This window comes from Embleya sp. NPDC008237, from assembly GCF_042956465.1.
Classification (GTDB): domain Bacteria; phylum Actinomycetota; class Actinomycetes; order Streptomycetales; family Streptomycetaceae; genus Embleya.
Genome location: NZ_JBIBGL010000017.1, coordinates 115,344 through 173,014, shown reverse-complemented (window position 1 = coordinate 173,014; position 57,671 = coordinate 115,344). Strand labels below are relative to the sequence as shown.

42 protein-coding genes and 3 pseudogenes (1 of these 45 only partly in view) are annotated in these 57,671 nt (G+C 71.8%); 10 read left to right on the top strand and 35 right to left on the bottom strand.

Annotation, left to right across the window (positions count from 1 at the left end):
• Positions 1-548: the 5' portion of a TetR/AcrR family transcriptional regulator gene (locus tag ACFZBU_RS36245; protein WP_391587988.1), read on the bottom strand. Its footprint begins 43 nt before the window's first position; 548 of the gene's 591 nt are visible here — the first part of the coding sequence; the start codon lies at positions 546-548; its stop codon lies beyond the left edge, outside the window.
• A gap of 208 nt (positions 549-756) precedes the next feature.
• Here ACFZBU_RS36245 and ACFZBU_RS36240 point away from each other — a divergent pair, with 208 nt between their 5' ends.
• The 3 genes from ACFZBU_RS36240 (at position 757) to ACFZBU_RS36230 (ending at position 5,479) form a co-directional block, all read left to right on the top strand.
• Positions 757-3,213, top strand: coding sequence for an MMPL family transporter (locus tag ACFZBU_RS36240; protein WP_391587987.1), 2,457 nt, complete (start codon positions 757-759; stop codon positions 3,211-3,213).
• 260 nt (positions 3,214-3,473) lie between these two features.
• Positions 3,474-3,662, top strand: a complete 189-nt coding sequence (locus ACFZBU_RS36235; RefSeq protein ID WP_391587986.1) for a hypothetical protein — start codon at positions 3,474-3,476, stop codon at positions 3,660-3,662.
• Between the two features lie 284 nt (positions 3,663-3,946).
• Positions 3,947-5,479 carry a UvrD-helicase domain-containing protein gene (locus ACFZBU_RS36230; protein ID WP_391587985.1) on the top strand — a complete coding sequence of 511 codons (1,533 nt, stop codon included), beginning with the start codon at positions 3,947-3,949 and terminating at the stop codon, positions 5,477-5,479.
• A gap of 672 nt (positions 5,480-6,151) precedes the next feature.
• Here the strand turns inward: ACFZBU_RS36230 and ACFZBU_RS36225 are convergent.
• The 12 genes from ACFZBU_RS36225 to ACFZBU_RS36170 all read right to left on the bottom strand — a co-directional run bounded on the left by ACFZBU_RS36225 (position 6,152) and on the right by ACFZBU_RS36170 (position 20,436).
• Positions 6,152-6,574, bottom strand: coding sequence for a hypothetical protein (locus ACFZBU_RS36225; RefSeq protein ID WP_391587984.1), 423 nt, complete (start codon positions 6,572-6,574; stop codon positions 6,152-6,154).
• Positions 6,575-7,892: 1,318 nt separating this feature from the next.
• On the bottom strand, positions 7,893-8,711 hold the full coding sequence (locus ACFZBU_RS36220) for an urease accessory protein UreD (RefSeq protein ID WP_391587983.1): 819 nt from the start codon (positions 8,709-8,711) through the stop codon (positions 7,893-7,895).
• Positions 8,708-9,403 carry an urease accessory protein UreG gene (ureG, locus tag ACFZBU_RS36215; protein ID WP_391587982.1) on the bottom strand — a complete coding sequence of 232 codons (696 nt, stop codon included), beginning with the start codon at positions 9,401-9,403 and terminating at the stop codon, positions 8,708-8,710. Before ureG ends, ACFZBU_RS36220 begins: the two co-directional genes overlap by 4 nt.
• 73 nt (positions 9,404-9,476) lie before the next feature.
• Positions 9,477-10,151, bottom strand: a complete 675-nt coding sequence (locus tag ACFZBU_RS36210; protein WP_391587981.1) for an urease accessory protein UreF — start codon at positions 10,149-10,151, stop codon at positions 9,477-9,479.
• Positions 10,152-10,406: 255 nt separating this feature from the next.
• Positions 10,407-12,401 carry an urease subunit alpha gene (ureC, locus tag ACFZBU_RS36205; protein WP_391588059.1) on the bottom strand — a complete coding sequence of 665 codons (1,995 nt, stop codon included), beginning with the start codon at positions 12,399-12,401 and terminating at the stop codon, positions 10,407-10,409.
• A gap of 5 nt (positions 12,402-12,406) precedes the next feature.
• Positions 12,407-13,120, bottom strand: a complete 714-nt coding sequence (locus ACFZBU_RS36200; protein ID WP_391587980.1) for an urease subunit gamma — start codon at positions 13,118-13,120, stop codon at positions 12,407-12,409.
• 309 nt (positions 13,121-13,429) lie between these two features.
• A complete protein-coding gene (locus ACFZBU_RS36195; protein WP_391587979.1) occupies positions 13,430-14,752 on the bottom strand; it encodes a M20 family metallopeptidase in 1,323 nt (440 codons plus the stop codon).
• A 333-nt stretch (positions 14,753-15,085) separates the two neighbouring features.
• Entirely contained in the window at positions 15,086-15,304 is a 219-nt protein-coding gene (locus tag ACFZBU_RS36190) for a hypothetical protein (protein WP_391587978.1), read from the bottom strand.
• A 993-nt stretch (positions 15,305-16,297) separates the two neighbouring features.
• A complete protein-coding gene (locus ACFZBU_RS36185) occupies positions 16,298-16,738 on the bottom strand; it encodes a hypothetical protein (RefSeq protein ID WP_391587977.1) in 441 nt (146 codons plus the stop codon).
• A gap of 257 nt (positions 16,739-16,995) precedes the next feature.
• Entirely contained in the window at positions 16,996-17,868 is an 873-nt protein-coding gene (locus tag ACFZBU_RS36180) for a helix-turn-helix domain-containing protein (protein ID WP_391587976.1), read from the bottom strand.
• Positions 17,865-18,818 carry a helix-turn-helix domain-containing protein gene (locus ACFZBU_RS36175; RefSeq protein ID WP_391587975.1) on the bottom strand — a complete coding sequence of 318 codons (954 nt, stop codon included), beginning with the start codon at positions 18,816-18,818 and terminating at the stop codon, positions 17,865-17,867. The genes ACFZBU_RS36180 and ACFZBU_RS36175 overlap by 4 nt, the downstream gene beginning before the upstream one ends.
• Positions 18,819-19,950: 1,132 nt before the next feature.
• Positions 19,951-20,436: a hypothetical protein gene (locus ACFZBU_RS36170; protein WP_391587974.1), complete on the bottom strand. Its 486-nt coding sequence runs from the start codon at positions 20,434-20,436 to the stop codon at positions 19,951-19,953.
• Positions 20,437-20,913: 477 nt separating this feature from the next.
• Here ACFZBU_RS36170 and ACFZBU_RS36165 point away from each other — a divergent pair, with 477 nt between their 5' ends.
• Positions 20,914-21,978, top strand: coding sequence for a hypothetical protein (locus ACFZBU_RS36165; protein ID WP_391587973.1), 1,065 nt, complete (start codon positions 20,914-20,916; stop codon positions 21,976-21,978).
• Between the two features lie 903 nt (positions 21,979-22,881).
• Here ACFZBU_RS36165 and ACFZBU_RS36160 read toward each other — a convergent pair.
• Positions 22,882-23,172 carry a hypothetical protein gene (locus ACFZBU_RS36160; RefSeq protein ID WP_391587972.1) on the bottom strand — a complete coding sequence of 97 codons (291 nt, stop codon included), beginning with the start codon at positions 23,170-23,172 and terminating at the stop codon, positions 22,882-22,884.
• Positions 23,173-24,003: 831 nt separating this feature from the next.
• Between ACFZBU_RS36160 and ACFZBU_RS36155 the strand changes: the two genes are divergently transcribed.
• Positions 24,004-25,944 (top strand): serine/threonine-protein kinase, encoded by a 1,941-nt coding sequence (locus ACFZBU_RS36155; RefSeq protein WP_391587971.1) that lies wholly within the window; start codon positions 24,004-24,006, stop codon positions 25,942-25,944.
• Positions 25,945-26,347: 403 nt separating this feature from the next.
• Positions 26,348-26,974 carry a hypothetical protein gene (locus ACFZBU_RS36150; RefSeq protein ID WP_391587970.1) on the top strand — a complete coding sequence of 209 codons (627 nt, stop codon included), beginning with the start codon at positions 26,348-26,350 and terminating at the stop codon, positions 26,972-26,974.
• Here the strand turns inward: ACFZBU_RS36150 and ACFZBU_RS36145 are convergent.
• The 19 genes and pseudogenes from ACFZBU_RS36145 to ACFZBU_RS36055 all read right to left on the bottom strand — a co-directional run.
• Positions 26,955-30,368, bottom strand: a complete 3,414-nt coding sequence (locus ACFZBU_RS36145; protein WP_391587969.1) for a BTAD domain-containing putative transcriptional regulator — start codon at positions 30,366-30,368, stop codon at positions 26,955-26,957. The genes ACFZBU_RS36150 and ACFZBU_RS36145 overlap by 20 nt on opposite strands.
• A 362-nt stretch (positions 30,369-30,730) precedes the next feature.
• On the bottom strand, positions 30,731-31,510 hold the full coding sequence (locus ACFZBU_RS36140; RefSeq protein WP_391587968.1) for a calcium-binding protein: 780 nt from the start codon (positions 31,508-31,510) through the stop codon (positions 30,731-30,733).
• A gap of 373 nt (positions 31,511-31,883) precedes the next feature.
• Positions 31,884-32,416, bottom strand: a pseudogene (locus tag ACFZBU_RS36135) (potassium-transporting ATPase subunit C).
• Positions 32,417-32,768: 352 nt separating this feature from the next.
• Positions 32,769-33,524, bottom strand: coding sequence for a GntR family transcriptional regulator (locus ACFZBU_RS36130; protein WP_391587967.1), 756 nt, complete (start codon positions 33,522-33,524; stop codon positions 32,769-32,771).
• 82 nt (positions 33,525-33,606) lie between these two features.
• Positions 33,607-34,863, bottom strand: a complete 1,257-nt coding sequence (locus ACFZBU_RS36125; RefSeq protein ID WP_391587966.1) for an MFS transporter — start codon at positions 34,861-34,863, stop codon at positions 33,607-33,609.
• On the bottom strand, positions 34,860-36,725 hold the full coding sequence (asnB, locus tag ACFZBU_RS36120; protein WP_391587965.1) for an asparagine synthase (glutamine-hydrolyzing): 1,866 nt from the start codon (positions 36,723-36,725) through the stop codon (positions 34,860-34,862). The genes ACFZBU_RS36125 and asnB (ACFZBU_RS36120) overlap by 4 nt, the downstream gene beginning before the upstream one ends.
• Before the next feature lie 73 nt (positions 36,726-36,798).
• Positions 36,799-38,637, bottom strand: coding sequence for an asparagine synthase (glutamine-hydrolyzing) (gene asnB / locus ACFZBU_RS36115; RefSeq protein WP_391587964.1), 1,839 nt, complete (start codon positions 38,635-38,637; stop codon positions 36,799-36,801).
• The gene (locus ACFZBU_RS36110; RefSeq protein ID WP_391587963.1) at positions 38,595-41,288 is read right to left on the bottom strand and encodes an FAD-dependent oxidoreductase; all 2,694 of its coding nucleotides are present in this window, start codon (positions 41,286-41,288) and stop codon (positions 38,595-38,597) included. Before ACFZBU_RS36110 ends, asnB (ACFZBU_RS36115) begins: the two co-directional genes overlap by 43 nt.
• On the bottom strand, positions 41,288-42,046 hold the full coding sequence (locus ACFZBU_RS36105; protein ID WP_391587962.1) for an SDR family NAD(P)-dependent oxidoreductase: 759 nt from the start codon (positions 42,044-42,046) through the stop codon (positions 41,288-41,290). Before ACFZBU_RS36105 ends, ACFZBU_RS36110 begins: the two co-directional genes overlap by 1 nt.
• Positions 42,047-42,093: 47 nt before the next feature.
• On the bottom strand, positions 42,094-43,473 hold the full coding sequence (locus ACFZBU_RS36100; RefSeq protein ID WP_391587961.1) for an amidase: 1,380 nt from the start codon (positions 43,471-43,473) through the stop codon (positions 42,094-42,096).
• Positions 43,466-44,425, bottom strand: a complete 960-nt coding sequence (locus ACFZBU_RS36095; RefSeq protein ID WP_391587960.1) for an alpha/beta fold hydrolase — start codon at positions 44,423-44,425, stop codon at positions 43,466-43,468. Before ACFZBU_RS36095 ends, ACFZBU_RS36100 begins: the two co-directional genes overlap by 8 nt.
• A complete protein-coding gene (locus ACFZBU_RS36090) occupies positions 44,422-45,039 on the bottom strand; it encodes a hypothetical protein (RefSeq protein WP_391587959.1) in 618 nt (205 codons plus the stop codon). The genes ACFZBU_RS36095 and ACFZBU_RS36090 overlap by 4 nt, the downstream gene beginning before the upstream one ends.
• 85 nt (positions 45,040-45,124) lie before the next feature.
• A complete protein-coding gene (gene aroF, locus ACFZBU_RS36085; RefSeq protein ID WP_391587958.1) occupies positions 45,125-46,180 on the bottom strand; it encodes a 3-deoxy-7-phosphoheptulonate synthase in 1,056 nt (351 codons plus the stop codon).
• Positions 46,177-47,943, bottom strand: coding sequence for a dipeptide ABC transporter ATP-binding protein (locus ACFZBU_RS36080; RefSeq protein ID WP_391587957.1), 1,767 nt, complete (start codon positions 47,941-47,943; stop codon positions 46,177-46,179). Before ACFZBU_RS36080 ends, aroF begins: the two co-directional genes overlap by 4 nt.
• A complete protein-coding gene (locus tag ACFZBU_RS36075) occupies positions 47,940-48,812 on the bottom strand; it encodes an ABC transporter permease (protein ID WP_391587956.1) in 873 nt (290 codons plus the stop codon). The genes ACFZBU_RS36080 and ACFZBU_RS36075 overlap by 4 nt, the downstream gene beginning before the upstream one ends.
• Positions 48,809-49,819: an ABC transporter permease gene (locus ACFZBU_RS36070; protein ID WP_391587955.1), complete on the bottom strand. Its 1,011-nt coding sequence runs from the start codon at positions 49,817-49,819 to the stop codon at positions 48,809-48,811. The genes ACFZBU_RS36075 and ACFZBU_RS36070 overlap by 4 nt, the downstream gene beginning before the upstream one ends.
• Positions 49,798-51,453 (bottom strand): ABC transporter substrate-binding protein, encoded by a 1,656-nt coding sequence (locus ACFZBU_RS36065; RefSeq protein WP_391587954.1) that lies wholly within the window; start codon positions 51,451-51,453, stop codon positions 49,798-49,800. The genes ACFZBU_RS36070 and ACFZBU_RS36065 overlap by 22 nt, the downstream gene beginning before the upstream one ends.
• Before the next feature lie 456 nt (positions 51,454-51,909).
• Complete coding sequence (locus ACFZBU_RS36060) at positions 51,910-52,221, bottom strand: LysR substrate-binding domain-containing protein (protein WP_391587953.1); 312 nt, start codon at positions 52,219-52,221, stop codon at positions 51,910-51,912.
• A 19-nt stretch (positions 52,222-52,240) separates the two neighbouring features.
• A pseudogene (locus ACFZBU_RS36055) lies at positions 52,241-52,297 on the bottom strand (hypothetical protein); the annotation flags it as partial.
• Between the two features lie 55 nt (positions 52,298-52,352).
• Between ACFZBU_RS36055 and ACFZBU_RS36050 the strand changes: the two are divergent.
• Positions 52,353-52,649: pseudogene (locus tag ACFZBU_RS36050) on the top strand (Tn3 family transposase); the annotation flags it as partial.
• A 284-nt stretch (positions 52,650-52,933) separates the two neighbouring features.
• On the opposite strand, the gene ACFZBU_RS36045 reads toward ACFZBU_RS36050, so the two are convergent.
• Entirely contained in the window at positions 52,934-53,542 is a 609-nt protein-coding gene (locus ACFZBU_RS36045; RefSeq protein ID WP_391587952.1) for a TetR family transcriptional regulator, read from the bottom strand.
• A gap of 94 nt (positions 53,543-53,636) precedes the next feature.
• Between ACFZBU_RS36045 and ACFZBU_RS36040 the strand changes: the two genes are divergently transcribed.
• A complete protein-coding gene (locus ACFZBU_RS36040) occupies positions 53,637-54,677 on the top strand; it encodes an NAD(P)-dependent alcohol dehydrogenase (protein WP_391587951.1) in 1,041 nt (346 codons plus the stop codon).
• Between the two features lie 636 nt (positions 54,678-55,313).
• Positions 55,314-55,820: an RNA polymerase sigma factor gene (locus ACFZBU_RS36035; RefSeq protein WP_391587950.1), complete on the top strand. Its 507-nt coding sequence runs from the start codon at positions 55,314-55,316 to the stop codon at positions 55,818-55,820.
• Positions 55,821-55,835: 15 nt separating this feature from the next.
• Here the strand turns inward: ACFZBU_RS36035 and ACFZBU_RS36030 are convergent, their stop codons facing one another.
• A complete protein-coding gene (locus tag ACFZBU_RS36030) occupies positions 55,836-56,429 on the bottom strand; it encodes a transcriptional regulator (protein WP_391587949.1) in 594 nt (197 codons plus the stop codon).
• Between the two features lie 332 nt (positions 56,430-56,761).
• Between ACFZBU_RS36030 and ACFZBU_RS36025 the strand changes: the two genes are divergently transcribed.
• The gene (locus ACFZBU_RS36025) at positions 56,762-57,508 is read left to right on the top strand and encodes a hypothetical protein (RefSeq protein WP_391587948.1); all 747 of its coding nucleotides are present in this window, start codon (positions 56,762-56,764) and stop codon (positions 57,506-57,508) included.
• The last annotated feature ends 163 nt before the right edge of the window (positions 57,509-57,671 follow it).

Here is a 57,671-nt window from a genome sequence, read left to right as displayed (position 1 = left end):
CGCAGGGCGAACGAGGTGACCTCCGCAGGGTCGTCGCCCTGGTCGATCCTGCGGATGCACGCGTCGACGACCGCCTGGATCACCGCTGTGGTGAGTTCGGGCTGCGCCGGACCGAGTTCGGCGACCACGCCCGCCAGCGCGCTGTGCAGCGACCCGTGCAGATCCCGGACCCGCTGCCGAACGCGATCGGACAGCGAGCTGCGGGACAGCGACGCGCGCCGGCCATGGGTGCCGCGGGCCGCCTGCTCGATATTCGCCCGCACATACGCGGCGGCCCGCGCCTGGGGTGTGGCCTCGGTGGCGATGGCGTCCTCGACGGCGGTGACCCAGGCGGGGAACTCGCGGGTCACGACGAGTTCGAGCAGGTCTTCGATGGAGTCGAAGTAGCGGTAGATGCTGTTGCGGGCGATACCGGCCCGCGCGGCAATCGCGCCGGCGGTGAGGTTCTCCACGCCGTCCTCGTTCAGGATCGCCTCGGCCGCGTCGATCAGCAGAGCGAGGCGCTTGGCCCGGTGCTCGCGGACACTGCCGGCTTCGATCTTGGGCATTCTCTCCGGCTCCGCCTCGGCCACTGCCTGTCCCGCGCCAATCTACCCCCGTATCCGGGGTGCCGAGAGAGACCGTGCTAACTTGACGCCAACTTGGCGACACCCCTGTCGCCAAGTTCTGTTCGTGCTTCCTGCCGAGGGCTTCCCGATGCAACCGATGTACTCCCGCATGCTCCGATGTCTCCTGGGATCAAGAAAACGTGCCGCCGTGGTGGTCGCGTTCTGGGTACTGATCGCGGGCCTCCTGGCCGGGGTCGCCCCCGCTCTGGAATCCGTCGAGGACAACGCCTCCGCCAATCTTCCGCCCGCCGCCTCGGACTCCATGAAGGCCCGCGCCCTCGTCCGTGCGCAGCTTCCGGGTCAGGACGCGACGCCGGCGATCATCGTGGTGCACGGCGAGGGAACCGACGCCGCGGCAAGCGCCGGGGAGGCCGTCACTCGCATCACCTCGGCGCTCTCGGAGACCACCCGGCCCGACCATGTGGCGAGCGTGATCTCCACGGTGACCACCCCCGACGCCGTTGCCGAGCTGGTCTCGCAGGACCACGACGCCCAGCTGGTCATCGTGCCCATGACGGGACACCCCACGGACAAGTCCTTCCAGAACGCCGTCGACGAGGTGCGCGCCCTCGCGGCCGACCGTGCGGGTCCCACCGAAGTCGCGGTGACCGGCCCCGCCGGGATCGCCACCGACACCGTGAAGGTCTTCAGCGGCGGCGACAAGGTCATGCTCCTGGCCACCATCCTGCTCGTCCTCGTCATCCTCCTGGCCATCTACCGCTCACCCCTGATGGCCCTCGTGCCCCTCCTCGCCGTCGGCGTGGCCATGCGCGTGGCGGAGCCGACGGGAGCGCTACTCGCGGACGCCGGAATCATCACGGTCAGCTCCCAGACCGCCTCGATCATGACCGTGTTGCTGTTCGGAGTGGGCACGGACTACGCGCTGATCATCACCGCCCGCTACCGCGAGGCCCTCCTCGACGAGACGGACCGTCCGCGGGCGATGCGGACCGCGGTGCGCCGGACGGCCGAATCCGTCCTCGCCGGCGCCTTTACCATCGTCCTCGCCATGTTCGCCCTGCTCGTGGCCGTCTCCCCGGCACTGCACGGCTTCGGGCCCTACCTCGCTCTCGGCGTGGCCGTCATGGCGCTGGTGGCGTTCACCTTCATCCCCGCCCTGATCCTGTTGCTGGGCGGGAGCGTCTTCTGGCCCGGTGGCGCGACCAAAGCCGCCGAACGAAGCCGCGGCACGGGCGTCTGGCACCGCGTCGCCGCTCTCGTCGCCCGGGCCCCGGTCCGAGTGGGCACGGCCGTGGTCACGCTGCTCGTGGTGATGAGTGCCGGCTTGCTCGGCTACCACGAGAGCTTCAACACGCTCAGCGGCTTCCGTGCCGCCACCGAGTCGGAGCACGGGCAGCACCTCGTCCAGGAGAAGTTCGGCCCGGGTGAGATCGCGCCCAGCACCGTCGTCGTCCAGTCCCGGGACGACCTGAGATCCGGCACGGCGCCCACCGCCATCGCCGCCGCGCTCGCCGGCGTCGACGACGTCAGCAGGGTCGGACAGCACCCCCGATTCGGACACGACGGCAGGACGGTCTTCTACGACGTCGTCCTCAACCTCGACCCGTACAGCTCCAAGGCACTCGACGCCATCGGTCCGCTCAAGGAGACCGCGCGGGCCGCGGCCGACGCCGTCGGCGTGACGGACGCCACGGTGCTCATCGCGGGAGAGACGGCGCAGACCGCCGACATCCGTTCAGCCCTCGACCGCGACACGACCTTCATCGTGCTCCTGGTCCTCGCCATCGTCACAGCGGTCCTCATCCTGCTGCTGCGCTCACTCCTCGCACCGCTCTACCTGGTGGCAACCCTCCTCCTGTCCTTCCTGGCCACCCTGGGCGCCACCACCTTCTTCAGCGTCACCGTCCTCGGTGACGAAGGCATCGGCAACCGTGTCACCGCATACATCTTCGTCTTCCTCGTCGCACTCGGCGTCGACTACAACATCTTCATCATGAGCCGGTTCAAGCAGGAGCTGCGCACCCTGCCTCCGGCCAAGGCGATCAGCGCCGCCCTCACGCGCACCGGCGGCGTCGTCTCCTCCGCGGGCCTCATCCTCGCGGCGACCTTCGCGGTCCTGATGACCCAACCGATCCGCGAACTGTTCCAGTTCGGCTTCGCCATGGCCTTCGGCATCCTGCTCGACACCTTCCTCATCCGGCCGCTCCTGGTGCCCGCCATCGTCCGCCTTCTCGGTGACCACGCCCTGTGGCCCGCACGCCCCAGCCGCAGGACGCCTCCCCCGCCCGCCGGCGAAACCGCCGTCCCGACCGGACGCCTGTTGCGCGCCTTCACCTGGATCGCGGTCATCGAGGCATGCACCTGGGCCGGCCTGCTGATCGGCATGTACGTCAAGTACATCCCGAAGACCACCGAACTCGGCGTACGGATCTTCGGAACACTCCACGGAGCCGCCTTCATCGCCTACGTGCTCCTGACCATCCTGGTGGCGATCCGGCAGAAGTGGCGACTGAGCCGGACGACACTCTTCGCCCTGCTCGCCGCCATACCTCCCTTCACGACCGTGGCATTCGAAACCTGGGCCCGCCGCACCGGCCGGCTCACCGAGCCGACCCCGGCCCCGCACCCCTCTCCCTCCCCATAACCGAGTGCCCGCGTACGGCCACCGGTGCCGCACGGCGTCGGGTGCTCCGGTCGACTCCCCCGCCACTCCCCGAAGAGGCCAAGGCAGCGGCGGCGTATGGACGCAGGAACGTCGCCAACGACGGCACCGGGTCCAGCAACGGCGCTGCGGCCGGCGGAGCTGCGCCCGGGAGCTGCAATGCCGCCCGGGCACTTCGGTGGTGAGGCGGGCGAGGCGAGGTCGCCGGGCGGCATCCCCGGACCGGACCGAGCATCGGCCAGGTGGTCGAGGCGTTGGCCGCCGAGCGGCCCACCGCCGCGCAGCGGGCCGAGCGCCCGGCCGCGGACCGGGAGACGGTGCGTTCGGTGATCGGCGTCCCGATCACCGACGAGGAGTTCGACGACGCGCCCCACATCCTCGGCAACATTCATCGGATCGCCGCCGAGAAGGCCCGGAAGACCCACCCGTGAGGCGCCGCGTCACCCCATCCGGCCCAGGCCGCGCGACGCGTGCATCGCCGTCGATGGCATGGGCGTTCACCTCCCCGAAGCACTCCGTGTATCGGGCGGATTCCGGCTCTTCGTCGGAGTCGCCACACCATCGGACCCGACACAGCCGTCAGGAGCCGCATCCGGACGGCCTGCCGTCGGAACAGGACCGAATCCCCCGGAACACCGGACACACCGATCCCGTGAATGCGACCGTTTGCCAGCGCCTTCGAGGCGCACCCACCCCGATCGAGGAGTGACCACCCATGCCGCACCCGACCGGCGAGCAACAGGCCGCCGTCGACGCCTTCCGCACCCGCGACGACCTCGTCCTGCAGGCAGGCGCCGGTACCGGTAAGACCACCACGCTCACCATGCTCGCCGCCTCTGTCACCCGGCAAGGCAAGTACCTCGCGTTCAACCGTTCGATCGCACACGCCGCAAAACGCGCTTTCCCCAGCCACGTCGACTGCCGCACCGCGCACTCCCTCGCGTTCACGGAGGTCGGCCGCCGCTACGCCCACCGCATGAGCGCCGCCCGCGTCCCCAGCTGGAAGATCGGCCGGGCCCTGGGCATGAACGACATGAAGATTCCGATGGGCGGCCGAACGGTCACCCACAAGGCCGTCTCCTACACCGCCCTGCAGACCGTCATCCGGTTCTGCCAGTCCAGCGCGGACGAGATAGCACGCCACCACGTCCCCTACCTGCGCGGCCTGGGCGCCGAATGGCACGGCCACCTGATCGATCTCGCCCTGCCCTACGCCCACAAGGCCTGGGCCGACGTGAACGACCCGGACAGCGCCATCGTCAAGTTCACCCACGACCACTACCTGAAGATCTGGGCGCTGCAACGCCCGCACGTCCCCGGCGACTTCCTCCTGCTCGACGAGGCCCAGGACACCAACCCCGTCGTCGAACGCGTCTTCCTCGACCAACGCCACCACGCCCAGCTCGTCATGGTCGGCGACTCCGCCCAGGCCATCTACGGCTGGCGCGGCGCCCGCGACGTCATGACCGACTTCGACGGACACCAACTCACCCTGTCCCGGTCCTTCCGCTTCGGCCCGGCCCTGGCCGCCGAGGCAAACCGCTGGCTGCGCATCGTCGACGCCCCCCTGCGACTCACCGGAACCGAGGCCCTGAACACCGAACTCGGCCCCGTCGAGACCCCCGACGCGATCCTGTGCCGCACCAACGCCGGCGCGATCCTCGAGATCATGGACCTGCTCGCACAGGGCAGACGTGTCGGGCTCGTCGGCGGCGGAGGCCCGCTCAAGGCCCTCGCCCTCGCGGCCCAGGACCTCAAGGCCGGACGCCGCACCAACCACCACGAGCTGTTCCTGTTCACGTCCTGGGGTGACGTCCAGGAATACGCGGAGGAAGACCCCGGCGGCCGCGACCTCAAACCCTTCGTCGACCTCATCGACGACAAGGGCCCCGAAGCCGTCCTGCAGGCCGTCGACGCACTCACCGACGAACAGCGGGCCGACATCGTCGTCTCCACCGCCCACAAGGCCAAAGGCCGTGAATGGGACAGCGTCCGCATCGGACGCGACTTCGCCGAATGCGAACCCGAACCCGTCGAAGACCACGACGGACGCTTCCACCCCGGCACCATCCACGACACCGAGGCCCGCCTCGCCTACGTCGCCGTCACACGCGCCCGCCACCGACTCGACATCGGCGGCCTCGCCTGGATCGACACCCACCCCGACGGCCACGACCCCGACAACGCGCCCACCGACCGACCGCAGGCCCCCTCCGCCTGGGACACCCTCGGACCCACCCCCACATGACCCCACCGACGGCACGGCCCGGTCGAGGCCGTCACCGACCCTGCCCATCGGACTCCGTTCGTGGCGGTGGCAGTGACATTCGACAGCCGACCCCGGGGTGGCGTCACCGGTGACGCCACCCCGGGCACTCGTAGTCCGTGGGACGGGAATCCGTCGACCGGGGCGGTCGAGTCGCGGGTGCCGGGATGGCGCGGCGTCTGCCCCGTCACGGTCGAGCGGCGTCGGCGTGCGTACGCGAGCGAGGGTGTGGCCGGGGTGGTGCGGCGGGTGCGCCGTACGGGCGCACCGTCGAGTCGGTGGTGGAGTTGCCGCCGCTCGCCGAACTCGGCGCCGGTGTCGCCGAGTCCTCGGGCTGGGAAGTCGCCCGCACGAGCGGCTGTCGCCGGTGGTGCGTCGCCGGTACCCGGACGAGCACGAGCGATTGGCGATCTCCCCGGCCGCGTTCCACCGGCTGTCGGAGCGGTTGGGCATGTCGGTCGGTTGGCCGCGCGGGTGGGTCGGGCGGTGTGTGGACGAGGGCGTCTCCCCCGTGCCGCCTTGGACGCCCACGGCGGCCGCCGTGCTCGGCGAGCAGGTGCCCGACCTACGAGCCGGACACGGATCGCAACGGGTGTCGCACGAGGAACCGACCGTGGAGAGCGCGGTTTCCGCGAATGCGGTTCCGTGCCCGCTCTACGACGGTGTCAGGCCGCAGTTCCCGCCCACCCACTGCAGAACCGACCGGTAGGCCGTGGCGAAACCGGCGATGTCGTCCATCGTTCCGTGGTCGGCCTGCTGGTGTAGTTGGCGGTCGACGTTGTCGACGCTGCTTGCGATCGCGGCGGGTGCCTCCTTGGTCATGCCGTCCCACAGCTTGATCGTCCGCGTGTCGGGTGGGCCGTTGTCGGGCTTGTCGTCGATTGCCATGGCCTTGACCGCGTCGGCGCAGAAGGCCGTGTTGTCACCCGAGCCGGTCGCAGCCGACGCGGAAGCGGATGGGGGGCGTGCCGTCGGCTCGCCCGAACCGGTGTCGGAGCCGCCGATGCTCGCGCCGCCCGACGTGCCCGCGGAGGTCGTACCCGGGACCGAGGCACCCGGTCGCGCCGTTGTCGTCACGGCGTTCGCGGTCCTGTGGTCCGACGACGACCCGCCGCACCCGGTGAGCGCCGCGGCCATCAGCACACCACTCGCCACGACGAAAACCCCGGACATCCGATCGCTCGACACAGGCCCCCCTGTTCCCGTTCGCGAACTCCCGCTCCGCCGGCGGAAATCACGTTAACGGCCGGTGTTCCGAGCACAGTCACATTTGGGGGAATCGTGGAAGAACACAGAAGAATCCCCAACCCGGGCCACCCGGGGCCGGTCCACGGCCCCCCGGGCCACCGACCCGATCGCCGACGCGCCGCGCGACGCCGTCGGCAGGCAATGCCCGACCCGCGGAACGACTTGCGCTCGGATCGCGGCTGTCGGTACGCGAGTCACGAATTCCGCGAGTTGGCAAGGCAGTTCGGCGTCCGGCCGTCGGTCGGCCGGCCCGGTGTCCGCCGGGACGACGCACGCACGGAGTCGTTCTTCTCCACCCCGAAGGGCGACCCGGGAGCCGACCGGGCCATCCTCGACACGAGCCGCCGGTCGAGCCGACACCGCCGGCCGGAGGGCCTGGGTCAGGGGCTCGGGGCCGCGCGTAGGAGCATCAGGGCGGTGTCGTCGCAGGCTCGGCCCCGGGACGGGCATCGTCGAGCGCACCTTCGGGTCTCGGTCGACTCCCCGTTCTGCCGGCACCTTCCCGGACACACCGGCTCCGACGCCGGCCGACGCGGCAAGGACGCCGAGCGTGAGGCGAGTTTCGGTGGCGCCCGGTTGCACGACCCGCTCGACGAATGGCTCGTGCGCGGGCACCGGCGCCCGCACGAAGGGCTGCGAAATCCGGTGATGCCGAGGGGGGCGTCGGCGCCGAACCGGATGTGGGCCGCCCTGGTCGCCGCGTGCGGACACGTGTCGGTACCGCTGAGCGGCAAGGACGGGGCGCACCCTGATGATCCCGGGGCTGTCACCCGGACACCGGCGCGCGGCCGTGTGTGGTCGTCACCGGGCCGCCGACCACCGGCGAGACCACCGCGCTCTTGCAGGTCGGACGCCTCGCGGAGGCCGCCCGACGCGGCGGAATGGAGGGGTCGGTGCCGGTGGGGTACGTCCCGGTCCCGCCGGGAGCGAGCGCGAAGGCCCTGGCCACCGAGTTCGCCCGCTTCCTCGGGACGTCCCGGCCGGGCCTGGCGTCCGCTGCGCGCCCCGAAAGCCTCTTTTTGCTTCCGACGTTCGGCCCCGCCCCCCGGACAGGGTCTCCTCCGGCCGCCGACGCGCGTGGGTTCCGCCCGGTCGGCTTGCCGGTGGACCGCAAGGGGCGGGCATTCTCCGGTTCTCCACGTGTGCGTCATCGGTCCCGTCGGGAGATGCTCTGTGCCGTGTCGAGGAGACGGCACAGACGGTGGCCGTCGGGGGCGACCGCGGTGACGAGGGTGGCGGGCCCCGCGAGGGGGGTCATGACGGCTTGGCCCTCTTCCGGTGCTCCGCCGAGGAGTCGCACCTCGGGGGGTTCGTCCGCGCCGGCCGGGTCGACGCGGAGGAACTGTCCGGTCGCGCGATGGTCGGCAAGGACGGCCGGCCCGTCCCAGGCGGGCGCCCCCGGGCCGTACTCGGCTTCCTGGTCGAGCAGTGTGCGTCCACCGCGTCGGATCGTGAGCCGCGTGGTCACGTGGCCGGATGGTTCGCCCGTGCGTCCGAGGATCTGCTCCTCGCGAAGCACGAGCCGCGCGGCCGGGGCGAGCTCGATGGTCCACGTCTGTCGCAGGTTGCTGCCGGCCGCGCAGATCAACGGCTTGGGCAGCCAGTGCAGTTCCCCGTGCTCGGCGACGGTCAGGTGTACGTCGTAGGTGGCGGGTTCGGGGATGGGGCCGCGCAGGGCGAGGGTGGCGGCGGCGGAGGTGACGTACAGTGTCGCGCCCGGTCCGACGGTGGCTTCGATGCGCAGTCGGTCGCCGCCGAGCGGCGCGGTCATGGCTCCGACGATGCACACGCGTGCCTCGGTCCCTCGCGATCGCAGGCGTCGTAGTTCGAACGGCCCGTCGCCGTCGAGGACCGGGAGGGTGGTGGTGCCGCCTCGGGTGGTTGCCGCGATGCGGGCCGTGGCTCTTACGCCCGCGACGACCGTCCGCCGGGCGGGGACTACATTTACGTCGGTCGTGGGCGTCATGCTTGGCCTGCGGTCCATTCGGTGAGTCGTTCTCGTACCCAGTCGGCGACGGGTTTGACGCCTCCCTCGTTCGTGAGGGAGGTGAACGCCACGGGGAGGTGGCCGCGTTGGGCCTTGGCGTCACGGGCCATGCCTTCCAGGTCGGATCCGACGTAGGGAGCGAGGTCGGTCTTGTTGACGACAAGGAGGTCGGAGGTGGTGACGCCGGGGCCGCCCTTGCGCGGGATGTCGTCACCGCCGGCGACGTCGATCACGAAGATCTGCGCGTCGACCAGGCCCTTGGAGAAGGTGGCGGTGAGGTTGTCGCCGCCGGACTCGACCAGCATCAGGTCGAGTGATCCCAGCGTGTCCTCCAATTCCTCGACGGCTTCGAGGTTGGCGGAGATGTCGTCGCGGATGGCGGTGTGCGGGCAGGCACCGGTTTCGACGGCCTTGATGCGCTCGGCCGGCAGCACGGCTTCGCGCAGCAGGAATTCGGCGTCTTCGCGGGTGTAGATGTCGTTGGTGACCACCGCGATGGACATCTCGTCGCGCAGCGCCCGACACAACGCGGCGACGGTGGCGGTCTTGCCCGAGCCGACCGGCCCGCCCAGGCCGATCCGCAGGGCGCGGCGGGAGCCGTCGGAGCGGCGCGGGGCCGAGCCGGTGTGGGAGTGCCGGGCGGGGAACGTGTCCGGGTGATCGAGGTGCATCAGGAGTCCTGTTCTCGGCGGTGTCCGCGGGCGGGCTCCGGCCGCGCCGGGCGACGGCCGTGTGTCGGTGGGGTCAGGAGGCGAACAGACGTACGTTCCAGGCGGCGTGCTGTTGCGCGCTGATGTCGAGCAGTGGTGCGGATGCGGCGGGCAGCGCGTCGACACCCTCGTCGGGAACACGTCCGGCCGCGGCGGCGGCCGCGGCCGCGACTTGGTCCAGTGCGGGGGCCATGCGGGCCAGGACGGCGGTGGCTTCGAAAGGGTCCAGCCGCAGGAGGCGGACAGTTGCCGTGGCGGGCCCGCTCACGGTCTCGTAGACCACGGCGTACGCGGCGTCCAGCGGTGTCAGCCCCGCCGACCGGGCGACCAGACCCAGCACCACCGCCTGGTGCGCGCCACGTGGCCGGGCCGCGGCCAGCGCGTCCAGTTCGGCTGACGGCCACACGGCCCGGGCCGCGCGCATCATCTGCCGTCCGAGTCTGCGCGCGGTGTCCCGCGGCGCCCGCACCGGAGTGCGGGCGTCGGCGGCGTCGTCGAGTTCGAGCGGATCGTGGCCGGCTGCTGCGGCAGCGGCCAGTGCCGCCGCGACCAGGCCCGCCGTGTGCAGCCGCCCCCGGCAGAAGGTCTCCAGTGAGTCCGCGTCCTTGATCCGGCCGTCGGCCACGGCAGGTTCGGCGCCACCGGAGTGCGCGTGCCCCCCGGCGGGGAACCGGCCGTCGACCAGGACGAACAGCGCGGCACGGTTCATCTGTCGCGGACCTGCTTTCTTTCCTCTTCGTTCGGTGAACGTCGGTCTTACGGGGGCCGATCGCGGCGGTGTCGGAACTAGTGCCGCGCCCGGCACTAGTGCCGCGCCCGGCAACGTTTGCCCCGTCGCGGTGTTCGGTGCGGTGCATCGGCGTGCCGCCGGAACGTTCTCGTACTGGAGTACTCGGACGTTTCGGCGGGGCGGCGAGGTGCCGTGCCGGGCGCCGCGACGGGGTGAACGTTGCCGGGCGCGGCACTAGAACAGGAAGTACCTCTGTGCCATCGGCAGTTCGGTGACGTAGGCACGGTCGACGATCTGTTCTTCGACGAACGTGGTCACGTCCGTCACCTTGGCTCCCCCGATGACGACCTCGTAGGTGTCGGCGTCGATACGGACGTCCGGGGTGGCATTGTTCTCCCTCATGTCCGCCTTCCTGACATCACGCGTGTCCTTGATGGCTTTGAAGGGCTTGTTCAGGTTTGTCCGTTGGGGCCGGCCGCTGTCGGCGGACTGCCGCGAGGAGGCGGCGTGACGGGCGGCGAAGTTGTCCACGGCTCGCTGGGTGACGAAGTTGTAGGAGATGGCGCCGGGTGCCAGGCCGGTGGAGCCCCACATGGGGCGCGGTAGGACCGGCTGCGGAGTGGGGATGGACGCGTTGGCGTCGCCCACCTGCGCGTACGCGATCTGGCCGCCCTTGATGACCATGTGTGGCTTGACTCCGAAGAACTTCGGCTCCCACAGGACGAGGTCGGCCAGCTTGCCGGTCTCCACCGATCCGACGACCGCGTCGATGCCCTGGGCGAGGGCCGGATTGATCGTGTACTTCGCGACGTAGCGGCGAGCGCGCCGGTTGTCGGCGAGCGGCGGCTCGGGCTCCGGCGTCGTGTCCCGCGCCTTCTTGCCCTCCGCTTCGACCTCCGGCTTGTCCACCGGTTGGTCCTCCTTCAGGAATCCGCGCCGTACCTTCATCACGTGCGCGGTCTGCCATGTGCGCATGATCACCTCGCCGATGCGACCCATGGCCTGGGCGTCCGACGACATGATGGAGATGGCGCCCATGTCGTGCAGGATGTCCTCGGCGGCCATCGTGGAGGGTCGGATTCGGGAGTCCGCGAAAGCCAGGTCCTCCGCGACCTTCGGATTGAGGTGATGGCAGACCATCACCATGTCGAAGTGCTCCTTGACCGTGTTGACGGTCAGCGGCCGGGTGGGATTGGTCGAGGCGGGCAGTACGTTCGGCTCGCTCACCATTTTGATCATGTCGGGTGCGTGGCCGCCACCGGCGCCCTCGACGTGGAAGACGTGGATGGGACGGCCCTTGATCGCGTCGATGGTGTCCTGAACGAAGCCCGCCTCGTTCAACGAGTCGGCGTGGAGCGCGAGTTGCACGCCGGTTTCCTCGCAGACCCGCAGGCACGCGTCGATGACGGCGGGGGTGGCGCCCCAGTCCTCGTGGACCTTGAACCCGACGACGCCGGCGTCCACCTGGTCGAGCATGGATTCCCTCGACATCGTGGCGCCCTTGCCGAGCAGGCCGATGTTGACCGGGAAACCGTCCAGGGCGCGGAACATGCGGTCGATGTGCCACGAGCCGGGCGTGACGGTGGTGGCCGTGCTGCCTTCCGCGGGCCCCGTGCCGCCGCCGATGAGGGTGGTGACACCCGCGGCCAACGCCTCACCGACCTGATCGGGGCAGATGAAATGCACATGCGTGTCGATCCCGCCGGCGGTGAGGATGCGGCCCTTGCCGGCGATCACCTCGGTGTCCGGGCCGACGACGAAGTCGACAGGCGTGGGACCGATGCCGTTGTGCGGCACCCCGTCCTCGTGCATGCGGTTCATCGTCTCGGGGTTGTACGCCTTGCCGAGCGCGACGATGTCGCCGTCACGGATGGCGACATCGGCCTTGACGACACCCCAGTGGTCCAGTACCACCACACCCGTGATGACGGTGTCCGCAGGCAGGGCACGGACACCGATCGCCTTGTCGTCCCGCTCCGGATCGCGCGGCGCGACGGACTGCCCCATCGACTCACGGATCACCTTGCCACCGCCGAAGACCATCTCGTTGCCGCTGCGCCCGGGGCCGCCGGACCAGTCGTCCTCGATCTTGATCCGCAGCGCGGTGTCGGCGAGACGGATGCAGTCGCGGGTGGTGGGGCCGAACCGGTCCGCGTACGCGGCCCGGGTCAACGGGTCGAAAGGCTTCGGCGCCTCGTGGCAGCACGAGCAGTCGGGGCACCGGGCCATCGCGCTCACAGCGCTTCCCCGTCGAACGAACCGTTGAGCCGGTCGAGCGATCCGTTGATCTTCTCGGGCAGGCCCTCGACCTTGCCGCGCAGGCCGTGGACCACACGCTCCCCCTCGATGGGGACCAACTCGACCACTTGCGTGATGCCGGGCTCGAACCGCACCGAGCTGCCGGCAGGGACGTTCAAGCGCCTGCCCCACGCCTGTTTGCGGACGAAGTCCAGACCGGAGTTGGCCTCGGCGAAGTGATAGTGGGAGCCGACCTGAACGGGGCGGTCGGTCGGATTCTGGACCATCAGCGTGGTGATCTGGTCGAGTTCCCTGTTGCGCTCGTTGAAGACCACGACCTCGTCCCCCTCGCGCGAGGAGAAATCCACCTTCCCCGGAAAGGGGACCGGCTCCTCGTCCCCGCCGGCGTCGGGGAACGGATCATGGACGGTGACCAGTTTCGTGCCGTCCGGGAACGTCGCCTCCACCTGCACGTTCTCGATCATCTCCGGAACGCCCTCCATCACCTCCTCCCGAGTCAGGACCTTGCGCCCCGAGGACATGAGGTCGGCAACCGTCTTCCCGTCTCGGGCTCCCTCGAGGACGTGCACGATCAACAGCGCCATCGTCTCGGGGTAATTCAGGCGCACCCCCCGGGCCCGCCGCTTCTCCGCGACCTCTGCCGCGACGTGCATCATCAGACGCTCTCTTTCATGTGGAGTCAGGTGCACAACCGTTTCCTTGCGTTCGCCCTGCCAGGACTTCTGCCCTGAGCCCACGCGCCGGACCGGCCACGAACCGTCTGCAGCCCGGGCACCCGAGCCGTCCGCGCACCCGGCGCTCGAAGTGCGCCGTAGCCCAACCCGCGTGAACCATCATGTCGATCCCGCCGAAAGCGACCCGTCGAACAGGGGGCACTCACTCGAAGGAGTGACGTCAGGAGCAAAACCCTCGACGGAGCCTTCCGAGGCAGTCCTCGACGGCTTCCCCACAGCCACCGGCCTGACGCGATGAACCGACAACAGCCGGGTCCGCAAAGCTCAGTGGGCCGGCTCGAGGTGTCCGCTGAGGTGGTCGTAAGCGATGTGGGCGTGCAGGCGGACGCCGGTTTCCAGCGGGGCGTCATCGGCGTAGAAGCGCGGGTTGTGGTTCATCACCAGGCCGCGGCCTCCGGGGATGGGCTCGGGGCGCCCGCACGCGTCGAGTCGGGCGTCCTGCACGCCGAGGACGACGTAGAGGCCGCCGTAGGTGTTGACGAACTCGGAGATGTCGTCGTAGCCGAGGGTCGGCACGGTCTCGACGACCTTGTCGTCGCCGACGACGCGAAGCAAGGTCGGCAGGGCGGCGTCGATCCAGCGCTTCTCGTTGTGCACGGCCGGGACGTGCTGCAGGTAGTCGATGGCGGCCGTGCAGTTGTACGCACGGGCGGTGTTCTCGGCGAGGGTGGTCAGACGGCGCTGGAGGTCTGCCATGTCGGATTCGACGGTGCAACGGACGGTGCCCCACAAGGTGACGGTCTCACCGATGATGTTGAAGCGGCCGACGTCCTCGATGTGCCCGATGGTGACGGTGACCGGGTCGAACGCGCTGACCTGGCGGTAGAGCTGGCCGACGCCGGTGGTGATGGCGGCGGCGGCGGGCATGGGGTCGATGCCCTCCCACGGGGTGGAGCCGTGAACCTGCTTCCCGGTGACGGTGATCTTGATGAGGCAGGACGCCCCGAACTGGTTGCCGACGCGGTAGCCGACATGGCCCTTCGGGTACGGCACGACGTGCAAGCCGAAGACCATCGACGGGGTCGGGTCGGCGAACGCGCCCTCGACCAGCATCTGGCGTGCGCCACCGGGCTCGTCGACGGGCGGGCCTTCCTCGGCGGGCTGGAAGACGAACATCACCGTGCCGTCCAGGTGTTCGCGGACGCCGGCCAGCACGGTGGCGGCACCCATGAGCATCGCGGTGTGGCAGTCGTGGCCGCACGCGTGCGAGACCGGGAACGGCCCGCCCGGATAGTCGTTGTCGACCACCTCGGTGACGAAGTGGGCGCCGCACAGGTCCGGCACCGGAAGTGCGTCGATATCGGCGCGCAACGCGACGACCCGCCGTGCCGCACCCTGCCCGCCCCCTGCCGCGGTGCCGCGCAGAACCCCGACGACTCCGTGCCCGGCGATGCCGGTGCGCACCTCGTCCAGACCGAGCCTGCCCAGGTGGTCGGCGATCAGCCGGGCCGTGTTCGCCTCACGATTGGACAACTCGGGATTGCGATGGAGGTGATGGCGCCAAGCGACCACCTGGTCCGCGACGTCCGCCGCCCGATGGTCGAGGTCCGCATGGACATCGCCGGTCGCCCCGGTCGCGGTGGTCATGGCAGCCGTCCCTCACCTCACTCGTGGGCCACCGGAACCGCAGCCACTGCGTGCGACGGTAGACCGCCCCGGCCACGGCCGCACGTCGGACTGGCCGACCTGGCCGAGATCTCACCCCGTGGGTTGCGGGTCTCGGTCACGCCGTCGGCGAACAACAGGGCGGTCGCCGGGTCCGAACTGCTCGTCTTGCGAATCGCCTCGCCGGTGTCGACCAATCCAACGCCGTGGCGGCGCCTGCTGCGGCTGCCCGCCGATGCGAGGGCCACGGTCAGGGCCCGCCGGGTCGGGAACATCCGCCCAACGCACAGGATCGGAACAGGGCCGAGGTGTCCGTCACCGCTCCATCCCCCGCAGGTCGGGGATGTCGTACGCCTTGTCGGCGTGGAGCCGGTCCGGTTTCCACGAACGGCCTTGGTGGGGGTCGTGTTTCGACAGGAGTGCCTCGACCGGAGGCTTCGGGCCGAGGTTGTCGTACGTGTTCCCGCCGGAGAGGCCGACGACGAGGGGCATGCCCTCGCCGTCGGCCCGGACATGCAGCTCGGAACCCGTCAAGGGGACGTGAACCGAGTGGTGATGGCCGACCCCGACGGTCACGAGTTCTGTGTGCTGACGCCTCGATAGGCCCCGGAGCGGGGCTCACGGTGAGCGGACCGATCGGGACCTGCCCGGACACCCGGAGGAGGGCCCCGTGCGCTGCCCGACGAACTGGGCTGCGTCGCCGCGCCGGCCTACCTCGACCACGGCCGATGGGCCCGCGCCCGCGCCGTCTGCGCCGACATCGAAACTCTTGCCGCCGACACGGGCCTCGACCACGCCGCGGCCTGCGCGTGGGCCGTCGACGCCATGGTGCTCGCCCGACAGGGCGACACCTCGGGCGCGCGATCGGGCGCGACGGGCCCTGGCCACGATCGACCCGAGCGAGAGCCGATGTTGTCCTTCATGAGACCGCCCCCGATCAGCACACACAGGTTGTCCCGGGCGAAGGCGTACCCGGTGCCGTACCCCAGCCCCGGTGGTCGGACGCCTTGATGTGCGGGATGTGCTGCGCGGTCCACCGGTCCACCGGTTCACCGGATCGCCGCACCACCGGGGCCACGGCGGCCTCTGCCTCGCCGGTCGGCGGCAGTTGCCCGATGAACGCAGCGAGCCCCAGCGTCGCCGCGATCGTCCCGACGCGGCGCCGGCGTCCCGATGCCGGCTCGAAGATGTGGTTGCGCGTAGCTGCTCCTTGGCTCGACGGTCGGGCGAAATCCACGGGAGTACTCCTCCCGGAACGCCGTAGCGAGGTGACAACCCGATTCCTCGACCCGCGCCGCGAGGGCGATGACGGCTGAAGGCATGGCGTCGTGTCACGAAAGTCGACGTTCACCCGGCGTGCGCCCGACACGGCCGCGACCGTCCGAACCCACCGGCCCCCGGTCCGTACCGGCGCCTGTGGACGGGCTCGGCCACCCGGTGTTGTGCCGGGTGGCCGAGCGTGGAGCCGTGCGATCCCGCCGGCGCCCGACGAGTCGAGGTGCGCGGCGCGAGCGGCGGTCGTGGGTGCTACCAGGCGACCTCGCCGCAGGTCTCGGCGCTTTGGCCGAGGGTTACGTTCACGATGCAGACCCGTGCTCCGGCCCCGCGGCCGTTCCAATGGAAGCCGGTGGAGCGCTTGTTGAGCTGGGCCTCGTAGATCTTGGAGATTCGCTTGTAGTGCGGCCAGGTGTCCGAACGCTCCAGCCACATGGCGCAGTGGGCTCCCCACGACTGGACCAGGGCTTGTACGTAGCCGTCGGAGGTCCGACGGTTGAGCCAGCCCTTGCAGGAACCGGAGATGGCGTCCTTGCCGGGGATGTACTCCACGGACTGCGCCACCGCCCCGTCCCCGGCGGACGGTGCCGGTGCGGCCACCGCCGTGGTCGTCGAGGCCGTCAGGGAGCCGGCGGCCAGGAGCGCGGCCCCGGTGAGGAGGCCGAGTCGGGTGCGAACTGTCGGGTTGTGCATGCGGATTCTTCCTCCGGGTGGTCGATGCGGCGCGGGGCGGGCTGCCCCGTCCGCCGTGTCCTTCCGAGCATGTGGGCCACGTCCGGGTCGTCGCCGGCGAAGCGGGGGCGCCCGGGACATCGTGGGACTCGCGTACCGGTGACCTGCCGGGACGTCCGCGCGGACGACAAGGCCGCGGGACGCCGCGGGATGCGATTCCGCCCCGGCGGGACGGTACGGCGGGAACCCTCCGGCGTGAACGCTGCGGCAGGTGCGACTCAGCCCTGGGCGTCGAAACACTCCTCGCCCGGTCCGCCCGCCGGTATCAGGCACAGCCGTAGTGCGGTCCGGCGCGGGTCGCCGATCATCGGGGTGAAGCGGTAGACGCCCGTGTCCGCGGCGTTCGTGATGACGATTCGCCGCGGGCGGGCGCCGGGGGCGGAGATCTCGATCGTGTCCCCGACCCTCGAGTGCCAGATCCGCCCCCACGCGGCGGCGCATACCGTGCTGTACCGGATCTCCGCGCGAGTCCCGGTCCCGCTGCGGTGCTCCGCCCCGAGCACGTCCACCCGACCGGGCAGTCCGCAGAACATGTCGTCGGGGTCCTTCCCGTCACACGTCTGCGCCCGACACCGGGGAGCCGGGTCCAGCACGGGAGATTGCGGGATCGCCGGCGGCCCGGCACCACAACCCCGCACGGCCGTACCCGTCAGCAGCGCGGCGACCAGCGCCGCGACACCCGGACCGACGACGAACAACCACCGACGGCGAAACCCGCGATGGACACCCGTACCGCCCACGACGGCGGTGGAGTTCGGCGCGGGCACCGGCACCGGTTCCGGCTCCGGTTCCGGTTCCGGCTCCGGCTCCGGTGGTGGGACGGCGGGGCGGGTATGGCGGGCGCGTCCGCTCCACTCGGCGTCCGCCAGTTCCCACAGCGCGAGCAGCCGGGAAGCGGGCTCCCCCGCGATCGCGCACAGCGCTTCGACGGCGTGCCGGGGCACGGGCGCCTTGCCGTTGAGGCAGCGTTCCCACGACGACTTGCTGTAGGCGGTGCGTTCGGCCAGCGCGGCCAGGCTCAGCCCCGTACGCGCCCGCACCTCGCGAAGCGCTTCGGCCAGTGCCGCGCACTCCGGTGCGGAGGCGCTCATCCGCGCAGCACCTGCCATGTGTGCGGGCCCACGACGCCGTCCGGGGGCAGGCCGGCCTCCTTCTGCAGGCGCAACACGGCCGCGATGGTCTGCTGTCCGTAGACCCCGTCGACGATGCCCGGATCCATCCCGCGACGGCTCAGGAGGCACTGGGCCTCCACCACGTCCCAGCCCGGTCCGGCGAGTACGGCGGTGCGCGTGGCGCTGTATCCGGCGGACAACCCGCCGTCCGCCGAGCCGGTCCCGCGGACCTCGCACGGGTAGGACTTGCCCGGCTGGAAGACGTACCGGCCGGGCCCGGCAGCGGCGGTCGGGGAACTGCCGGTCGTGGCGCTGCCGGTCGGGCGCGGCCCGGGCGTGCCCACCCCCGTCGCGACCCGGTCGCGTCGGCCGTCGTCGTGGTGGTGGCGGGGCTGGGCGATCTGCATGCCGATGCCCACCCCGACGAGTGCGGCGGTCACCACGGCGGCGAGGACGACGGGCCCGCGGACGCCCGGCGGACGCGCAGCCGCAACCGGCTCATCCGCGGCTTCGGGCTCCGAGCCGGGCCCGGGCACCGATACAGCGGTGCCCTTGGGCGCACCGGAATCCTCGGTGGCGCCCTCGGCCCGTACGCCCGACGCGTCTTCGTCCTTCGCGGCGTCCGGCGCGGTGGGTACGGTCGGCGCGATCAGCGCGGTCGGCCGTCGCCAAGCTCTCTCGGCCACCTCGTGCAGCACCAGCAGCCGGACCGGATCCGCCCCCGTGATCCGCGCCAGTTCCTCGACCGCCCGGCGCGGCGGCAGCGTCCTGCCGTTGAGGCAGCGTTCCCACGACGAGCGGCTGTACCCGGTCTTGGCCGCGAGCGAGACCAGGCTCAGTCCGCTGCGGTCCTTCAACCTCCGTAATTGCACCACGAGTTGCCGAACCCTCTGGTCCAGCGAATCCGGTAGTTCCTGCCAACGCGGCATGCTCCACCCCGTACTGCGTCAAAAATTCCCCGGTCCTGCACCCTCATGCTTTCCGGCCGGTACACCCCACGCACACGCGGTGGGCCCGACGAAGACCCGCGACATGTCCTTCGGCCGGCCCCCACCGACATCGGACGTTCCGGCCGTGCCGCGTTCCGCCGGACATCCCCGCACCCCAACACCCCGCGCGTGCCCAAGACGTCCCAACGGGACGGACTTCGCCGCCCCTTCTCCGAATCGGCCGGCAAGCTCGGTGACACGGACGGGACGACGCGATCCACCCACGCATCGTCCTCGCTCGCCTCCGCCACACACAACACCGGCGGGCCGTGGCCGAGGCAACCCGCCGTGCCCCGGTGCCACGCACCGGTGCCGAAATATGGAGGCGGAACCCCCAACCCATGGGGGACCCGGGGCTCCGATCCCGTGCGGCCGAGCGAATCGCGCGGGCGCGAGTTGCGGGGTGCCCGCTGTCGTCCCGGCGCGCCCGGCGGAAGGCACGCGCGGCGCCCGCTCCAATGATTCGGTGGCGTGGTGTCGGTGACATACGGTGAGCGCGTTCGTGGGAGCGTGTGCGCCCTGTCGTGTCGGTGAACCGGGGCGGGAACGTGCGCTGCTGCGCACGCCGCCGGGACGGTGAACCGACCGGCGCGGCACCGGGCTGCGGGCGGCCGGGAGACGGGCCGTCGCCCGGGGGCGCGCCGTCCGGGACACCGGCGCGGTACTCCACGCTGTGCTGGGTCATCCGCATGTAGACCTCTTCGAGCGAGTCGAAGCGCGGCGAGAGCTCGTGCAGCGCGATGCCGTGCTCGGCGGCGAGGTCGCCGATCGTCGCCGGCGGCAACTCGTGCTGTCGCCGGCGGCAACTCGTGCTGTCGCCGGCGGCAGCTCGTGCACGCGAAAGGCGCCCGGCACCGTCTGGTCCGGGGTGATCGTCGCGCCCTTGCCCTGGAGCAGCGTGTTGAGCTTCTCCGCCTGCGGCGAGCGCACGGTTGGTCAGCATCGCGGCCGCATGCGTTTGCTCCCGCCGATACGCCGAATGAGACGGCTTCCAGGAGCAGTACGCGACCACGCCGTCTGCCCGCGTCGACCACGATGGGCAGAGCCTCCGCGCGGGGGCCGAGACAACGTCCTACTCGACGTCGACTTCGTGCGAGACGTGAAGCTGTCCTGCGCCGTCCCCATGGTCGACGATCCTGCCACGGGCCCACGCGCGTAGTGCCGCAGGCGCCTCGTCCCGGGTCAACGCGCCGCGTTCCCGGGTCGATTCCTTCAGGTACCGGGCCGCCGCACCGACCAGCGGTCCGGGACCGACCCCGAGCACATCCATGACCGTGCGACCGTCCGGCACAGCGGGCAGCCGGTCAAGCTGCCTGCGCCGCTCGTACTCGGCATCCGCCCGGAACCGCTCCTCCCGCAGCCCCAGTGCCGCCTCGCAGCCCAATTCCCCACCGGCCCGGCCGGCGATGCGCCAGCCGTCCATGTCGCGTTCCCAGCCGAGCCCGACCCTGTGGAACAAGTCGGCAGAGGCGACCTGTTCCGGACCGTCGGGACCGGAGGAGGACCGGTCGCGCGGCACGGCTCCGAGCAGCGCCAGTTTCGTTCGATCCTCGCGCACCAACAGGGCGCGTGAGGCACCCGGCCCTCATCGCAACAAGCAGGTGCCTGCTCAGTAGTTCGGGACAACCGGCGTCAAGGGATCGGCGACAGCACACGCCTGGGTGCGCCAGACTCCGCCGCGGAGCTTCCGGCCGGCCCGAAGCTCCGCTTCCGCTCTTCGCGATGTGGATAGTCCTCGGGCGGCCTGCAACCCTAAGGTGGGCATGTTCACGCGAGCGTGAAACATGCCTGTGCGCGAGCTGGTCCGGGGCCGTTCGGGGCCGGTGCCCGGGGTCGGATCCCGGCTGCGACCTCCGTTTTGCGGACGCGCGGGCGCACCCCCAGCCGCCGCATCGATGTCCCGTCGCAGCAATCACGTACCGCGACCGTGCGGGCGCGCCGAACCACGGCTCTCGAAGCACCTGGGCGTGATCGCCCCGGAGCGCAGGAAGGTTGCGCCATCGCTACCGCACGCACCACCAGGATCATCGTCGCCGTGGCCACCACGGCCGTCTTGACGCTCAGCGCCGCCTGTTCCTCTTCCTCGGACAAGGACCCGGCCGGCGGGCCGGGGAAGCCCTCCGCAGACCCGAATGTCCGCACGTCCGCCCCCACCTCCCCACCGACCGCAGCCCGACCGGTGATCTCGGAGGAGGACGCACGCCGACTGTTGGCCGAACACGACGCGGAGAACAACGCCGCCAATGCGGCGTTCGACTCCGAACGTCTGGGTCGGGTCGAGGGGGGTTCGCTCTACGAGAAGTCGACGGGCAGTTACCGGGTCGCCTTGGCGACGAAACGGAAGCCGATCGAGCCGTTCACCTACACCGTCTCGCAGTGGCTGATCCCACCCGACACCGGCTATCCCAAGCAGTTCGCCGCGATCGGCACGACCAAGGGCAGCGGCCCGCTGAGTGGGATTTTGTACTTCGCCCAGGAACGGGCCGACGCCCCCTGGAAATTGGTCTTCTCCGCCACGCTGCGCCAGGGTGAGCAGGAAGTGAGCGCGGAGCCGGGCGGGACCATGGTCACGTACCCGAGGGTCGAGCGGGTGCGCACGGACGCCGGAGGCTTGGCCGTGACGCTCGCGGACGACCAGGCCCGACGTGCCGCCTGTGGTGAGTACGCCGGATATGTCAGCGTGGGCCCGGCCACCAAGGCGGCCACCGATCCACGGTTCGCGGAGGGTTCGTTCACCGACAAGGTCGTCTCGAATTTCAACGCCACGATCACTGCCCAACCCGCGCTGCGGATGACCGTCGAGCAGCAGAACATCGCCAACACGCTGCCGGTGTTCGAACTCGCGTCCGGCGCCGCGCTGGTGCCGTGTGCTGCCCACGTGAATGTGGACTTCCACTCGACCGGCGACATCACGCTCGGCACCAAGGACGCCGTCTCGCTGCTCGGTGGCAAGGCCGGGCCTTACTCCGCAGTGCAGCAAAAGCACATCTCGCTGTCCCTGCTCGCCGTCCCGTTGGCTCCCAATGCGCCCATTACGGTGCTGGACAGCTCGGCCCGGCAACCCCAAATCCTCAGCGTGACCGCGACACCTTCGCGGTGACCCGGCCTCGGGTCCCGGCCCGCGCCGAGGGCATCCGGACCCGACGGCGGGGTGTCGGGGGAGCAGAGCAGCTTGGGGGCATGACTCGGATGTTGCCTTTGGTGCCTTTGGCGTTGCCCGCAGAGTTCGTGCGGAAGTACGCGATCGATCTCGCGGCGCAAGTACTCGAAGTACGGGGATGCGTGGGAGTTGCGACTCGCCGTACTGCCGGATGGGACGGTGGCGTCGAGTGGGCACCATGACACGACGTACCCGGTGGATGCCGCGTTGAGCGAGGTGATCGGGTCCCTTGGCATGGACTGCGAACGGCGTCGAAGCGGTGCCCATCCGGGCGGGAACCCCTTCGCGACGCGGATCCGGTTGACGCCGGGTGGGCGGTTGCCGTGCGTGCTCGCGGGATACGGGACGCGCGGGTACGGGGACTTCTCGGAGAACCTGGTGGGCGTGACCGACGGGCCGTTGACGCCGGTGGTCCGGCCGGTCGTGGAGGTCTTCGCGGCGGTGGACGCGGCGCCGAAGCACCAGAAGGAGCACGCGCGCGAGCACGGGCCGGGACCCGACCGGACGCCGAACGTCGCCGATGTTCGGCGGCGTCAGGGTTTGTCGCCCGGTCGGGCATTCCGGCCCCGGGGCGCCCGGCACCGCACCGGAGTGCGTACCCGCTCAGCCGATCAGTTCCCGGTTGTTGAAGCCGACGCCCGATCCCCCGACGGTCTGAATCGCCGTGTGGAGCCCGCCGGCCGGACCGAAGGGCCTCCGGCGGAGGCCGAGAACGAGCCTCCTCCGAAAGCCGCCCCCCGTGTGGGCGGGTGCGGTCCGAGGCCGGCTCCACCTTGACCGCGACCGCACGAGTATCGCCATGACCCCGTTCAACTCGTCGTGGTGCGTTCGCCGTGCAGTTCCCTACTTGAAGTACGGGTCCGGCGGCACGGCATACGTCGGCGGATTGTGCTTCACCGAGCCGGCCGCCACGACATACGGATCCGGCGGCACGGCATACATCGGCGGATTGTGCATCACCGAACCGCCCGCCACGACATACGGATCCGGCGGCACGGCATACATCGGCGGATTGTGCATCACCGAGCCGGCCGTGGTGTTGTCGCCGCTTCCGGTCGCGTGTGCTGCCGGGGCTCCGAGCACGGTGAGGGCCAGGACGCCCGAAAGGGCGGCGGTGATCGTGCGTATTCGCATGACTCTCCCAGAGGTACAGGGTCCGCGAACGTCCAGGCGTGCCTGGTCGTTCGAGGCGCGGTTGCGTGAGGGGCGGGCGAAATGCCCTCCGGCGCCGGTGCGCACGGTCCCTCGCCGCTCGTCACCAAAGTTCCGGCACACACCTTGCATCGTTCTTGTGTGGCCTGTGCGTTGCGCGCTCCCGCCCCGCGCAGCCTCGGGCGACACGGTGGCGCGAAGGCGGTTGCGGATCCGCCGGCATCCCGTTCGTCGGCGACAGCGGAAGTCCGGACCGGTGGGAGGTTCCTGACCTCCGGCGGGCCGGCCGAGGTGCGGGTCTGTGGCAAATCCACCACAACGGGCCGGAGGAGAGTCGGCTCGGCCGTCGCGGAAGGGCGACGGCCTCCGCCGCAGCGCTTCTTCGCCAGGGGCGGCGCGGTGGATCAGGCAGGGCGCGGTTTTCACCGACGCCCGCGCCCTGTGGTGGTTCCTTCCGATCGCCTGCCGATCGGCCGACTTTCGGCCGACTTTCGGCCGACGTTCGGCCTCGCGGCCCGGCGGACCGCTTGGTCCGGTTCTCCGGCACGGCCACGCCACCGGCGTACCCGTCCGGGATTCCGGACGGTCCGGAGCGGGCGCAAGTGAGCCGCAAGACCGAGAGCGAACCATGCGCAGGGAGGGCGACTCACGCACATCCGACAGAACGAGGACGGAAGAAATGCTGAATCCGACGGCCGTCGGTGCCCACCGTGGCGGCGTGTTCCAGGGGGCGCCTGTTCACGGCCCGCGCGCGTGGGGCTCCCAGGTGTCCGAGAGGCTCCTTGCCGGCCTCGCCGCGGACAGACGTGTCGCATGAGCGGGCCGCAGGTCTTCCCCGCGGCCGACGGACCCGGCGCGGACCCGTGGATGGTTCCCGGATATACGCCGTCGAGGGAGCTGGGTTCGGGCGCGAGTGGCCGGGTGATGCTCGCCCGGCATGACAAAACCGGGTCGCCGGTGGCGATCAAGTTCCTCTCGGAACGGTTGCGTGGCGACAGCACGTTCCTCGCCGGGTTCCGCGCCGAGGCCAAGCTGCTGGGCACTCTTCGGTCCCCCCATGTGGTCGAGTTCTACGAGTACGTGGAGACGTCCTTCGGCGCGGCGATCGTCATGGAGCTGGTGGACGGTATTCCGCTCCGCGCACTGCTCAGGCAGGAGGGCGCCACCGAGCCCGAGGCGGCACTCGCCGTGCTCAAGGGATCGTTGCTCGGCCTTGCCGCCGCCCATGCGGCGGGGGTGGTGCACCGGGACTACAAGCCCGACAACGTCCTGATCGCCGCTGACGGGACGTCCAAGCTGGTTGACTTCGGCATCGCGGTGCCCAGTGGGGAAGCCGGGGAAGCGGCCGGTACCCCCATGTACATGGCGCCCGAGCAGTGGACCGGCCTGCCGGCGAGTCCCGCGACGGATGTGTACGCGGCGACCGCCACGTTCTTCGAGTGCCTCACCGGCGCCAAGCCGTACGCCGGTGAGACCCTCATGGAACTGGCGATGCAGCACATGGGGGCGCCCGTCCCGGACGCACTCGCCCCCGAGCGGGTGCGCCCGTTGATCCGCAGCGGTCTCGCCAAGACGCCCGGGAAACGTCCGGCCGGCGCCGCGGACTTCGTGGCCGAACTCGAAGCCGTGGCGACAGCCGCTTACGGCGAGGACTGGGAGGAACGGGGGCAGCGCAAACTCGCCGCACTCGTGGCCCTGCTGCCCCTGTTGTTCCCCTGGGCGAACCCCGGCGGCGCCTCGGGCACCACAGCGCAGGCCACCACCGACCTGGGCGCCGACCCCGACCTCAGCTCAAGCGCCACCCCCAGCCCCAAGCCCGGCTCCGGCTCCGCCCCCGGCCCGGAACGGGGCAAACGCAGCCGTCCGTCGCTCAACCGCAAGGGAAAGGCCCTGGCCGGGATGGCTGCCGGCGCGCTGCTGCTCGGTGGGATCGGGGTGACCGCGGTGGCCGTGAGCAGCGGCCAACCGGTGAACGAACCGGTGGCGGTGTCCGGCCCTTCGACGACCGCTTCCCCATCCGGCAGTGCTTCCGCGAGCACAGCCGCGAGCGACGAGCCGTCGACGACCGGAGCGCCCAGTGTGTCCGCTTCTGCTCCCGAGGCGACTGAGGAGCCTTCAGCCGGGGGCGAGGCACCGCCGGGCACGGAAAGCCCTGCGGGCCGGCCCGACCTCCCCGGTGGTTCGTCGAGTGGCGGGAGAGCCGGCGACTCGTCCGGTTCCGGCTCCGCCGGGGGCGGCACCTCGGGCAGATCGTCGGGCGGGTCGTCGGGCGGGTCGTCCGGCGGATCGTCCGGCGGATCGTCCGGCGGATCGTCCCGAGGGGGCACCAGCACCTCGGGGGGAACGGGCAGCGGCAGTACCTCGGGCGCGGGCACCACCGTGCCGCCCGCCACCCCGGCGCCGGAACTCCACGTCGTCTCCGTGAAGTTCGACGCGAGCGGTCCGCTGGGCTCCGGGTGCACCCTGGTGGCTTCCGTGACCGTACTGACCGACGGGGCCGCCGACGGAACGCTGAACCTGACCTGGTTCACCGGTTCCTCCGCCAGGACGGCCGTCGGGACGGTGGTCGCCACCGACGCGGTCACCCTTCCCGAGGGGCGGACACGGGTCTCCGGCAGGTACACCCACACGTTCATCACCCCGGAGCGCGCGCCCTACCTCGGCGTCAAGGTCTCGACCAACCCGGCCGCCGATTCCGGCAACGGTGCCTTCGTTACCGTCTCAGCGCCCTCCGGCTGCAACCCGCCCCGCTGAGAGTCCGGGGATCCACGCCCTACGAAGGAGAGGATGCCGGATGACGACACCTCAGGAAACGCCTCAGGACAGCCCCGACGAGAGCACCGTGCGCCTTCCCCACGCGGACGAGATCGGCACCGTACGACTGACCTCCCCTCCCCCCGCCGCCACTCTCCACGCTCCGGAACCCCTCGTCGCGCCGGGGACAACCGTGCGCCTTCCCCACGCCGACGAAATCGGCACCGTACGACTGACCTCCCCTCCCCTCGCCGTCACACTCCACGCTCCGGAACCCCTCGTCGCACCGGGGACCACCGTGCGCCTTCCCCACGCCGACGAAATCGGCACCGTACGACTGACCTCCCCTCCCCTCGCCGTCACACTCCACGCTCCGGAACCCCTCGTCGCACCGGGGACCACCGTGCGCCTTCCCCACGCCGACGAAATCGGCACCGTACGACTGACCTCCCCTCCCCTCGCCGTCACACTCCACGCTCCGGAACCCCTCGCACCGGGGTCGGAAGAGGCGCTCCGCTTCGGCCCCGGAGTCCCCACGCCGACGGACACCGCCGCCGGCCGGGTGGCGAGCGTCTGGCACGGCACCGTATCCCCGGGGCCGGGGCCGCAGGACGTCCCACGCCGACGTCGATCGCGCAGGGGCGTCCTCGGCGGCTGGCTGTTGCCGGCGGTCGTACTGATCGCGGTGGCGGCCTACCTCGCCTGGCAGCGGTACGCACCCGCGCTCGCCGTGACCGGAGCCACCGTCCACACCGACGCCGCAGGTCCGGCCTGCGACGGCACCGCCACGGTCATCGGCACCCTGCACACCAACGGCCGTGAAGGCACGGTGAATTACCGCTGGAAACGCAGCGACGGCACGGTTTCCGGCATTCTCCGGCAGCGGGTCGCCCAGGACGCGCACCGGACGGACGTCGTCCTGCGCTGGACCTTCGACGGCCACGGGACCGTGCGGGCGACCGCCACCCTGGAGATCCTGTCGCCCGACCCGGCAGACGCGTCGGCGACCTTCACCTACGCCTGCCCATGAGGTCGCCGATCGACCGGATGAGGCCGGCGGCCTCGCAGCGCTCAGCAATGGGGTACGCCTGGCGCAAGGCGGACTCGGCCTCCTTGGAGGGGCTGTGGAGCGCCAGGGAGTACAGGGCGCGGGCATGTTCGAGACGGGCGGGGCCGGGTGCGAGCAGCGTCACGGCCTCCCGGAGTTCGGGCACTCCGTGGGCGCCGCGCAGCTCGCCCAGCATCCGCAAGGACCGACCCACCATGCTCGGCGCGCCCCATCGGCGGGCCAGCGCGAGTTGCTCCGTGGCGAGGGTCTCCGCCTCGGCCCGTTCGCCGACACCCGCCAGCGCCCGGACGCGCAGTGGTGCCCAGGGCCACCAGGCGTGGTTGACCACGGACGGTCGCAACTGCCGGGCTGCGTCCAAGCTGGTGAGCGCCTCGTCATGACGCCCTTCCGCGATGAGCACCCTGGCCTGCGTCTCTCTGGCGAGGAAGGCGCCTTCGCCATCCCTGGCCAAGGCGCGCATCCGATCCAGGCACGCGCGGGCACCGGCGGTATCGCCCAGATCCAGCAGAACTCCCGTCAAGAAGTCCCAGCCTCGTGAGGCACCGGGTGCGAGGCCCCACGCCTGGTGCTGCTCCACGGAGATCGTGAGGGACTTCAGCGCCCCTCGGAGATCTCCCTGATCCCACTGTGTGAAACCCCGCCACATGTGGGTCGAGAGGACGGAGAACAGCGAGCCCCGCTCGTCGGCACGGGCCAGTGCCGCGCCCCACAGCTCTCCGACCTCCTCGTCCGCCAAGTGCAGGACGATGGCGGCGGCGTACCAGAGCAGCTCTTCCCCGGCGTCCAGCAGTACACGGTCGGCGACGGCGGAGCGGGCGAGTGCGACGGCCCCGCTGCGTTCACTCCCGTCCTGGGCCGCTTCCCAGGACAGGTAGGCGGCGAGCATTCGGGCGCCGGACCCGTCGCCGTCGACGACGGGGTCCTGCGGACTGCGCCACGGCTGCCGGTCCAGGCCGTGCATGTAGGCGCTCATCCGCTCCAGCGCCAGCAGGCCCTGCCGTTCGTCCTTCAGTTCGGCGGGCAGCTGGGCCGCGGCACGCTGGGCGAACTCGGTCGCCTGACCCTGCCTGCCGGCGAAGACCAGGATCCGGGCGAGGAGAAGCGCCGCGGCGGCCCGGCGCGGCGGGTCGGTCAGCGTCTCGTAGGCCTGACGCAGGTGTTCCGCCGCCGCGGGGCCGTTGCCGAGGGTCTCGGCGCGGCCGAGTTCGAGGAGCACCTCGGGCTGTCTGGCGGGGCTGGGCGGTTCCCGCAGAGCTCGGGTGAGGTAGGTGGCGGCGGCGTCGGCGGCACCGCGGCCCGCGGCCTCCCGGGCGGCTGTGCACAGCATGTCGACGACCCAGGGGTCGCCGCGGTGCGGGGTGAGCAGCAGGTGGGCCGCCGTCTGCTCGGGGGGTGAGGCCGCGGCGTGCAGGATGCGGGCGGCCCGCTCGTGACGCAGTTGTCTTTCACCGGGTGGCAGGTCCCGGTAGACGGCGTCTCCCACGAGGGGGTGAACAAAGCCGAACGGGTAGTGGTCGCGGATGATTTCGGCGCGGACCAGGGGCGCGATGGCGTCCGCCGCCTCGTTCTCGGACACTTCCATGACGGCGGCGACGTCGGGCAGTGTCGCGCCGTCTCCGAGGACGGCGACCGTCTGGGCCGCGGCTGTCGCGTCGGCGGGCAGCCGGGCGAGGCGGCTGAGGACCAACTGGGAGACGGCTCTGGATCCTACCGAGGTGACGGTGCCGGCCTGGGCGGCCTCGGGCCGGATGCCGCGTGACTGGAGCGCCCGCACCAACTGGCGCAGGAGCAGGGGGTTGCCGGACGTGGCCCGGTGGCAGGCGTCGGCGAACGTCGCGTCGGGAGGCTCACCCAGCGCGTCGCGGACCACATCGGCGACGCCCGCCGGCGTGAGCGGAGTGGGATGGATCCGCAGGGCGGCGGCGTTGTCGGCGAGTTCGGCCAGCAGCTCCCCGTCATGGTGCGGTTCGCCTGTGCGCAGGGTGACGGCGATGAGGATGGGGAGTCCTTCGAGGCGGCCCGCGAGATGGGCCAGAAAGCGGAGCGAGCCGGTGTCGCACCACTGCAGGTCGTCGATGGCCAGGAGGAGGGGGCGTTCGGCGGCGAGCCTGAGGGTCAGCTGGTGGAGGCCGTTCAGGACCGCGTAGCTGTCCGGCTGGTGGCCGTGGTCGGCTGCGTCGGGGTCGAAGACCGCGGTGGACGCGGCGGCGGCTCCGGTCATCAGTTCGCCGCCGCGTCTGACGACCAGGCGTTCGAGGAGTTGGCGCACGGCGCCGTATCCGTAGTCCTTCTCACGCTGGCTGCCGCGTGCGGTCAGCGTCAACACCTCGTGTTCGGCGGCCAACCGGCGAACCTCGGCGAGCAGGCGGCTCTTGCCGATACCGGCCGGGCCCTCCACGAGGACTATGCCGGCCCTGCCCTTCAACGCACCGGCCAGACAGTCGCCCAGTTCGGCCAGCTGCCGGTCCCGGTCCACCAGGACGTCCGCACCCTGGGAAGCCGATCGTGCTGCACCGGCCGGCCGTATTCGCGTCGCCTCCGAGGCCGCAGCCGGTATCGCCTGGTGCGCGAATCCGGCAGGTGCGGGCCGGTCGAGCGCGGGTGACTGGGCGAGAACGTCCGCTTCGAGGGTGCGCAAAGCGACGCCGGGATCGGTCCCGAGTTCTTCGGCGATGACCTGTCTGGCGCGCCGCAACGCGCTCAGCGCGTCGCCCTGCCGGTGCGAACGATAGAGGGCGAGGGCGAGCAGACGCCAACGTTCCTCGCGCAGGGGGTCCCGTCCGATCAGTGCCTCGATCTCCGGTACGAGGACCGCGTCCTCGCCCCGCTCGAGACGCGCGCCGAGCAGCCGCTCACGAGCCACCTCACGCAACTCCGCCAGCCGTGCGGTCTCCCCCCGGGCCCACAGCTCTGCCGAGTACTCGGCGAACGCCGGTCCTCGCCACAGCGCCAGTCCGCCCTCGAGAACCGGCACCACCTCGGCCGGGTCGGTGATCGTGGCGGCATGCCGCAGTGACTCTTCGAAGCGCCACGCGTCGACTGCTTCGTCCGGTATCCGCAGGACGTAGCCGGAGCCCTCACTGACGATGAAGCCACTGCGGGACCTGGCCTCCCGTCCCGGTTCGAGCCGGCGTCGCAGATGCGAGACGTACGCGTGCAGCGCGCCTTGCGCCCGCGGCGGCGGCGACCCGCCCCATACCCCGTCGACCAGCCGGTCACTGGTGATGATCCCGCCCCGTGCCACCAGCAGGAGGGCCAGCACAGCGCGCTGCCGAAGCCCTCCCAGATCCACGACCTGGTCCTGGAACGTGGCTCTCACCTCGCCCAACACGCTGATATGCAGCCCGTCGCGCATCATCGCCCCCTGTCGTGATCCACACATAGTGGCACGGCACGGGAGCCGACGGCCGCGCCCGCTTCGAGCACGGGGCAGCGAGCTGCCGGAGATCGTTCTCTCCCGGTGTCCGAAGCCAAAACGCGCGCTTCGGCATGAGGTGTCGGATCGCGCCGGGATGCGGTGTTCTCGCTGGTGAGGCGGCCGATCGTGCCGCCGGGGATCAGGGCGATACGGATGACGACTTCGGAGCGGCCGGGCAAACCCGCGTCGTCACGGGCGAAGACCTCGGTCGATGATGCGCGGTTCCGGCAACCGCCGTCGGGCGCCGCCGCCCCGTCGACGACGCCCTACGCCGGTGGACGGCCGGTCGGCCTCTACGGCTAGTCGAGGTTGACGACGTCTTCGAGCGATTGGACCGCCGAGGTGGTGGCGTCGCCGGCGAACGCGAACCGGTAGGAGCCGTTGGCGGACACCTCGACCGTGGTGTTGAGGACGCCCCCCGAACCGGTCATCACCGTCTTGAGAGTGACGAAGCCGGTGCTCCCCGTCTTGTGGAACTGGAGCTTCACGGGCTGGTTTGCATAGCCTGCGTCCGCGCCGGTCTCCCAGTCCGCGCGGACGAGCTTGCCGGAGACGTTGATCGTCTGGCCCGCGTGCGCCGGCTCGGGAGCGGCGTCGGCCGAGAGTTTCGCCTGCCTCAGCACCCGGACGGTGGAGTACTGATACGAGGAGCCCAACTGATGGTTGTTGCCCCACATGAAGGTCGCGACCTTCCACGTTCCGGCGAGGGAGTTGCTGTACAGCGCCCTGTCGGTGCCCCGGGCCGGGGTGATGCCGATCGTCGATGTGCAGTACCCCAGGGTGCCGGGGGACAAGCACACGCCCGGGTTCGGATCCGCGAGGGTGGCGTCCCGGTGCGCGTAGTCGCCGGCGCCGTGCCAGAGAAGCACGATCCCGGCGCCGATCCCGGAGTCGTTGGTGCCGACCACGGCGGCGCTGATCGTCTTCGTGGCGGTGCCGACCACGATGGGCTGACCACCGTTGACCGCGACGGCCGTGATCGTCGTGGGGCTGATCGGACTGGCCTGCGCCGGTGCGGCACCAAAGGCGCAAATGGTCAGGGTTCCCGACAGAACAGCGGTGAAAGCGCGGGCGCGCATGATTCCCCCAAAGACGATCGACCCGCTCCGTGTGGCGAGCAGGACCCAGTGGATCTGGGACGGATGCTGCCAAGGACGGACGCCGCGTATCCCATCACCAGTGCGTGCGCAGACGGTGGAGTGCGGCCCTTGGCTCGCGCAAACAAGCATCCGATGCCCGTCTTGCGGCTCGATTGTGCCGGCGCCGCAGGCGGGCGGTCGTGGTCCGGGCGGCTACGAGTCGGACCGGAGGCCGGTCACCGGTCCGAAACGGTCGCCCTGACGGCGTGGATCCGGAACGCCCCGCAGTGCGACGGACGCTTCAAGCGGCTCAAGCGGCTCAAGCGGCCTGCAAGTCGCCCCGGCGCTTGCGGGCACTCCCCCGCGTCGCGTCCTACCTCCACCAACGCACCGCCGGCAGGATCGGCAGCCTCACCAGGGCGCTGTTGAGTTCGAGGACGTTGACCCGCTTCTCACCGAGGAAGCCGATGACGCGACCGTCGACGTTCCGCTTGACGAGCGCTCGCACCTTGGCCGGATCCAGATTGCGGGCCTTGGCAACCCGGTCGCTTTGGACGGGGCGTACCGCTCGGAGATGGCCGGGTCCAGGCCCGAGCCGCTCGCGGTGACCGCGTCCGCCGGCACCCGTGCCTCGGGCACGCCGTTCAACACGGCGGCCCGGGCCTTGCGGCGCTCGATCTCCCGGACCAGCGTTGGGTTCTCGGGGCCGTGGTTCGAGGCGCCGGAGGAGAGCGGGTCGTAGCCTCCGGCGGAGGGGCGGGGCTGGAACCAGCGCGAATCGGGCGCGGTGCCGACGCCGGCTGCCTGGGCCTCGGTGAGCGGCGCTCCGTCGGCGAGGAAGGTGTAAGTGGTGTTCCCCGCCGGGTCCTCGTGCGCGAGGACCTCCCGTCCGTCGGTCGCGAACAACCGGGCGCGGACATCGGCCGGTAGCGGACACCGCGCAGCGCGAGCGGGATGAGCGCGACGATCACCAGCGCGTTGAAGACGACTGCCGAGACGATCGCCGACTCGGGGGTGGCCCGGTGCGTGATGTTGAGACCGAGACCGCGCCTGCGGCGAGCGCCCCCGGCATCCGCCGCCGCGGCACTCCCCCGGCCGCCTGGTGTCCGTCGTGTAACGTCACAGTCGTCTCCTTCCCGTTGCCGAGCATCCGGTGCGCGTTCCGCATGCGATCAGCGCACCACGCGTCGCATTGCCGGGAGATAACGTCATCGTCCGGAAGCGGGAAGCACGGAGCGGGAAGCCCGAAACGGAGCGCTCAGGGCGCTTCCGTGCGCATCGGCGCCGCGATATCGAAGTCGACCGTGTATCCGTAACTACCCGCCGGATACCACGAGTGGGCGATCTCGACCGGAGTGCCGTCCTCGGTGCGCACGACGCGCTCGGTGTAGAGCACCACTCCGCCGTGCCCGACGTCGAGGCGGTCGGCGATGTCCGGCTCGGCGGCGCGCGCCAGGATCGTCTGGCGGGCCCGAACCAGCGGCACGCCGGACTCGTTGAGCAGGTGCAGCACCCCCACCGACTTGAGCCGACGCCGCGAGAGCAGGCGACCGTACGCGTCCGGCAGGTAGTTGCGGTGGTAGGCGAACGGGGCGTCGGCCGCGTCCATCAGCCGCTCGACGACGGTGCCGCGCCCGTCGGCCACGTGCAGGTCCCGGGCCACCGTGGGCGGCAGTTCGCGCCGGTGCTGCAACGACAACTCGCGGACCGTGTGCGCGTTGGCCGACGCGGCGGTCAGCAGATCGTGCATGTCGCCGTGGAAGCGGTAGCGCAGCGGCTTGCGGGCCGCGTCCAGGACGAACGTACCGCGACCGTGTCGGCGTGCGAGCAGTCCGGCGTCCGCCAGTTCGAGCACCGCCTGGCGCACCGTCGCGCGGCTGACGCCGAACTGTTTGGCGAGATCGTTCTCCGGCGCGAGTTGATGCTCGGGTGGATAGACGCCGTCGAGAATCTGCTGACGCAGGATGCTCGCGATCTGGTGATACAGCGGGATGGGTGACGAGTGACTGACCATGCGGCTTCCGGCTCGACCTGCTGGGACCTGACGGGGCGGCCCATGCGGCCGGCCGACATTGTCTCACCCGGGCCCGCGCGGCTCACCCGCTTCGCCGCACCGCCGCGATCGAGCCCGCCGCGGCGAGTGCGGCCATCACCGCCCCGGCCGCGACCACCGTGCCCGCCCGGTGGTCGCCTTGACCCATCAGCCACACGCCCCACGACGTCGCGCCGTACAGGACGGCCAGGTTCCACGACAGCGCCACCGCCGTGAAGCCCGGTGCGTGCGAGGCCACCAGCGTCTGCTGGTTGGTGTCGAAGGCCCCTGCGGCAAGGAACCACACCAGCACCGCCACGACGTTGAGCCACAGCGGCCGGCCGCCCACCGCCACCACCAGCGCCACCAGGAGCACGAGCGTCCACACGGGCAAGAGCCGGTCCTCGGCGCGTCCCCTCGCCCGCGCCGCGTCTCCCACCCTGCCCCCGAGGGCCGCGCCCGCGAACATTCCCAGTCCGCTGAGCAGCCCCACCGTGCCCAGAGCACTCGCGGACAGGTCGTAGCGGGTGTCGAGCACGTCGGCGAGGTAGGTGTAGGCGCCGAGGTTGGCGGCGTGGAACAGGAAGGTGATCGCCAACGTGCGCCGCAGCGGGCCGTGGGTCCACACCTTCAGCAGGGCTCGCGGTCCCTCCCCCGGCTCCCGGGGCCGCTCGCGCGCGCCGCGCAGGCCGTACAGGAGCAGCGGCAGCGTGACCGCGGCTCCCACGCCCAGGAGCGCGAACGCGCGATGCCACCCGGCGGCGTCGGCGACGAACGCGCCCAGCGGCACCCCGAGCACCTGGCCCAGGGCGAACGCGGCCATCCCCGCGCCCATCGCACTGCCCCGGACCGCGTCCGGCGCGGTGGTCGCGATCCAGGTCCAGATCGCCGGGCCGGCCGTCGCCACCCCGAGCCCGGCGAGCGCGCGCGAGCCGACGAGCAGCGCGAAGTCCCCGGTGAGCGCCGCGATCGCGTTGCCGGCGACGAACAGCGCGGCGCCCGTACCCACCATGACGGTGGGGCCGAGCCGCGGATAGGCCAATCCGAGGAACGGCCCGGCCACCGCCTGAACGAGCACGTACGCGGTGACCAGGTGCGCCGCCGCCGTCACCGACACGTCGAGGTCGGCGGCCACCTCCGGCAGCAGCGGCGACACGAGGTACATCTCGGCGCCGACCATGAACAGGAAGAGGTACAGCGGCAGATAGCCGATCAGCGCCCGGCGCGTCGCCGGTACGGCGGCGTCGGCGTCGGCGTCGGCGCCGGCGGCGGCGGCGCCGACATCGGGTGCGGCGACCCACCCGCTCCCGTCCGCGCTCACAGCGGCAGCACCGGGTCGTAGGCACGCAGCCATACGTCGAAGTTGAGCGCGAGTTCGGCTCCGACGTTGCTGATCAGGCTGCCCTGTTCGGAGACCGTGACGGCGTCGTGCAGCGCGGCGTCGTCGAACAACTCCCGGAGCCGGCAGTCGGGTTCGGCGAGCCGTTCGGCCAGTTGTCCGCGCAGGGCCTGTGCGTAGGCGGGGTCGGGCGTGGAGGGGTAGGGGCTCTTGGGCCGGTACAGCACGGCCTCGGGCAGCAGGTCGGCGACGGCGGCGCGCAGCACGCTCTTCTCCCGGCCGTCGTGGGTGCGCATGCTCCACGGGATGTTGTGCACGTACTCCACCAGGCGGTGGTCGCAGAACGGCACCCGGACCTCCAGGCCGACCGCCATGCTCAGTCGGTCCTTGCGGTCGAGCAGGGTCGGCAGGAATCGGGTGAGCGCCAGGTGCCCGATCTCGTCCACACGATGCTCCGACGCACTCGCGCCGTCGTGGTGTCGCACCTCCCCCAGCGCGGTGCGGTACTGGTCGGCGACGTAGTCCTCGACCGCGAACCGCTCGCGCACGTCCTTGCGGAACAGCGCCAGGATGCGCTGATGCAGCCGGCCGTGCGCCGGCGAGTCGGCCATCCAGGGGAAGGTGTCGGCATGCACCGCCTCGGGGTGGTGGAACCAGCGGTAGCCGCCGAACACCTCGTCGGCCGACTCGCCGGACAGCGCGACCGTGGAGTGCGTGCGGATCGCCGCGAACAACTGGTGCAGGCTCAGGTCGAGGTCGCCGATGCCGATCGGCAGGTCGCGGGCACGCACGCAGGCCTCGCGTACCTCCGGGTCGGCCAGTCGGGTGCCGTCCAGGACGATGTCGCGGTGCTCGCTGCCCAGATGGGCTGCGGCGAGTCGCACGTACGGGTCGTCCTCGGTCTCGGCCGCCCGGCCGGAGGCGTCGGTGAATCCGACCGAGAACGAGCGCGGCGGGCGGCCACCGGGCGGGCGGGCGAGCGCGGTGATCGCGGAGGAGTCCAGGCCGCCGGACAGCAGGGTGCACAGGGGTACGTCGGCGACGAGTTGGCGGGTGACGATGTCCGCCAGGAGTTCGCGTACATGGGCGACGGTCTCGGCCCGGTCGTGGCGGTGCTCGCGCCGTTCCGGTTCCCAGTAGCGTCGTTCGGTCGCGGAGCCGTCGGCACGCACGTGCAGCAGATGTCCCGGGCGCACCTCGCGCAGGTCGGCGTAGGGGGCGCGGCCGGGCACCTTGAGCAGCGGCAGCATCAGCTGCGCCAGTCCCTCGTCGTCGACCCGGGGCCGACCCGCCGGATGGGCCAGGATCGCCTTGGGCTCGGAACCGAAGACGACGCCGGCCGGCAGGGGTCGATAGTAGAGCGGCTTGATGCCCAACCGGTCGCGCACCAGCCACAGTTCGCGGGTGCGGGTGTCCCAGACGGCGAACGCGTACATCCCGTTGAAGCGGCCGACGGCGGCCGGGCCCCAGGTGTGCCACGCCGCCAGGACCACCTCGGTGTCGCCGGTGGTGCGGAAGTGGTGCCCTCGGGCCGCGAGTTCGGCACGCAGTTCACGGTAGTTGTACAACTCGCCGCTGTAGGTGAGCACGAGTCCTTCGCGGCCGGGCTCGCCCAACGGCATGGGTTGGGCGCTGCCGGCCAGGTCCAGGATCGCGAGTCGGCGGTGGCCGAGCGCGGCCGGGCCCGCGTGCCACAGCCCCTCGGCGTCCGGTCCGCGGCAGGTCATGGTGGCCGTCATCGCGGCGAGCAGCAGACGGCTCTCGTGGTCGGGGGTCGCCGTTTCGTCGGGGTGGGTGGTGGAGTGCGGGCGGTGGTGGTCCACCCAGCCGGTGATGCCGCACATGGGGTCGCTCCTCCGTGGTCGGGTGCTTCGGTGCTTCGGTGCCTGGGTACGTCGCCGCTTCGGCGCCCCAGCGTCAGCCCACGCGTACGTGGTACGCGCGCAGCCAGGCGTCCACGCCGAGCAGGTAGCCCAGCCCCGCCGTGGCGCTGCTCGCGGCGCGCGGGCTCGGCAGCGGCCGCCCCGCCTCGACCAGTGCCGTGACGGCCGCGCGGTCGACCAGGTCGAACACGGGCGCGTCCCGGTCCGCCAGCAGGTCCGCGACCCGCTCGCGCAGCGCGGCGGCGTAGCCGGGGTCGGGATTGGCCGGGAAGGCGCTCTTGCGCCGGTGTACGACCTCGGCCGGCAACAGGTCGGCCACCGCCCGGCGCAGCAGGTGTTTCTCCTCGCCGCCGGCGAAGCGCAGCGACCACGGCACGTTCCACACGTACTCCACCAGTCGGTGGTCGCAGAACGGCACGCGCACCTCCAGACCGGTGGCCATGCTCATCCGGTCCTTGCGGTCGAGCAGCGCGGGCAGCCAGCGGGTCAGCGCGAGATAGGACACCTCGCGTACCCGTACGTCGGCGCCCTGTTCACCGGGCAGTCGCGGCACCTCGGCCAGGGCCTCCTCGTAGCGTGCCCGCGCGTACTCGGCCGGGCGTACCCGCTCGCGCACCTCGGGCCGCAGCAGGGAGGCCGGGGTGTCGCGGTCGTACAACCACGGGAAGCCGTCGTGGCCGAGTGCGGCGGGATCGCGGAAGTAGGGGTATCCGCCGAACACCTCATCGGCCGACTCGCCGGACAGCGCCACCGTGGAGTGCCGGCGAACATGCGCGAAGAGCAGGTGGAGCGAGACGTCCATCTCGCCCCAGCCGGGCAGGTCGCGGGCGCGCAGGACACGTTCCTCGTGGCGGCGTACGTCATCGGGGTCTACCACGATGGTGGTGTGTCGGGTGCCCAGGTGGGCGGCGACGGCCCGGGCGTACGGTTCGTCGCGGCTGTCGTGCCACGCGGTGCGGCGGAATCCGGTGTCGGCGCCGGGGAAGTCGACCGAGTAGGTGTCGAGTTTGGCACCGTCGCGGCCCAGCGCCTCGGCGGCGAGCGCGGACACCGCACTGGAGTCGACCCCGCCCGACAGCAGCGAGCCGAGCGGAACGTCGGCGACGAGTTGCCGGGTGACCGTGTCGCGCAGGAGTTCGCGTACGTGGGCCGCGGTGGTGTCGAGGTCGTCGGTGTGCGCGAGCGCGGGCGGGCGCCAGTAGGCGCTCTCCGTCACCCCTCGGGCGTCGGCCCGGACGACATGGCCGGCGCGGACCTGGCGCAGCCCGGCGTAGACGGCGTGTCCGGGGGTGGGCGCGGTGGGCAGGGCGAAGAGTTCGGCGATGCCGGAGTCGTCCAGCGCCGCCTGGAACAGCGGGTTGGCCAGGACGGCCTTGGGCTCGGAGCCGAACAGCACCCCGCCCGGGTGTACGTGGTAGTACAGCGGCTTGACGCCCAACCGGTCGCGGACCAGGAGCAGTTCGCGCGAGCGGGTGTCCCAGATCGCGAACGCGTACATGCCGTTGAGCCGCGGGGCGAGGTCGGCGCCCCATTCCAGGTAGGCGCGCAGCACCACCTCGGTGTCGGAGCGGGTGCGGAACCGGTGGCCGCGCGCGGCGAGTTCGGCGCGCAGTTCGGCGAAGTTGTAGACCTCGCCGCTGTAGGTGAGCACGACGTCCGGGTCGTGCTCGGTGTCGGTCATCGGCTGCCGGCCGCCGTCGAGGTCGATGATCGACAGGCGTCGATGGCCCAGGACGGCGTGCGCAGACGTCCACACGCCGTCGGCGTCGGGTCCGCGGCAGGCCATGGTGGCGGTCATCGCGGCGGCGGTCGCCCGGTGTTCGGGTGCGGTCAGGTCGCGTTCGGTGTCGGTCCATCCGGTGATGCCGCACATGGTGTGCTCTCCTGGGTGCCGGCGGGTGGGTGGGGTCGTCGCGGGGTGGCGGGGTCCGGGTCGGGTCGCGGCTCGGTGGCGGCGGGGTCCGGGTCGGGTCGCGGGTCGCGGACCGGGCCGAGCGGGGGCGGCGACGGGCGACATCGGCCCGTGGGTGCGGCGCCGGCGAGGTACAGGCCGACTCCGTAGACGCGGCAGCCCGGTGCGAGCGTGGCGCGGCTCGCCCGCAGTCCGTCCTCGCGCCAGTAGGTCGCCTCCGCGTCGTCGAGGAGGCGGGCGTCCGGAGCGCCGACGGCGAGGATCTCCACCCGCAGGGCGTGCGCGGTAACCGGCTCCGGCAGCCGGATCACATTCAGCCGGCGGTGGTTGGCGGCGACGTGGTGGATGCGTTCCCAGGGCGCGTCGGGGTGGGTCCGGATCAGGATCCGGTAGCGCGAGACGCACTGGGGTGCCTGCCACAGTCCGGGGGCGGAGCTGATCCGGGCGTTGAGGTCGGTGTCGAAGCGCAGCCGGATCTCGTCGAAGGTGACCGCGGTGTCGTGCACCAGGTCCAGGTGTTGCGGCAGTGGGGCGGCCGGGTCGGACATCCACAGGTTGGGCCACGACTCGGGCCAGTGCAGGCCGTTGACGGCGTTGGCGGGGCCGTAGGGGTATTGGTGCGGGGTCGGACGCAGGGTCAGCGCGGTCCACTTGTCCTGGGCCCAGTGGCGGTAGGCGGGTACGTCGATCTCGTCGGGGTCGAACGCGCCGCGCGCCTCGGTGGTGGGGTCGGGGCCGCCGGTGGAGGTGTGCAGGAATTGCGCGGTACTGCCGGGCGGCAGGTCGGTGGCGGCGATCCAGTGGGCGCCGGCGAGGGCCGGGCCGGTGTGCGCGCCGGCGCCGGGGGTGCCCAGGACGAGGCGGTGCAGGCGTCCGGGGCGGGTCGTGGTGTGCGGGGCGAGCACGACGGGGCCGCTGCCGGGCGGCACGTCGACGGTGCCCTCGGCGACGACGCGGCCGTCCTCGCGCGACCACAGGGTGTCCACCTCCTGGAGTTGCCAGGCGGGCCGCAGCACCGAGGAGGTGTCGTTGTGCAGATGGATCTCGATCTCCTCGAGGCGGTCGCCGGCGACGGGGAACACCTGGGCTCGCGGCACGGTCAGGTCGCGGGTGTGCGCGGGGTCGGGTCGGCCGACGTCGAACCGGGCTTGGCTGGCAGCGCTCGCGCGGGGGGCGGTCAGGCCGGGCGCGAGGTGTTCGCGCAGGGCGGGCACGCGCACGTCGTCGCGCACCAGTCGCTGCTGGATGGGCCCGATGTGCGGCCCGTCGGGGGCGGCGGCCTCGCGGGGGGTGAGGCCGTGCGTGAGGGCGTACGCCGCGGCGGTGCCGACGGCCTGGCCGAGCATGCCCAGGGTTTGCTGTACCCGCAGTGCGCCGAGCGCCACGTGGGTCGCGCTGAGGCAGCGACCGCCGATCCACAGGTTGGCCAGGTCGCGGCTGTAGCAGGCGCGCAGCGGCACCCCGAAGGGTGGTACCCGGGACCAGTGGCGGTAGTTCGCGTCGGCCTGCGACGGCTCGCCGGGGTCGCGCTTGCTCAGCAGTCCGCCCTTGACGTGCAGGTCGAGGTACCAGCCGGCGGTTCCGATCCGATCCGGCCAGTGCGGGTCGCGGTGGCAGTGCCATTCGGTGAGTACGACGTCGCCGAGCAGGCGGCGGCTCTCCCGGCGGCCGGGCAGCGCGCCGATCCAGTCCAGCGCGTAGTCGGCGAGGCGTTCGCGTTCGGGGTGGTGGTTCTTCAGGTGGTCCCACACGCCCAGGGCGTGGCCGAGCAGCGCGTCGCGGACCTCCTCGGCGCCGGTGACCTGGTGGTAGGGGTAGCCGATCTCCAGCCACCAGAAGCCGCCGAACTCGGGGCGGTGCACGTTGCGCAGCTCGCGGAAGGCGCCGATGGCCTTGGCGGTGGCGTAGTGCTCGGCCCAGGCGGGGGCGGTGTAGGGCACCGGGCGCCCGACGTCGCGTGCATGCAGGGTGATGGTGCTGCCCGACGTCGCCCGGTCGCGTACGCGTGGGGCGAGCGGTTCGCCGTATTCGGCCCGGCTCTCGCGGCCGTAGTCGCGCGCGGCGCCGGCCAGCCGGCCGATGGTGCCGTTGCCCGTGCAGTCGGCGAACTGGCGGGCGTGCAGCCGGATGTCCTTCTCGGTGGTCGTCTGGAACGCCTCCAGGCGCACCAGTTCGCGGCCGTGGGCCCCGTCGCGGGTGGCCGCGGTGCGCACGCCGGCGTTGAGGATCACCCGCAGGCCGGGTTGCCGGCGGGTGGCGTCGAGGAGGGTCAGGTCCCAGCCGGAGTTGGTCAGTCCGCCCTCCCAGAACTGCGCGTGGTTGGTGCGGCGGTCGTCCAGGAGCAGGTCCTCGACGATGCCGGTCTCGCGGGCCCAGGCGGACACGTGGCCGGCTCCGGCCGGGGTGACCCGGACCTCGCTGGAGGAGTTGCCGCCCAGGACCGGCCGGTCGTGCACCAGGACGGTGTCGGCGCCCCCGCGCGCGGCGGCCAGCGCCAGGCACAGCCCGGCCAGTCCGCCGCCGACCACGACCAGGTCGGCGTGCACGTCGTCGACGTGCCGGGCGGGCGCGTCCGCCGGGTTCTCGGGGACGACGCCGTGGGTCTCGTCCATCAGTAGTCCCCGTTCGCGGTCCAGCCGCCGTCGAAGGGCAGGGTGGTCGCCGTCACGGCGGCGAAGGTGTCCTCGGTCAGCGCGTGCACGAACGCGGCCACCTCGTCGGCCGCCAGGAGCCGGCCCTGCGGGGTCCGGGTGCGGATGCGGTCCTCGTCCAGGCCGCCGGTGGCCAGCGCGCGCTCGACCATGGGGGTGCGGGTGTAGCCGGGACTGACGCCGACGACGCGGATGCCGTCGGCGGCCCATTCCACGCCGAGCACCTCGGTGAGCATGACCACGCCGGCTTTGGCCGTGCAGTAGGCGGCGCGGTTGCGTCCGGCGCGATGGGCGGTGATGGAGGCGATGTTGACGATCAGGCCGCGGCGGTCCGACAGCGCGCCGTGCAGGGCCTGGCTGGTGTAGAAGACCGCGTTGAGGTCGACCGCCAGGACCCGGTCCCAGCGGCTCGGCGCCAGCGTGGCGGCCGCACCCGAGCCGCCGATACCGGCGGCGTTGACGAGCAGGTCGAGACCGTCGACCGCGTCGGCCGCCTCGACCACCGCGCGGTGGTCGGCGACGTCGACGATGTGTCCGTGTACGCCGTCGCTGTCCTCGTCGGGCGGGGTCAGGTCCCATCCGGTGACCTGCCAGCCGGCGCGGACCAGTCGGCGGGCGGTGGCGGCGCCGATGCCGCTCGCGGCACCGGTCACCACGGCCCTGCGGACGCGAGGCTCGGCTTCGGGAGGGTGTGGGTGCGCCGGCCGCTCGTGCGTCATCGTGGATTCCTTCGTGGTCGGGGGTACGGGTCGGGAGCCGGGCGGGTTCACCGGGGCCGCGGGCATGCGCCCGCGAGTCCGGGCGGGTGCGGGAAGGGGCCGATCGCGGCCTGGTACGCGGCGCCCGCCCGCAGTACCGCCGCGTCGCCGCCCGCCGCGCCGAGGAACTGGACGGCGAACGGCAGCCCTTCGGGCGAGAGCCCGGCGGGTACGGTCAGCGCGGGCGCGCCGACCAGGACCGCGGGTCGGCACAACCGCGGATACACCGCCGTGACCGACTCGTAGGTGCCGCCGCCGTGCCGCACGTACGAGGCGTCCGACGCGGCGGCCGGCACCGGGACGGTGGGCACGACGAGTACGTCGACGCGCGTCGTCACCCGTGCCCAGGCACGCCGCAGGTCGTGCAACCGCCCGCGCAGCGCTGCCCGTTCGGCGGCGTCCACGCGCGCGCCGAGCCGGGCGGCGTCGGCGATCGGGCCGCGCGGCGGGGCCTGGTCGCCGGCCCGGCCGCGCAGGCGGTCTGCGGTGTCGACGGCGATGACGGTACGGGTGAGGTCGCCGTCGAAGCAGTCGTCGGGCACATACGCCTCGTGGAGTTCGGCGCCCGCCGCGCACAGGATCCGCGCCGCCTCGGCGACCGCCGCCGAGATGTACGGCGCGCAGCGTTCGTGGAACCGGCCCGCCGGTACCGCGATCCGCAAACCCCGCACGTCCGCCGCCCGTTCGGCGGACGTCGCCAAATGGGCCGCCGGCTCCAGGACACCGAGCAGCGCCGCGACGTCCTCGACCCGGCCGGCGAGCGGGCCGACCTCGTCGAACGTCTCCGACATCACCGCCAGCCCGCGCCGGTCGATCCGGCCTCGACTCGGCCGCATCCCCACCACGCCGCACAGCGCGGCGGGGATGCGCACCGATCCCACGGTGTCGCTGCCCAGCGCGCCGGGCACCAGGCCCGCGGCCACCGCGACCGCCGAACCCCCGCTCGACCAGCCGGGGGTGCGTGACCGGTCCCACGGGTTGCGCGCGGGCGAGTCGAAGTCGAACAGGTCGGGCGCGACCGTGGTGCCCAGCGGCACCGCACCCGCCGCCCGCAGCGCGGCCGGCGCCGCGGCCTCCCGGCGGCCGGGCGCCGCGGTGTCGAACAGTCGCTTGCAGGCGACCGGCACGCCGTGCAGCGGCCCGAGGGCCCGGCCCGCGAGCACCGCCCGCTCGGCGTGTACCGCCGCCTCCCGGGCGCCGTCGAGGTCGAGTGCGTGAAATGCCCGCAGGTCCGGGTCGAGAGCCTGGATCCGGTCGAGGTGCCGGGACAGCAACTCGACCGGGGAGAGCAGGTGTTCGCGCACCAGCCGGGCCGCCTCGACCACGCCGGGGCCGGCCGCGTCGGCCCGCCCGACCGCCGTCGGGGCGTCGCCGACCGCCTCACGCATCGGCCGTGCCCCCGTCCGCGAGCGCCGGGTGCACCACGTCCCCGTCGAAGGTGAACGTCCGCTCCGGCGCGCCCGCGAGCAGGCCCGCCCACTGGTCGAGGAGGGTGTGGAACCGATCCGGGTGTTCGAGGTGGAGGAAGTGCCCGCCGTCCGCCCAGACCAGACTGCGCGAGGGCACCGGGCCCCGGTTCGCGCTCGCCGCGAGCACACCCGCCTCCCAACGGGCCCGCTCCCGGTCCCGGTTGAGCGCGAGCACCGGACACGCCCGCCGCGCCAGGTAGCGCCCGCTCGCCGGTTCGATGGACAGCGCCCCCTCCGACAGGTGCAGGTCCGCCAGCGTGCGCCAGATCGTCCGGGCCGGGATGCCCGCCGTGCGGCGCAAAAGGTACTCCCGCAACCGAGGATGCCGCATGGCGTCGACCGAGCCCGCGACGAGTTCGGCGCCGAACGCGGCGTCGCCCGCGCGCAGTCGGCGCACCCACGGCTCGACCCGCGAATGGTGGCCCGCCGGCCGGCCGTACGCCGGGTCGACCACCAGCAGGCCGGCAACCGGTACAGGTTGCCCGACCGCCAGGATCGACGCGACGACGGCGCCCAACGAGTGGCCGACCAGGATCACCGGACCGGTCACCGCCCGCTCGCCGAGCACGAACGCCACATCCGCGGCGAGTGTGTGCGGCCGGTGGTCGTCGTCCGGCGCCGGCGCCGAACCGCCGTGCCCGCGCAGGTCCACGGCCAGCACCCGCCGCTCGGGGGAGAAACGCGCGACGATCGCGTCCCAGTCGTGCGAGTCCGCGCCCCACCCGTGCACGAGCACCAGCGGGGCCTTCGCCGCGTCGGTCGGGCCGGCGTCGACCAGGGCCAGCCGCCCGGCCGGCCCGTCCACGTGCAGGCGCGCGATCCCCTCCCCCGGCACGTATGCCTGCTCGACGGCGCCCGTACGGGCCCTCACGAGGACTCCCGCGCGGGGCTGCTCGCCCGCCAGCGGCATCCACGATCGCCGTCCTCGGCCAACAGCTCGAACTCGGGGCGGTAGCCGCGGGCCGCGATGTTGGCGGAGGTCGCCTTCGTGCAGTACTCGCACGGCGACGCCAGGGTGATCGGCACGCCCCGGCTGCGCGCGCGTTCGCGGTAGTCCCAGATCGAGCAGTGCGAGATCAGCAATTCGGAGTGTTCGGGCGAGGACTCGACCACCCGGTAGCGGGAGCCGTACAACTCGGCCTGGCGGCGTACCCGCCCGATCACGTCCGCACTGCCGCCGCCGTGATCGCGCTCGACCGCGCCGTGTACGGCCGCGTTGGCCCTGGCCCAGCCGGCCAACTCGCCGTGCCCGTAGTGCCCGACGACGAAGCGCTCCATCAGGGCCTGGGCCCGGAAGAACACCCGCTGCCACGCGCCGGGATCGGCGACGCCGGGCTCCGGCAGGTCGGCGAAGATCGCCGACTGCACCCCGATCCACTCCCGCAGTGCCGCGCCCGCGTGTTGCTCCACCAGATACTTGGTCATGCCGGCCTCGGCCTCGAACAGCCGTTGTTGCCAAAGGCCGACACGTTCTGCGTCGGTCATCCCCCGCTCCTCGCCCGCCGCCCGGGTGGGCGCGGCGCCGACGGGCGGTACGGGCGACGCCGCCGTCTGCTCCTTGACCGGCACCTCACACCGCCTCTGCGGCCGACGCCCACACCGGCCGGGTCAGCGGTCGGTCCACCGCGTCGAGGACCCGCTCCAGGGCCTCGACCAGTTCGGCGAACTCGGGTCCGGTCAACGCCTGATCGGCGTCGCACTGCGCACTCGCCGCGTCGGTGTGCACGTCCACGAGCAGCCCGTCGGCCCCGGCCGCCGCGGCGGCCAGCGCCATCGGCCGGACGAGATCGGCGCGTCCGCTGGCATGGCTGGGGTCGACGATGACCGGCAGGTGACTCACCCGCTTGACCACCGGTATCGCGCTCAGGTCCAGGGTGAAGCGGGTCGAGGGCTCGTAGGAACGAATGCCGCGCTCGCACAGGATCACGTTCGGATTGCCCTCCAGGAGCACGTACTCCGCCGCGAGCAGCCACTCCTCCACGGTCGCGGACAGTCCGCGCTTGAGCAGTACGGGCAGGCCCGACCGCCCCGCCTCGCGCAGCAGCGGGTAGTTCTGCATGTTGCGTGCGCCGATCTGGAGGATGTCCGCGCTCTTCGCGACGCGTTCGATCCAGGCCGGCTCCAACACCTCGGTGACCACCGGCAGTCCGGTCCGGGCCCGCTGCTCCTCGAGGAGTCGCAGGCCGCTCTCCTCCAGGCCCTGGAAGCTGTACGGCGAACTGCGCGGCTTGAACGCTCCGCCGCGCAGCACCGCCGCACCGCCGGCGGCGACCGCCCGGGCCACGGAGTCCAGTTGCCCGGCGTTCTCCACCGCGCACGGACCCGCGGCGACGACGAACCCGGGGCCGCCGATCACCACTCCCGCCCCGATGTCGACGGTCGTGGTGGTCGGCCGGAACACCCGTGAGGTCAAGCGATACTTGCCCGGGGTCACGGTGACCTCCGCAACCCCGGGCAGGCCGCGTATCCACGTACTCTCGCCCGCCGACACCCCGCGCTCGGATACCAGCACGGCCCGTCCGCCGCCGTCGGTGCCGGGTGTCGTCGCCACGCCCGCCGAGGCCAGCTCGGCCGAGATCCCGGCGGCGCGCACGGCGTCGATCTCCTGCTCCAAAACCACGATCATCGTTCCGTCCTCCTGATGGGGGGAGAGTCCGCCGCGACCCCGGACGGGGGCGGTGGTGGTGTCGGGGACGTGGCCCGCGCGCGCTCCCGGCCGGGCAGCGCGCGCAGCAGCGTCCTGGTGTACTCGTGCTCCGGGTCGGTGAACACCCTCTCGACATCGCCCTGTTCGACCACGCGGCCGTCGTGCATGACCAGCACGCGATCGCAGACGTGGTGGACCACGCCCAGATCGTGCGAGATGAACAACAGCGCCAGGCCGTAGCTCTCGCGCAGGTCGGCCAGCAGATCGAGCACCTGCGCCTGCACCGACACGTCCAGCGCGGACACCGGCTCGTCGCAGACCAGCACCCGAGGTTCGGTGGCCAACGCCCGGGCGATGGCGACCCGTTGACGCTGTCCGCCGGACAGGGTCGCCGGCCTGCTCCCCAGGTGGTCGGCGGCCAGGCCGACCCGAAGGAGCAGGTCCACCGCGCGCTCCCGACGCGCCGCGCCACGCGGGACGCCGACCGTGCCCAGCGCCTCGCCCAGCAACCGCCCGACGCTCCAGCGCGGATCGAACGACCCGAGCGGGTCCTGGGTGACGACCTGGAGGCGGCGGCGCAGCGGGCGGCGCACCCGTTCGGGCACTGCGCTCCAGGGTCGGCCGTCGAAGTGCACGCTCCCGGTGTCCGGGGTCGCCAGGCCCAGGAGCATGCGAGCCGCGGTCGTCTTGCCCGATCCCGACTCGCCGACCAGTCCCACGGCTTCCCCGGGGCGGATGCTCACCGAGAACTCGCGCACCGCGTCACGCACGCCGCCGTCCGCGTCGGTGAAGCGCTTGCCGATGGCGCGTGCCTCCAGGAGCACCGCGTCGGGGTCGTCCCGGTTCGGTGGCGGGCCGGCTTCTCGGGCGGGTGCGTCGTCCGGACCGGGCGAGAGCCGGCGACCGCGTGTGCGTTCCGACGGTACGGCCGCCAACAGCAGCCGTGTGTAGGGGTGTTCCGGCTCGCGCAGGACCCGCTCGGCCGGTCCCTGTTCGACGATCACGCCGTCGCGCATCACCGCCACGCGGTCGGCGACGCGCGAGACCACGGCCAGGTCGTGGCTGATCAGCAACAGGCCCATGCCCCGGGCGCGTTTGTCGGCGAGCAGGTCGAGGATCTGCGCCTGCACGGTGACGTCCAGCGCGGTGGTCGGCTCGTCGGCGATCAGCAGGGCGGGTTCGGCCGCCAACGCGGAGGCGATCAGGGCGCGTTGGCGCAGTCCGCCGGAGAGCTGGTGCGGATACTGGCGGACCCGGCGTGCCGGATCGGGGATGCCGGCGTCGGCGAGCAGGTCGAGTACACGTTCGTCGACCAGGTCGCGCGGGACCACCGCGTGGGTGCGCAGCGGCTCGGCCACCTCGGCGCCGACGGTGCGCAGGACGTCCAACGACACCAGCGCGTCCTGGAGGACGAAGCCGATCCGCCGCCCGCGCACCTCGCGCCAGGCCCGCGTGTCGAAGCGGGTCGCGTCGCGCCCGTCGACCAGCATGCGGGCGCAGGAGACGTGTGCGCGCGGTCCGGCCAGACCCACCAGGGCGCGCGCGGTCACGCTCTTCCCGGAGCCCGACTCGCCCACCAGGGCCAGGCATTCGCCGGGGGCCACCGACAGGTCCACCCCGTCCACGGCACGCTCGCGTCGGCGGCCGGTGCCGAAGTCGACGCGCAGTTGGGCGATCTCGACCAGCGCGGTCGGGTCGGGGACGGTCTCGGTGCCGGGCCGCGTTCGGGTGGGCGCGGTCATCGGGTCGCCTCCGTCCCGCGTTCGCGCAGGGCGCGTCCGAGTACGGTGACCGCCATCACCACTGCGGCCACCGCGAGTCCGGGGAAGACGGTGGTCCACCACGCGGTCTGGACGAAGTCCTGGCCGTCGGCGAGCATCACGCCCCACTCGGCGGCGGGCGGTCGCGGTCCCATCCCCAGGTAGCTCAGCGCGGCTCCGGAGACCACGGCGGTGCCGGTGCCGATCGACGCAAGCACCAGGAGCGGGCCCAGGGTGTTCGGCAGGATGTGCCGCAGGACCAGGGCCGGGCGGGACACGCCCAGGGCGACCCCGGCCTCGACGAAGTCGGCGCGGCGCACCACAAGCGCGCGCGAGCGCACCAGTCGGGCGTATCCGGGGACTGACGCGACCCCGATGGACACCAGTACGTTGGTGGTTCCGGGCCCGGTGACGGTGATCACCAGGAGCGCGAGCAGCAGTTCCGGGAAGGCCGTCAGGATGTCGGTCACCCGCATCGACACGGCGTCCGCCGCCCGGCCGCCCAGACCCGCGACGAGACCGATCACGGTGCCCACGACGGCGCCGATCACGGTGGCACCGACACCGATTTGCAACGACAGTCGTGCGCCGTGCACCACGCGGGCGTAGACGTCGCGGCCGAGTTGGTCGGTGCCGAACGGATGCTCGGCGTCCGGTGGGCGCAGCGCCCGGGCCGGCGCGGTCGCGTCGGGCGACCGGTCGGTCAACGACTCCGGCCACAGGGCGGCGAGTACGGCACCGGCCACCACGAGCAGGGCCAGGGCCACGCCGGGGCGCAGCCGGGCGGCGCGGGCCGCCCGAGCCGCGCGGGCCGCGGTCGGACGCGCGAGCACATACGCCGTCGTGCTCATACGGGACTCTCCTTCGCCGCGGTGGTGGGCTTCGGTCGGGTGCGGTGCGCGGTGGGCGCGGTCCGCAGACGTGGGTCCAGGGCCGGGTAGGCCAGGTCGACCAGCAGGTTGACGCAGGTGAAGGCCGCGGCCGACAGCAGTACGATTGCCGCGACCACCGGTGTGTCCTTGGAGCCGACGGCCGCCAGCAGCACTCGGCCCAGACCCGGTCGGGCGAACACCGTCTCGATCAGCACCGCGCCGCCGAGCAGGCTGCCGACCACCCACCCGGCCAGGGTGACCACCGGGATCGCGGCGTGCCGCAGCGCGTGGCGGGTCAGCACCAGTGCCTCGGGGACGCCGCGGGTGCGCACGGTGAGCACGAACGGCTGGGTGAGCGCCTCGTCCAGGCACTGACGCAGCACTTGGGCGAGGACCCCGGCCACGGGCAGCGCGAGGGTGACGGCGGGCAACACCAGCGCCGCGAAGCCCTGGTCGCCGGCGACGGGGAACAGGTGCCACCGAAAGGACAGGAAGCTGAGCGCGAGCAGGCCGAGCCAGAACGAGGGCAGCGACACCACGGCCAACTCGGCGCCGGACACCAGGCCCCGGACCACCCGCCCGCGACCGGCCGTGGCCAGCGCGGTGACCACGGCCGACACGCTCGCGAGCAGCACGGCCGAGAGCGCGAGCGCGCAGGTCGGCCAGACCTGGTCGGCGAGCACCGCGGTCACCGGTCGGCCCAACTGGTAGGAACGGCCCAGGTCGCCGCCGATCAGCCGGCCCAGCCACCTGCCGTACTGCACGATCAGCGGTTGGTCGAAGCCGTACTCCTGGGTGATCTGCCGGCGCAGCCCCGGGGTGGGGCTGACCGTGGGGCCGACGACGGCGTCCACGGGGTCGCCGCCGATGCGGTGCAGCGCCACGAACGTCACCGTCGCCGCGCCCCACAACACCACCACGCCGGCGAGCAGTCGGCGCGCCACGTAGCCGGCGAGCGCGGGCATCAGCCGCGTCCGTTCAGCCATACGTCGCGGAACAACGGCCACGCGTTCGCGTCGAACGTGAGTCCGTGTACCGCGCCGGTCGTGGAGATCACGCGTCGGCCGACGTAGGTGGGCAACGCGTAGCCCTGTTCGACGATCCGGGCCTGGATGTCGGCGTAGCGGGTCCGGCGCAGCGCCGGATCCCCGCTCGCGGAGGCCTCGCGCAGCCACGCGTCCAATTGCGGGTCGTGCAGCCGCGCGGCGTTGGTGCCGCCCTGGGCGAACTGCTGCTCGGAGTCGAACAGGGCGCGCAGCAGGTCGGGTTCGGCGCCGCCCCAGCTGAAACCGATCAGGTCGTAGTCGCCGGCGTTGCGCCGCGGCAGGTAGTCGTTCGCGGTGGACTGCACCAGGTCGAGGCGGATGCCGACCTTCTTGAGGTCGGCCTGGACGCCCACGTCGAGGGTGCGCCGGTCGGTGACGGTGAACTCGGGGACGAACGGCAGTGCGACGGTGAGGGTGTGTCCGTCGCGGGTGCGGTAGCCGGCGGAGTCGCGGCCGGTCCAGCCGAGTTCGTCGAGGAGGGCGTCGGCCTTGGCGGGGTCGTGTCCCCAAGTGCCTTGCGCCGCCCGGTCGTAGCCGGTGGTGGAGGGTCCGAGCACGCTGAACGCCTGGGGGAAGCGGCCGAAGAAGACGGCCTTGAGCAGGGGCGCGAGGTCCACCGCGTAGCGCACCGCGAGGCGGGCGCGGACGTCGTCGAAGGGCGGTCGCGAGCTGTTGAAGAAGTACGTGTAGCCCAGGCCCGGCAGGTCGGCCGTGGTGGTGCGCAGGCGGTGGTCGGCCTCGAGGACGCCGACACTCTGCGGGGGCACGTTGTCGATCGCGTCGACTTGGCCGCTGCGCAGGGTGCCGACCCGGACGGAGCCGGTGGGCAGGTAGCGGATGACGAGTTTGTCGAGGTGGGCCGCGCCGGGGTGGGCGGCGTTGGCCGGGGCCCAGGTGTAGTCGGGGTTGCGGGCGAACTCGTCCTGTTGGCCCTTGGTGTGCGCGGTGAAGCGGAAGGGACCGGTGCCGACGGTGGCCGGCCCGCCGGCGCACAGGTCGGCGGCCTGGGTGCGGAGCGTGCGGGGCGAGTGCATGCCGAGGTAGGTGGTACCGAGGGCGTGCAGGAACGGGGCGAAGGGGCGGGCGAGTCGCACCTGCACGGTGTGCGGGCCGGTGACCGTGGTGCTCTGGTAGGAGCCGATCAGGGAGGCCGCGTACTGGGATTTGGTGGCGGGGGCGGCGATGTGGTCGAGGTTGGCCTTGACGGCCTCGGCGTCGAACGGTGTGCCGTCGGTGAAGCGTACGTCGGTGCGTAACTCGAACGTGTAGGTGGTGCCGTCCGGGGAGAGTGTCCACGAACTCGCCAGCCACGGCACGAACTTCCCGCCGGGCTCCTCCGCGACGAGCGAGTCGAACACGTTGCGCATGACGACGGCGGTGATGTCTGCGGGGCTGACGTGCGGGTCGTAGCAGTCGGGTTCCTTGTCGGTGGCGAAGGTCAGCGTGCCGCCGTCCCTGGGCGGGCCCGCGTCGGCGCCGGTACCGGTGTGGCCCGTCGACCCGGAGCAGGAGACGAGCCCCGCCGCCAGGGCCAAGGCGCCTGCGGCCAGCCTGACTCTCGATCGCGTGTACATGTTCTCTCCGGGTTCGTGGCGGCGTGCCGTGGCGTTCGTGGCGTGACGTGGCGAACCTCGGCCACGCGGCGTCGGAAGCCGAGGCGAGGTCACGCGGGAGTCGCGAGTGGGTGTGCGGATGCGGCCGCCGGTCGCGCGGCGCCGCGTCAGGCGCGCCGAGCGGGCTCGGCGGGCGGGGCGACGCGGCGTCGAGCCGGGCGGAGGAGGCGCGGGCGCCGGAGGGCGCCGTGCGCGTACGAGGAGGCGGGCCGTCGGGAGGAGGCGACTACGAGGTCGTCTACAAGCAACACACGGCGGCGGCCAACCGGCCCAGATCCACGGTGCGTCGCGTCGTCAGCCAACGTCCTTCGTCCACGGGCTCAGAATGGCGGGCCGACACGCGAGGCGTCAACATGACCCAGATCACACAAAGGACCGAAGGTACGGATGACCATACCTTTCGCTTCGGATCCGAAGTCACGGCCGTGGCCTCGGGTTTCGGGTGACGTCCCGGGCGGACTCGATGAACACGGCCGGCGTCGGGGACGGTTCGCGGCGCGCACGGGCCAGGCCGGTCCGCCGGCGTGCGGCGGGGCGGTCGACCGGGACGGGGCGCAGACCCGGCGCGATGGCGCCGGCGCGGGCGGACACCAGCGCCGCGCCGATGCCTGCGGCCACCAGGGCCGGTACGGTCTGGACGTCGTGGGCGCGCTGGAGGATCCGGGGACGCAGTCGCGTCGCGGGCGTCGGGCAACAACGCCCGCCCCGGCGCGGTGAGGTGGGCACCATGCCGACCGCGCCGGAGCAACGCGCCGCCGACGCGGGCCTCGAGCGCCTGGATCCGCTTGGTGAGCGCGGGCTGCATCGGGCGGGCCCGGTTGTACCGGCCGGCGGCGGGCGAGGACAAGAACCGGCCGCACATGGCCCCGGTGCTCTCCACTCGCACGATCGACTGGGACCTGATAGCCCAGCAGTACGACCGGATGGTGAAGTACACCACCGCCCTGCGGCTGGGCACCGCCGAGGCCGAGCAGGTCCTGCGCCGCTTCACCGAGGGCGGCCCCAAGCACCCGACCTACCAGGCGATCGAGGAGCTGGGGCGCGTAGTGCGGACGGCGTTCATCTGCGACTACCTGTCGGATGCGGCGATGCGCAAGGAGATCGGCGAGGGCTTGCAGGTGGCGGAGAACTGGAACTCGGCGAACTCCGACCTGTTCTACGGCAAGGACGGCGACCTGACGGGTGCGGACAAGGAGAGCCAGGAGGCTCGATGCTCGCCCTGCACCTTTTGCGGAGCAGTCTCGTGCATGTCAATACCTTGCTGGTACAACGGGGTTTGGCGGATCCGAAGTGGGCGGACACGCTCACCGAGGCGGACCGGCGGGGCTGTCGCCGCGAGCTCCGCAGGCGGAGGCAGCGGCAGTTCCGGCATGAGACCTGGGCCGGTCCTGGCCGGAGCCCAGGCGACGTGCGTGAGTGTCACCAAGGGTGTGGGTGGCAGTCACGAGGGGGATGCGTCGCTTCTGCCGGCCGCGGTGGCTCTTTGGACGCAGTCGCGGAGCAGGGCGCGGCGCCGCTCGTGTACGTCATCGGGTTCTTGGCTGCCGGCCGCGTATACGTTGCTGACCGGTGACCAGGCCATGGACATGGCGATGACCATGGCCATGATGTCGAACGGGTCACCCGCACGAACCCGCCCGGCGTCCTGGGCCTCGGCGATGGCCCTGAGCTTGCGGTCGTCGTAGTGCTGGTGCGTCTCGACGAGGTGCCCGTCGGGACGGCGCTCCAGTCGTGTCCAGGTCGCCAGTCGGATGAGGTCGGGGCGGCGCAGGTATTCGTCGTAGAGACGGACGGCCCAGCCCGCGAGATCGTCGGCGTCGATGGGCACGACGTTGGTGATGCGCTCCAGCGAGCTGAGGAAGATCGCGTCGAAGAGTCGTTCCTTGTCGCCGAAGTAGGCGTAGAGCTGTGCCTTGTTGGTGCGCGCTGCCGTCACGATGCGTTCGATGCGCGCCCCGGCGATGCCGTGCTGGGCGAACTCTTCGGTGGCGGCGTCCAGGATGCGCTGGTAGGTCGCGGCGCCTCGCGAGGTCTGGGGCTGTTCCGGCATGCCCACATCATATCAAACAGAACAGTAGGTTTGCCTTGGGGTGCGATCGCGCTTACGCTGCAACAGACAGAATAGTCTGTTTAAGGAGTCACGTATGCGAACGACCACCGGATGGCAGGCGGCCGGTCCGACGGCGCTGCGGCGCGCGGCGCTGGAGCGCCGTGACCTGCGCCCGGATGACATCGCGGTGCAGGTCGACTACTGCGGCGTGTGCCACACCGACCTGCACGCCCTGCACGCCTGGGACCAGCACACGAGAGCGCCCCTGGTGCCCGGTCACGAATTCACCGGCGTGGTGACCGGGACCGGCGCCGTGGTGACCACCTTCTCGGTCGGCGACCGCGTCGCGGTGGGCAACATCGTCGACTCCTGCGGCGTGTGCGTCATGTGTGAAGCCGGACAGGAGAATTTCTGCCACTCCTTCCCGACTCTGACCTACGGCGGCACCGACCGGCAGGACGGGTCGACCACCCTGGGCGGCTACTCCCGCGAGTACGTCGTGCGCGACACCTTCGCCTACCCGCTCCCCTCCGGCCTCGACCCGGCCGCAGCCGCCCCGCTGATGTGCGCCGGCGTCACCGTGTGGGAACCCCTGCGCTCCCTGGGCGTGGGCCCCGGCAGTCGCGTCGCCGTGGCCGGCCTCGGAGGCCTGGGCCACCTCGCGGTCAAGATGGCCGTGGCGCTCGGCGCCACCACGACCGTCATCAGCCGCACCCGGGACAAGCTCGACGACGCCCGCAAGCTCGGCGCTCACGACCTCGTCGACTCCACCGACAGCCGGCGGATGGCCACGGCACGCGACACGTTCGACGTCGTCATCGACACCATCCCCGCCCCTCACGACCTCGCCCCGTATCTGAAGCTGGTGACGATGGACGGCACCCTCAGCCTCCTCGGGTACCTGGGCCCCGTCACCGTCGAAGCGACGGACCTGCTCATCGGCCGCAAGAAGCTCAGTTCCGCGGGCAGCGGAGGCCGCCCGGCGACAGCCGAGATGCTCCAATTCTGCGCCGACAACGGCATCGCCGCCGACATCGAAGTACTCCCGTCGTCACAGGTGGACACCGCACTCGACCGCCTCCGGCGAAACGACGTCCGCTACCGCTTCGTGCTCGACATGTCCGACCTGGACTGAAGAGACAGCGCAAATCCGGACTCATAACGGACCCTCAAGAGTCTTGCCCGCCGGCCGGGTCGGAAGCCGATCTCGTCGAACGCCATCCGTGCCCGAAGTGCATGGCGGCTCCCGGCTCGCCGTGCCGCTCGCGCTCCGGCCCGGTCGCCTCCGCCTGCGCCGACGCTGTGACCTGGGGCTTCTCGCGGTGTCTCACGACGTGTCCAGTCCCGGAATCTCACGACCGTGTCCGAATCCTCGGATCGGACGCCGAGTGCGCGCCTGTCCTGTCGCAATGCAGATGGCGATTGAGACGCCTGCGAGCCGGGTGGTTGCCATGTTCGTTTGAAGAACGCAGGTTCCGCTGTTCTCAAACGACATGGCTTTTGCAGGAGGAACGGCAGGGCGGATCACGGGTACCGAGGGTGGGGTAGTGCCGAAACCCGTCCGGCCATGACTGCCAGGCGGCGTGGTGACGTGGACGTCCGTCCGGTCGTGGTGTCGCTCAGTGGTGAGAACTCGGCGGGGTGGCGGCCCGATCAGGCCCGGGATTCCGCGAGCCGACAGCCGAGCAGTCCGTCCGACCACTCGGGTCCGAAGGCGACGCCCACGGAGATCAACGATGGAACTCCATAGCCACATCGGGCATGAAGGGGCATGACAACAACCGATCTCCGCACGAGCGTCGCGGACGCCGAGTTGTGGGCGCGGGTCCACGACGGCGACGGCGACGCCTACGCGCAGCTGTACCGGCGACATTCCGACGCCGTCCTGACCCACTGCTTCCGACGAACCGCTGCGTGGGACTCGGCCGAAGACGCGACGTCGATGGTCTTCCTCGAAACCTGGCGACTGCGCAAGCGCGTGCTCGTTGCCGACGCCGGATCGTTGCTGCCCTGGCTGCTCGGCGTCGCCAACAACGTCATCCACCGACACCGCCGCTCCCGCGCCCGGCCCCGGCGCGCGCTGGACCGCCTGCACCACCTCACCGAACGCGCGGGCGAGCCCGATCACGCCGACTTCGTCGCGCAACGACTGGCCGACGAGGGCCGCATGCGCCTGGTACGCGAAGCCCTCGGCCACCTCAGCCGCACCGAGCAGGAGGCGTTCACGCTCTGCGTCTGGGCGGAGCTGAGCTACGTGAGATTAGGACACGCGGGATGAGCCCTACAGGGGCCCTCAGGCTGCGAAGCCGACTCCGGTGGCGTACTCGTAGCCGCCCCAGTCGGAGCCGAGGTCGGCCAGGACCTCGTCGGTCCACTCCTCGTCCAGGGCGCGTTCGTCGCCGGCCGCCCAGGTGCGGACGATGGCGTCCCAGCGGCGGACGTTGACGCTACGGTGACCGGCAACGCCCGCCCGGCGGTGCTGGTCGCGCACCCCGGACTGGTCGTGCGGGTGCAGTTCCACCCGGGTGCCCCGGCCTCCGTTGTTCAACCGGCGGATCAACGACCGGACCACGTTGCGCCGGCGCAGGTCCCGGTACGCCGCGTCGATCCGGCGCAGGTTCGCCCGGCTCGGCGTGCGGTCCTCGGCCGGCCAGGCCGCGAGGGTGCGTGGCGTGACGGCGATGCCGGCGGTGTCCATCGCCTCGTAGCCGGCTCCGGAGGCGGTGAGGTAGCGCAGATGTGCGGCCAGGCCGCGTTCGGTGTCGACGGGCGAGGCGACGCCGTCGGCCGGCTCGTCCAGCCGCCCAGCCGCCCGGCCATGGCGCCAGGGCGCCAGGGCGGAGGCTCGCATGCCGTACTTGCCGGACTCCAGGGAGCGGTACGGCATGCGGCGTTGAGTTCATTTCCTTGGTCTGGAGGGTGTAGGTGTCCTTGTCCTTCACGTCGCCCACCCCGCGTCCCTCGGTGAACACGGTGCGCCAGTCGCCGCCGCGGCTGCGGTCCGGGGCTGGTGGCGTGATCGCGGCCGGATCACCGAGACCTGGCACAGGACTTTCACGAGTGGAGCGAAAACCCCGACGCCCGAGCAGAGTAAGCCCGTTGACCCACAGGAACCGCCGACCGGGCGTTCCGTGCCTCGCCCGCCGGAACGGCCGTCGGAAAGGACGCGGGCAGAAACAACACGAACGAAGTGTCGGAAGTCTGGGCTAGGTTCGGCCCGTGAACCACAGCAGCTCCAAGGCCGGGGCGCCCCGCGAGCCTGACTTGCCGCCCTACCGGGTAGTCCTGGGGGAAACTGATTGGGGTTCGCTCCAGACGGCTTTCGGAACCGGTGAATGCCTTCCCGAAGTCCTGGCACGGTTGCTGGAGCCTGATTCCAAGGTGCAGGTCGCCGCTTTGTCGGAACTGACGGAGCTGGTCGGCCACCAGAACAGCATCTACGAAGCCACCGCCCCCGTCGCCATGTACGTCGCCGGTATCCTCGCCCACCCGGCGGCCATGACCCTGCGGCCGTATCGCAACGTCCCCATCCGCGCAACATTGTTGAACTGGTTGGTTTCCACGGCCTACGACGCCTCCGACGAGATTGTCGACCGCACCGAGCAGTACTTCCCCGGCTTCCTCACCCCCGACACCACCCTGGCAGCCTTCCGGGACCTGCGCCCGATGCTTTATCGAGCCGTCGTGCCCTACCTGCAGGACGATCACCAGGACGTGCGCGAAGCCGCCGGCCTCGCCGCGCTCGTCCTCGCCGAACACCCCGCGCTTGCCCGGCACCGCGATCACCTCGCCGTGCACGCGCGCCGCATCCTGGACACCGGCAGCGACGACCTTGACCGGCGCGTTGCCCGGAAGGCCCTCGAAACATGGGGCCACGACGTCACCGGGATCGAACCTTCCCAGGAGGAACCCTGGGACTGCGGGCCACACAGCGATGGCCGCGGCGATCTCGAACCTCCCTTCTGACTGGTTGGGAGTTCTCGGGCAACACTTCTGGTACTCAAGCACGGGAAGACCCGCAGCGATCGCGCCCCGTTGTTGCCCGACGCCCACCGCGCGGCTGCCGCGACGCATCCGCATTCCGAAGGGCCCTGCCCCCACGGCGGCCGGGCCCCGACCGGACATCGGG

Excerpts from the sequence above, each read along its gene's own strand:
- aroF (WP_391587958.1), bottom strand. The coding sequence starts at position 46,180 with ATGATCGTGGTTTTGGAGCAGGAGATCGACGCCGTGCGCGCCGCCGGG.
- ACFZBU_RS36130 (WP_391587967.1), bottom strand. The coding sequence starts at position 33,524 with ATGGTCAGTCACTCGTCACCCATCCCGCTGTATCACCAGATCGCGAGC.
- ACFZBU_RS36080 (WP_391587957.1), bottom strand. The coding sequence starts at position 47,943 with ATGACCGCGCCCACCCGAACGCGGCCCGGCACCGAGACCGTCCCCGAC.
- ACFZBU_RS36060 (WP_391587953.1), bottom strand. The coding sequence starts at position 52,221 with ATGGTGCCCACCTCACCGCGCCGGGGCGGGCGTTGTTGCCCGACGCCC.
- ACFZBU_RS36180 (WP_391587976.1), bottom strand. The coding sequence starts at position 17,868 with ATGAGCGCCTCCGCACCGGAGTGCGCGGCACTGGCCGAAGCGCTTCGC.
- ACFZBU_RS36175 (WP_391587975.1), bottom strand. The coding sequence starts at position 18,818 with ATGCCGCGTTGGCAGGAACTACCGGATTCGCTGGACCAGAGGGTTCGG.
- ACFZBU_RS36140 (WP_391587968.1), bottom strand. The coding sequence starts at position 31,510 with ATGCGCGCCCGCGCTTTCACCGCTGTTCTGTCGGGAACCCTGACCATT.
- ACFZBU_RS36195 (WP_391587979.1), bottom strand. The coding sequence starts at position 14,752 with ATGACCACCGCGACCGGGGCGACCGGCGATGTCCATGCGGACCTCGAC.
- ACFZBU_RS36160 (WP_391587972.1), bottom strand. The coding sequence starts at position 23,172 with ATGCGAATACGCACGATCACCGCCGCCCTTTCGGGCGTCCTGGCCCTC.
- ureG (WP_391587982.1), bottom strand. The coding sequence starts at position 9,403 with ATGCACCTCGATCACCCGGACACGTTCCCCGCCCGGCACTCCCACACC.
- ACFZBU_RS36185 (WP_391587977.1), bottom strand. The coding sequence starts at position 16,738 with ATGCACAACCCGACAGTTCGCACCCGACTCGGCCTCCTCACCGGGGCC.
- ACFZBU_RS36155 (WP_391587971.1), top strand. The coding sequence starts at position 24,004 with ATGAGCGGGCCGCAGGTCTTCCCCGCGGCCGACGGACCCGGCGCGGAC.
- ACFZBU_RS36040 (WP_391587951.1), top strand. The coding sequence starts at position 53,637 with ATGCGAACGACCACCGGATGGCAGGCGGCCGGTCCGACGGCGCTGCGG.
- asnB (WP_391587965.1), bottom strand. The coding sequence starts at position 36,725 with ATGTGCGGCATCACCGGCTGGGTGGACCACCACCGCCCGCACTCCACC.
- ureC (WP_391588059.1), bottom strand. The coding sequence starts at position 12,401 with ATGGCCCGGTGCCCCGACTGCTCGTGCTGCCACGAGGCGCCGAAGCCT.
- ACFZBU_RS36220 (WP_391587983.1), bottom strand. The coding sequence starts at position 8,711 with ATGACGCCCACGACCGACGTAAATGTAGTCCCCGCCCGGCGGACGGTC.
- ACFZBU_RS36210 (WP_391587981.1), bottom strand. The coding sequence starts at position 10,151 with ATGAACCGTGCCGCGCTGTTCGTCCTGGTCGACGGCCGGTTCCCCGCC.
- asnB (WP_391587964.1), bottom strand. The coding sequence starts at position 38,637 with ATGTGCGGCATCACCGGATGGACCGACACCGAACGCGACCTGACCGCA.
- ACFZBU_RS36145 (WP_391587969.1), bottom strand. The coding sequence starts at position 30,368 with ATGCGCGACGGGCTGCATATCAGCGTGTTGGGCGAGGTGAGAGCCACG.
- ACFZBU_RS36045 (WP_391587952.1), bottom strand. The coding sequence starts at position 53,542 with ATGCCGGAACAGCCCCAGACCTCGCGAGGCGCCGCGACCTACCAGCGC.
- ACFZBU_RS36100 (WP_391587961.1), bottom strand. The coding sequence starts at position 43,473 with ATGCGTGAGGCGGTCGGCGACGCCCCGACGGCGGTCGGGCGGGCCGAC.
- ACFZBU_RS36090 (WP_391587959.1), bottom strand. The coding sequence starts at position 45,039 with ATGACCGACGCAGAACGTGTCGGCCTTTGGCAACAACGGCTGTTCGAG.
- ACFZBU_RS36110 (WP_391587963.1), bottom strand. The coding sequence starts at position 41,288 with ATGGACGAGACCCACGGCGTCGTCCCCGAGAACCCGGCGGACGCGCCC.
- ACFZBU_RS36070 (WP_391587955.1), bottom strand. The coding sequence starts at position 49,819 with ATGGCTGAACGGACGCGGCTGATGCCCGCGCTCGCCGGCTACGTGGCG.
- ACFZBU_RS36075 (WP_391587956.1), bottom strand. The coding sequence starts at position 48,812 with ATGAGCACGACGGCGTATGTGCTCGCGCGTCCGACCGCGGCCCGCGCG.
- ACFZBU_RS36065 (WP_391587954.1), bottom strand. The coding sequence starts at position 51,453 with ATGTACACGCGATCGAGAGTCAGGCTGGCCGCAGGCGCCTTGGCCCTG.
- ACFZBU_RS36105 (WP_391587962.1), bottom strand. The coding sequence starts at position 42,046 with ATGACGCACGAGCGGCCGGCGCACCCACACCCTCCCGAAGCCGAGCCT.
- ACFZBU_RS36230 (WP_391587985.1), top strand. The coding sequence starts at position 3,947 with ATGCCGCACCCGACCGGCGAGCAACAGGCCGCCGTCGACGCCTTCCGC.
- ACFZBU_RS36035 (WP_391587950.1), top strand. The coding sequence starts at position 55,314 with ATGACAACAACCGATCTCCGCACGAGCGTCGCGGACGCCGAGTTGTGG.
- ACFZBU_RS36030 (WP_391587949.1), bottom strand. The coding sequence starts at position 56,429 with ATGCCGTACCGCTCCCTGGAGTCCGGCAAGTACGGCATGCGAGCCTCC.